The sequence below is a fragment of the Psychrobacter aquimaris genome (assembly GCF_016107525.1).
Lineage (GTDB): Bacteria > Pseudomonadota > Gammaproteobacteria > Pseudomonadales > Moraxellaceae > Psychrobacter > Psychrobacter aquimaris.
In genome coordinates, this window is the sequence record NZ_JABASR010000013.1 from 57,672 (window position 1) to 115,342 (window position 57,671).

A 57,671-nucleotide genomic window follows, 5' to 3' on the forward strand; every position below is an offset into this window, starting at 1 on the left:
GTCATCTCTAACCCTTATATAAACGTGACGTTGATATCCGCTTATGCAATTAAACTCAAAATGAGCATAAATATAGCGTAAAGTTAACAGCGCCGCAAGGAACCGTCAGCATTTTGTGCAGCCGACAGGGTTTTATAGTTATCAAAATAAATATGGCAAGGTAGTTTATTGCCCCCTATTTACGCTTAGGCAACTTACTATCCATCAATAAGCTTTGTAGTTCAATATCATGACGAAAGCGATAAAGCTTGGCAGGGCGACCACGTTGGGCGCTACTACTTTGCCCTGTCTCCGTCACAAGTTTTTGTGAGTCTAGCAAACGACGGAAATTTTGCTTGTGCAAGCGCACTCCTGAGAGCGCTTCTACGCTTTGTTGTAATTGTGACAAGGTAAACACATCTGGCATCAAGCCAAAAATAAGTGGTCGATATTCAATTTTAGCACGCAGCCGTGACATAGCAGTCGCAATCACTCGGCGATGATCATAATACATCGGCACACCGATGAGCTGTGACCAGTTTTCAGGTAGCTTGTTTTGATAGCTCGATTGATGAGCGCTTTGATGATTCATCGAATAGCTGGGTGGATAGTTCGGTGCTTCTGGTATCAGTCCCGCTTCATACAGCATCTCATAGCGCAGTAACACATGCTCAGCGACCCACTCTCTATTTTCATAATGCTCATATGCTGTGTATTCATTATTCGCATTTTTACCTGTGGGCATATCACCCACTAAGAGCGCTTCACTTACACCCCAACATAAACCAATACGCTGACAGCGACGCTGCTGAATGCCTGAATCCTTAGCGCTATCTGCCCAGCTTAATAATGCCGGTACAATATGATTCATAATGATGCTAGGTATACCATCCAAATGATTTTCCCAAGGAAAGTAATCATACCAATCGCGCCATAATGCTTGGCTTTGCAGCTGCTGCGTTTGTATCTCTTGTACCAGTCCCAAATAGCTCACATAGACCAATGCGTGACCATCAACGTTGCGCCGATTGGTATCGACAAAGGTATAGAGTTGCTCCAAATAACCAAGTGGTTGCTGTGTTTGCTCCTCAACCCATTGGCGCACGCCAGCTTGCAGTGAGCGATGCAATGGCATTAATGGACCATTGGGTAACAGCTTACCTTGATCAACAGTTAAGACCCGAGCGGTATGCTCAGTAATGGCGACTAGCACGGCGACAACTTCTGTAGTGCCACTACCTTGCTGATGCGCATGTGAATAAGACAACGTCATGACTTTAATGATTATCCTTGGTACTGAAGAACATAATAATACCATTCACAAAAATTAGAGTAGCAAGAAAAAAGAGTGCAAGTACTACGCATTGTAGGCTAAGCGATTTTGACACAGCTAATCGTATTTTTGGCGTTTGGTATAAGAACGCTATCACAGTTGAGCTCTATAGCAATGCCCAGTATAGCTTGAATCTAAAACTATCATAGTCTGCCGATGTAAATATAGGAAACTGAAAAAATAAATGCGAAAGATCATGAAGAGAATCATGAGGAAAATTCTGTACAAATAAATATCATTTTGCAATCAAGTGATAAAAAAACGCTTGTATTTATGCTCAAAATGAGCATAATTAATACATCTGATTAGCCAGCGGTATTCATTGACTTATTTTTAGCGGCATATTGCTTGTCGTTACTACCTAAAAGGTTTGCAGCTATGAAAACTTATCCTTACGACGCACCCATCATGAGTAATGACAATCGCATTGCAACACAAATGAATATTGAATATGCCAAAGCTAAAATCCCTGCAGACCTGCCACAGACTGAACGTCTCATGGTCGAGGAAAACATCAAACAGCTATTGAAAGCGCATAATGCGGTATTGGTCGCTCATTATTACGTCGATCCCTTTATTCAGGATTTGGCATTAGCAACGGGCGGTTGCGTGGGTGATTCGCTTGAGATGGCACGCTTTGGGCAAGCGCACAGTGCCCAGACCTTAGTAGTCGCTGGTGTCCGCTTTATGGGCGAGTCAGCAAAAATTTTAAGTATGGAAAAAACGGTACTTATGCCAGACCTAGAAGCTGAGTGTTCGCTTGATTTGGGCTGCCCTGCTGACGAATTCTCTGCATTTTGTGATGCCCATCCTGAGCGTACGGTCGTTGTTTACGCCAATACCAGTGCCGCCGTCAAAGCCCGTGCTGACTGGGTGGTGACTTCATCTGTTGGCATCGATATCATTCGCCATTTGCATGCTAATGGTGAAAAAATTATTTGGGGTCCTGACCGCCATTTGGGTAAATATATTGCTAAAGAGACTGGCGCAGATATGCTGCTTTGGCAAGGCTCGTGCCTTGTACATAACGAGTTTAAAGCGACCGAGCTGGTGCAATTAAAAGAGGATCATCCAGACGCCAAAGTTTTGGTGCATCCAGAATCCCCCGACAGCGTAGTAGCGCTCGCCGATGTGGTCGGCTCGACCAGTAAGCTGTTGCAATCTACCTATGAGATGGATGCCGATACCTTTATCGTAGCGACCGATTTGGGTATCTTGCACGAAATGCAAAAGCGCTCGCCAAATAAGCGTTTCTTAGCTGCGCCGACGGCTGGTGAAAGTGCCAGTTGTAAGAGTTGCGCGTTTTGCCCATGGATGGCAATGAATGGTCTAAAAGGTATTGAACAGTGCTTGATGCAGCGCAGCGGCGAAGTATTAATGACGCCTGAGCTGGCAATCGCAGCTAAAAAGCCCTTGCAACGTATGCTTGATTTTGCCGAATCACAAAAACAACGCGTGACAGCGAGCGGCGATATTGTCAAAGACCGCGAGTTGTTTGCCAATGTCGGGGCTGCCTAACATGAGCGCCGCACTTACCGCGAAGCCATTAAGTGCCCCTAGCTCTGATGATATTGTACAAACTGACGTACTTATCATTGGCGCTGGACTAGCCGGCTTAAGCACGGCTCTAGCGTTACCAATATCGCTGAATATTACCGTATTGAGCAAAGCCGCCTTGGAGATTTGCTCCAGTCATTATGCCCAAGGTGGCATCGCGGCAAGCTTGGATAAAGAGGACTCTGTCGCTGATCATATCGCCGATACCCTAATTGCTGGCGCAGGGTTATGCGAAGCTGACAATACCAGTCGCATTTTAAGTGCAGGGCAACAGGCCGTCCAATGGTTGTGTGAGCAAGGCGTGCCTTTTACCCAAATACCGCAAAAAGATAATGCAAAACCTTTCACCAAACTACAGACCGAACTACAAACTGCTGACTTACATTTAACCAAAGAAGGCGGGCATGGTTGCAGGCGAGTCGCGCATGCGGATGATGCGACTGGTCGACACATTATGGAAGCCTTGACGATAAAGGCGCAAGCCGCTGCCCATATCACTATTTTGCCTGATCATGAAGCGCTGAGCCTTTTAACAAACAGTGATAACCAGTGCCAAGGGGCGCAAGTTTTTGACCATAGCAATCAACGACAACTGACTTTTTATAGTCACGCCGTCGTCTTAGCCAGTGGCGGTTTAGGACAACTATTTAAGCGAGCCAGTGCACCAAATGTCTGTGTCGGCGATGGTGTGATGATGGCATGGCAAGCAGGCTGCCGCTTAGCAAATTTAGAATTTATCCAATTTCATCCGACGGGCTTAGCAGTAGCAGACAGTAGTTTTTTGATATCTGAAGCACTACGCGGTGAAGGTGGACGACTGACCTGTCCGCAAACTGGTACGCGCTTTATGTTGGACATTGATGAGCGGGCAGAATTGGCACCGCGCGATATCGTCGCGCGCGCCATCGCTGAGCAGATCAGTAATAATGGACTTGGCTACGTACATTTAGATGTCCGTCATTTGCCAGACCAATTTTTACGAGAGCACTTCCCGCAGATTTATCAAACGTTATTAAATCTCGGCATCGATATCACCTCTGATCCTATTCCAGTCGCCCCTACCGCTCATTACAGTTGTGGCGGCGTGGTAACGTGTGCCAATGGTTTGACCGATGTGATAGGTTTATATGCCGCAGGTGAAGTCGCCTATACTGGCCTGCATGGTGCGAATCGCTTAGCGAGTAATTCACTTTTAGAATGCGTGGTGGTTGGGCGCAATATCGCCGCTGACTTACCACGATATTTAAAAGCATTAGAAAATCTAGATCCGGTTGCCAGTCATGAGCACTCGAATTTATCAGCAACTACCATTTGGACAGCACCAACGCTTAAAGATATTCAAACTATTAAGCTGCCTTCTTCTCCTATCATTCTATTTAATTCATTGCATTGTGATGATGATATTGTTACCAACGATCATGCTGGCAAAATAGTCACAGAATTGAAAGTTTTAATGACCTCCTATATGGGTATCACTCGAAATGCCGAATCATTAGAGCAAATATTAATACAGGTACAGCAATGGCAACAGTGGCTTGAAAAAACCAAGTTAAATCAGTCAAATATGAGTACTCTAGTTGACACTATCACTGCTGATGAGCTGACACTATTTCAATTAGCACGACAATTACAATTAGCCACATTGGTTATTCAGTCGGCTTATCAGCGTTATGAGAGTCGCGGTGGTCACTATCGTCAAGACTATCCGCATTTGGCATCCACACCTCGAACCAGTGTGATTGAGTCACCACTCAATTTATCTTATAAGCAATGCATCTACTTTGATAAGTCGATAAAAAACCCTCAAAATAGTTACCACTCAATAGATTAAAGTGCTGTGAGACTGATCACTCAGAGTCAAGTGTTGTCAGACACCCACTAGTTTGGCTTGTCTTGCTTGCAAGCTGTAAGGGCGTCATGATTTTTACCCCTATATTTTCAGTATTGTTTCGGTGATATGCTACAATCTGCAGCTTCTTAAAAATGCCTTTGAAAACGCTGCGAGCCAACCACCATGCAAAGCCTAGTTACCCTTGTTTTGGTATTAATGCCAATGTTTATTGGCTTTGCCATTCCTTCTCACCCAACCATGACAAAGCTTGCGGATAAAGGCTTATCTTATCTGGTATTTATCATCTTAGCGCTGATTGGTATTGAGCTTTCACAAGTTGAAGGGCTTGGCAGTCAGATAGGCGAAATTGCTCTTTATGTGACCATATTATCGATATTGACGATTGGTACTGGGTTATTTGCATTGATGTTGTTTGACCGACTGCGCCCATGGCATGCCAAAAAACCCAGCGTAAAATCTAAAGAACATCGCGTGAGTATCCGTGGTAGCCTCGCTCAAGTCATTTGTGTGGTCATTGGTATGGTGATTGGTTATTTCCTACCAGACAATTATATGCCGCCTGAAAATACGATGACGGTGATGTTAATGATATTAATTTTGCTGGTCGGCATTGGCTTAAAAGGCTCGGGTATTACCCTAAAAGAAGTCTTACTCAATAAGCGCGGCGTTGAGATGAGCGTTATCTTTACACTATCTGTATTGGTTGGCGGCTTAATATTTGCGGTGATGTTCAGTGAAGTATCGTGGACAAAAGGCTTGGCACTGGCGTCAGGGTTTGGTTGGTACTCGCTATCAGCAATCGTCATGACCGATGCTTATGGCGCGGTTTGGGGCAGTGTAGCCCTATTTAATGACTTGGTACGTGAGTTTTTTGCGTTGATATTTATCCCCGTGTTTATGCGTAAATACCCATCAGCAGCAGTTGGACTGGGCGGTGCGACCAGCTTAGACTTTACCTTACCTATTATTCAACAATCTGGCGGTCTCAAAGTCGTGCCGCTAGCGATTAGCTTTGGCTTTATTATTAATATCGTCTCACCAGTGCTGATGGTGGTGTTTTCGGCGTTGGGGTGATAATTTGCATGAGTGAACCATAATAAGAGAGTGGTATTTTTTTCTATATAAATGACCAATGCTATAAATGTTAGATTAATATTTACTATCTCTTATATAGATATATTCAACGATAAACTGGTTAAATAACGAGATTATTATTAAGCCATCTCTAGCTCTTTATCCACCTGACAAGCACTATCATGCCAGCGCACAAAAGCATCAATACTGGCTTGTACTATGCTGTCACTGACAAAATCTCTACCAGAAAAAGTCTCAACATAACGACAGGCGCGATAATTTTTAGCATACTTATCATAGTAGATAATCCACTGCTTCCGCGCCTCCAAATCTTTGCGGTGTTGTGCATCTGTATCGTCAGAAATATTATCCTCAGCAAACCAAAAATTCTTAGCAGGGATATCTTTAGCCAACTTATTACTCTCAACCTCACTCATGCGCCATGGCTTGGCAGTGAGCCGCGCACGAAAACACTGTTGCACCTGACACAGACGCACATAATTAGCATCGGCATGGAAATACTCAAACCAATCAGTGACTAATTTATCATTTGGCGCGATAGTATCGTGAGTGGCAATAATGCGAAATCCTGCTGGCGTTTGATATAAACGAAAGCCTTCGGTAGGATGATTGACAATCCGTTTTTTGATTAAATCCGTCATATAAGGCAGTAACGAGGTAGCATCATCGGCATATTTTTGTGCACGGGCTTTGTCTCTTGCACTGGCTTGCTGCCACAAATAGACGGTCGCACCAATCATAACCATTAACAGCCATAACCATGATAGTCCTAGCCAAGCGATGACACTGGCAATAATTATAAAGACAAAAGCCCAAACTTTTATTTTGGTTGATGGATTGCTTTGATTAACGAGAAAGCCATGATGGTTATAGTCATCAGGATATTTGTGACGCAATAAATCACCATTATCGACATCAATAATAGCGATATTATCAATGTTGGCCACCTGTGCGCCGTAACTGTTACGCGTAACGACAAGCTTCGTCACTGCTGCGCTATTATTGGATAATTCATTTTCTGGAAAATTATGCTCAGAAATAATCTCTTCACGAATAGGAATACCATTGCCTTCGTTATACTCTTCCCTACGCTCGCGGCGTAAGATATCTTCACCTGCCAGCCAGCGCTTATGGGCGTCATCTACTCGCGCTTTGGCATGGCTTAGCGCCTCTACTTGACTGATATCTGACCAACCATAACGTTTAATAGTTGCTTGTTTAGAATTAAAAGTATTAGCCGTTACTGATAACTCAAAGCGCTGCTTATATTGCGCCCAGTATTTAGGGATTAACATGGGGTTTGCCTTTGGATATTTATTTCAAAATAAACTATTATTGGTCTAATATTAAGCAGCTAAACCCCACTCGCCTGCTTAGCAAACAAGCGCATCAACGGCTTAATTTTGCCAACGCGATACATACCTTCATTACGAATTTGTTGAATAGGACGTGATTGGGCAAGCGACCCTGCAAATAACCAGTTAAGGGCAGAAAAGCTGTGCATCATTAGACTGTTATGCGGACGGCGCAAACGCTCGTAACTACGCAACGTTTGATTGCTACCCCAACTGATTCCACCACTACGTTCAAAATCATGTGCCAATTGCTCGCTTAAAGTCTGTACATCGAGCATGCCTAGGTTTAACCCTTGACCTGCCAGCGGATGGACACCATGCGCCGCATCACCGATCAATACCAAGTTATCCGCGACGTAGCTTTTAGCTTGTTGCGCGGTCAGTGGAAAACTGGCGATTGACTCAATTTGAGTGATAGCACCTAACTCATAGTTACTAGCAGCAGCCAATTTATCAGCAATGACGCGCGCATCTTCTTCCATCAATGCCAATGCTTGATTGCGTGGTAATGTCCACACGATCGACTGCCAATGTTGTGGATTGGCTTTATCTGCATCAGTGATATCCGCTAACGGCAATAGTGCTAGCGTACCTGTGGGCAACATCGCTTGGCGCGCCGTTGCTTGATGCGGTTTTTCGGTGTGAATCGCACAGCAAATAGCGGTTTGATTATAATCGAGTGTATCCAGCCCGATCGCCGCTTGCTGGCGCACAAATGAGCCACGACCATCAGCACCGACCAGCAGCATTGCATCGATAGCAGTATGATTGTCTAAAGTCACACGGTAGCCTTGCTCTGCACCCAGCCAATCCATATTGATAACTTTATGTCCAGCGATAACAGTTAGATAGTCACTGACATCATCTTCATACAGGCGTTGCCATAACGCATATTCAATGACGGCAGGCTCGACCATGCTGCCAAGCATTTTCGGTAAATGACTGTTAGGATAATTGTCACCGCTATCGCCAAATAACAGCTCGCCCATGCCGTTGAGTTGCCACACCTGCATTTGTGAGTAGTCTGCCTTACGCTCAGAGGCAGCAATCTTTTGCCACGCACCGACATCGTTGAGTAAGTTAATACTGGCCAAGCTCAATGCGTAGACCCGAGCGTCGCGTTGCTTCAACACTTCTTGCCACTCTGAGTCATCACGTGCAGGGCGGGCATCAATTAGCGTCACAGGCATTTTTGCTTGTGCCAGTTTTAGAGCAAGCGTTGCCCCAACAATACCGCTACCGATAATCAGCGTATGGTTATTTTTCATAAGTTATTCCTACATTTAAGTGCAATCGTATAGAACATTGGTCTAGACCGCTAATATACCGTGATGTGGCAAACTAAGACTTTAACCCCATCGCGTAGTTAGCGACTAGTGGCTTAATATTTGGCAGTTTATCAAAGGCAACCAAGGCCACATTCCTTGCCAACTTGATGGCTGGGTTAGGATGGGTAAAACCATGTACGACGGCATCACAGAATCGAATGACGCGTTTTTGATCGCTTAGACGCGCTTTTTCATAACGTTTTAACAGTTGCGTATTGCCGATGTCTTCGCCCTTTAGCACTTGCGCGCTCATCATTTGTGCCAGCACATGGGCATCACGCATACAAAGGTTAAAACCTTGTCCTGCGACAGGATGCAAGGTATGGGCAGCATTGCCCATGATGACACAGCGACCCTCTACTTGCTTGTCTGCCAGTACACGTGTCAGTGGATAAGCGCCGCGGCGACCGGCAGCGACAAACTTACCTGCACGCTCACCAAAGGCTTGCTGCAATGTCGCTAAAAAATGCGCATCATCTGCTAAGTATTTATTTTCCTCACCTTTTGGGCAGACCCAAACCACCGAGCGTCTATAGCCATTTTGATAGTCATCATTGCCATCGCCGTCTGGATCGGTCAGTGGCAACACCGCCAGTGGCCCTGCTGGACTAAAACGCTCAATCGCCACATGCTCATGCGCTTTGTCAGTTTCTACCACACCCACGATAGCCGTTTGCTCATAGTCATAAGTGGTCGTGCCAATATTTAATAATTGGCGCACGGTCGAATCGCGGCCATCACAAGCGACCAAAACGCTGGCCTGCAATTGCTGCTCATGTTCTTCTTCACCATAATAGTTAAAGCTGAGCGTCACCCCATCTGCTTGTTGTGTCACGGCGATGACATTGGCATTATCAATCAAAGTGATTAATGGCTCTTGTTGCGCAGCTAATAAAAGCTTACGTCCGAGCCACGCATTTTCCATCACTTGTCCAAATGACTCGACCCGCTCTTCAGCTTTGTTTAATTGTGCACGCCCAAAGCTGCCTTGCTCACTAATCTGTACCGCATCGATACGACAAGCATGACTTTGCAACTCATCCCATAAACCAATTTCTTGATAAATCTGTACCGTACGACGTGACAGTGCTGTATTGCGGCTGTCTAAATAATGGCTACGATTACTGTCATCATTTGGACTGATGGTTGGATAACTATTTTTTTCTAATAACGTGCTAGCAATACCGTGATGCGCTAGTAACAGTGCAAAGGACAATCCCACATGACCACCACCAGCGATGAGGACTTGCTGCTCAGTGATTGCCTTTGTATTTTTAAACGTGTTTTTAGCATTCGATAAATTCACATCAGTATTTTGCATCATTATTATTCCTAATATACTCTGTTGGGCGCGCACTATCAGCGATGAATAGTCGCTAGAATTATCTTATTTTTTTAGGGCGTATTAAACATTCATACATAGGCATAGCCTTAGTCGAATGCGTCATACGCCCTAACCTTCATCCGCCTTTATCATTTTATTCATCTTTTAAACCTCGCGACGAAGTACTATGATATCCCCCATAGATTACCACAAATCACCCCTCATTCTGTGGCCTTAACAGTAGCCAAAACGTATACCTGAAACGCTTGATTTTATAACACTCTAAACGTTATTTGTAACGCCGTAACTCACTCAAAAATGGACATGAAAATATAAATATCGAAAAACTATACCAGTGGTTGCAATCGTCGTACAAAAACAGTGCCATCTGTTCGACGTACGGCTTGAAATTTAAAATCTATCGACCATAATAAAGGCAAGACCGTTACTTATCATCACTCATAAAACAAATAATAACTCTACCGTAATTTCTATCTCCGTAATATAAAGCCAAGATAATAACGACCGACCATTTTATCTCTTAAACCTCCAATGCCATCAAAACCAAATCATAGCATTGGGGTACATAATAAAAGGATAATCGCTTGACTGATTCCATGAGCCGCCGTATAAAGTTTGAATCATTGACACCAGCACAGCTCAAAACCGTGCTGGGTGAATATAATAATCACATGAAATATATCCAAGAACGCCTCGATATCAAAATCATGCAGCGTCAAGGTGACTTTTGCCTGAGTGGTGATGTGACAGGTGTCGAGCGCGGTGAACGTATTATTTATAAGCTAGTAGATGAAGCACAAAACACCAAAGACATTAGCGCAGCAGAGCTGCATCTGATCATTCAATCAAGCATCTCTCGGGATGAAGATATCGAAGCCGATGAACAATTGGCAGATGACGAAGAGACCTTAAGCCCAGCAAGCGACTTTACCCCGATTAGCCTGCGCACACGCAAAGGCAAGATTATTCCACGTGGTGGCAACCAGCAAAGTTATGTAAAAAACGTCTTAAGCTCTGATGTGTCATTTGGTATTGGCCCTGCTGGTACGGGTAAAACTTATCTGGCTGTCGCTTGCGCAGTCGATATGCTTGAACGTAACGAGATCGAGCGTATCTTACTGGTGCGTCCTGCCGTAGAAGCGGGTGAAAAACTGGGCTTTTTGCCCGGTGATTTGACCCAAAAAATCGATCCGTACCTGCGTCCTCTATATGATGCTCTATACGAGATGCTCGGTTTTGAGAAAGTCGGTAAGTTGCTTGAACGCCAAATCATTGAGGTTGCGCCGCTCGCTTATATGCGTGGGCGTACTTTGAACAATTCATTTGTCATCTTGGATGAAGCGCAGAATACCACACCTGAGCAAATGAAGATGTTTTTGACTCGCTTAGGGTTTGGCTCGCGGGCAGTGATTACTGGTGACATTACGCAGGTCGATTTACCACGCGGCAGTAAATCAGGTCTGGCGCAAGCGATGGATATCTTGAGTGGAATTGAAGAGATTCATATCACTAAGTTTGATTCAAAAGACGTGGTGCGCCATCAATTGGTGCAAAAAATCGTCGAAGCTTACGATGTCTTTGATGACGAACAGTTTGCTCTACAAGAAAAACGTAAGCTTGAGCGTATGAAAGAGCAAGAGCGCAAGCAAGCCATTGCTGACGCAACAAGCAAATTATAAGCGAACTGTCTTAGTACATTCACTTCAAAATAAGAAAACCGGATTGCTGTCAGTAATCCGGTTTTTTACGGCTAGAGTTTTTTAGATTTAGTTATGAGTTATATAAGATAGTTAAGCGCCCCATCTTACAATAAAGTAAAAGGATAATGGCATGACCCAAGAGAACAGTAACAACAGTTTTGACAACAATGATGCAAATGAGCGTACTGGTGATGATACCAGCTTGGCGGCACTTGATATCAGTGCAACCAGTAGCATTGACGATGACATACTCGATACGTTTTACAGTCGTAAGCACTTACAGTCTGTGATGATGGCAGCGCTGGATTATATCGATGGACGCATTAAAGAGGGTCTAACGCTACCCTATTTTGTAGATATCGACCCTGAGCTATGGCAAGAGAAATCTAAAGTACTAGACATATACATTACCGATGAGATTGAAGGTCAGGCATTAAATTTGGAAGCACGCGGTAAGGATTATGCGACCAATATTTTATCTTATCCCAGTGACCTGCCAGCCGCGATTATTGAGCTGATGCCAACGCTACCTCTCGGTGAGCTGGTCATCTGTCATGATGTCATAGTACGTGAAGCAGCAGAGCAAGAAAAAACAATAGCACAGCACATCAGCCATTTACTAATACATGGTGTACTGCACTTATTGGGTTTTGATCATGAGCTTGGACAGGCTGAGCAAGATGAGATGGAAAGGTTTGAAATTGAGATTCTGGCAGGTCTCAGCCTTCCAAACCCTTATGCTTAGTTCAGATTTTTTAGCGATTAGTCTTTGGTCATCGGTAGCTTTTGTGCTTGACTCATTTGATTAATCATTTGATCTAGCCCTTTGACATGGACATTACGCTGTGGGAATGGAATGTCGATTTTCTCATCATCTAAGGCGTATTTGAATTGCTCAAGCAAATCACACTGCATTGTCCACCAGTCAGCATTAGTTGTCCAAATATTTAGCGTCAAGTCTACTGAGTTATCGCCCAGATTGGTGACGCGTACGATAGGTTCAGGGTCAGTAAAGGCCAATGGATTCTTCTTTGCCAAACTCAGCATCACATTTTTGGCAGTTTTGATATCGGCATCATAGCCAATACCGACTGTGATATCGACACGGCGGTTGGGTAGCGCCGTATAGTTCGTCACAGCTGAAGTCGTAATATCACTATTTGGGATGATGATATCGTGATTGTTTATCGTCGTCAGGTGGGTATTGACCAAAGTGATGTCTGTTACAGTCCCTGTGTAGCTGCTGATTTGCACATAATCGCCGCGTACAAAGGGGCGAAAAGTCACAATCATGATGCCAGCGGCAAAGTTCGACAACTGATCTTTTAGTGACAGACCAATGGCTACTGCAGCACCGCCCAATATAGCGACGACTGAGGTAGTCTGTACGCCAACTTTACTTAAGGCAGCTAACACAACCACGACCAGTAGTACCCCGTAAATTAGGCGACCTAAAAAGTTAGCGACCGTATCATCTAAGCGACTACGCAACATCATTTTGTGAGAAACGGTGACTGCCTTTTTGGCAAGCCAGCGACCTACGAAGAATATTAATATCGCTAGCGCAACTTTAATGACCAAGCTTAATGCGTTACTGGTCAAGTTGGCAACATCTATTGTAAAACCTAAAAATTCCATACTGACTCTTTATTCTATAGAGGTGTGTTATAAGTTTGGGTATCTGTTAATCGTAATCGTCAAAATAGTATGACGCATTCATTGATATTCTATGTTTATTTCTCGTGTCGCCTACTCTTTACAGCCTTAATAAGTCACGTCAACTTTGTCGCTATAACGATAGGTACGTATCAAACGTAGCTCAACAATATCGCTCATATCTTCGGTAAATTTACCAAAGGGCGCTGCTTGACGTACCGACTGCTTTGCTGCTTCATCCAGTAATGTGGAGTTGGAGCTTTCAAGCAGACGTATGGCTTTAATATTACCATCACTACTAATGATGACCATAAGGCGCACTTCGCCCGTGATACCTTGTGCCCGTGCCTGCATGGGATAATGCAAATTCCCAACACGTTCGACATGCTCACGAAAAGTATTAATATAGTCAGCAGCGGCACCGCGCGTCGTCGAGTTGCTATCGACAGTTACTACTTTTGATTTGGTCGCATAGACTTGCTGACGCTGAGACAGCTGCGTCTCTAAGGTAGCGATTTGTTTGCGCAGACGCTCTTCTTGCGCCATCATATCATCTTGTGCTTGCTTGCTATCATTATCAGACTCCACGCTCGCTTGACGCCAGCTTAAGGTGGTACGCAGATAACTTTCTTGGTATTGCTGTTGGCGAACTTGACGCTGTAGGCTAATTACATCTTGCGTTTCACTTATTTGCTCAGCAGACAATGGACTTATCTGGTCGTTCTCTTGTCTTAATTGCTCCTCTACTGTGCCGCCGCCTTCTTGGGAGGCATTAGCAATAAAGTGAGCGTCTTCATTTGGCTGCATATTATCGGTTAGCGCTTTTGCCACATCTTGCATCATTGCCGCAGGATCTTTACCCATCGAAAAGCCAATACCAAAAATAATAATTGCGTGTACGGCCACAGCGATAACGATGGCTACCGGTAAACTAATATTTCGCTTTGGTGCTTGCGCGGAAAAATGATAGCTTTGTGAATCTTTGATATAGGCCACAATGGGTCTCAGCTTATGAATATGAGCTTATAAATACAAGACAGCAAGTAATAAGCGTTATGATAATGTGTAGGATTTATACTGACGCTATCATAACATGACATAGAATTCTGTCGCTAGCACAACCGTTGCCGACTCATTTTGACCCGCTCACACATTATTTATCCCCTTTGGTCAATTTATTGAAAAGCTGAACCAGCAAAAATGCTATAAAACCTATACGACTATGGCGCCGCTGGACTACCTTTTTAGCATATAAGCGCTAGCAATTAAATGATTTGCGACAAAACGTATGTGTCCATTTTGAAGCCATCATATTTGTTATATACTGTTTTATAATTTTTGTATCATTAAGACGAGTTAAACAGGCGCAAACAGACAAGACAGATTGCTGCTTATTTAGCAAAAACGCAAGCTAGTAAGGCGTGTGCTAAATACTGTATGGGTGGTAACGTCCAATGAAATACCGTATCGTGCCCATAGTGTATTGCTCTATTTTATAAGTACCTGTTTTATAAGTACCTACTTTCTAAGTGCTTACTTTATAAATGACCACTTGCCAACTTTCATTAAAGCAGAGTCAGCTTGTCATTGTTTAGTTAGTAGCTCTTTATGCCATTGATTCAGTTACCTCCCCTATAATTATAAGGATAATAAGTTTGAGTGATTTTGATAACAGGGATAATTCAGACAATTTTGATGAGTTTTTTGAGAATATGGGCTATCGTTTTGACGAATCATTTAGCGATGGTTGGGAGCGCATTACCCAATCAATCAAACAGATATACCATAAAACGACTGATAAATTCGAAGATGAGTTGTCGCTACCAGTGGCACAGACCTATGTCAATGATGCACTACAGAAGTTCGTCACTGATAATGTGAAAGCCATCTTAGAGTTGCGCGTTGAGATGCATGATGACTGGTTCCGCTTATACTGTACGGTCGATGCTGGTGGCATTTATGCTGAGGTGGCGAGTAACTTTAGCTTGATTCATGTACAGCTCGATCGTAACGTCCAGCGCTTCGTGTTTGGGCAGCAGACTTATACTGATGTGCTAAACCTACGTTGTGAGTCGTTTATCAAGCGCCAAGGCATCAAGCTTGCTATTTGGTTTTATCACAGTGTTCTGAAAAAAGACCCTTTGGGCTTTATTCTCTCTTATATCAATATCGCCCGCGCAAAAGACGAGGTTATCTACCTTGATATCAATCGCTGGTTAAAAAAGAACAAAAAAATCATGAGCACTTTGCATAAAGTTCAAGTCAACTATGGCGAACTTGAAGAAGAGCAAATGATTTTGAAAACTCAAATCAATTATCGTGACTTATTGGCTGCCAGTAGTAACGAAGATATTATCAGCGATGATGATGAGCCTGAGCTGATGCAAGGCCCTATTAACCCAATAGATGATGCTACTGAACCGAGTCAGGTATAAATCCCTCAGTATAAAAATGACAATTTTTACTTATTAAAAAAGCGCTGATACTTAGAGACTATTGTCTGTTAGAGTCAGCGCTTTTTTATCAAGCAAATTTTCAATGGCTTCTAGAGCGTGCCTTATTAATCATGCAACTACCAGTAATTTTCTACCGCAATATTACCCTCGCCGCGACGATTCATCACCAGACCTAAGGTCTTTAGCGCTTCTTTGGTGTCTTCCACCATGTCTGGATTGCCGCATAACATGACATGCGTACTATCGATATCTAAGGCAATACCTGCTCGCTCTTGTAGCGTGCCTTCCAAGAGCAGCTTGGGCAGACGCTCTGTCAGTGCGCCTTCGACAGGTTCACGAGTAACGATGGGAATAAAGATTAGTTTTGCTGGATGATCGACCAAAGAGCCAAAGTCTTCTTGCAAGCTTTCAATTTTCTCGATATAAGCAAGCTCTTCTAGCGAGCGAGCACTATAGGCCAATATGATGTGCTCGTAATCTTCCCACGTCTGCAAATCTTGTAACATCGACAAAAATGGTGCCAATCCCGTTCCAGTCGCGAGCAGCCACAAATCTTTTGGTAATGGCTTTTGATAACGCGCTAAAGTCAAAAAACCAAACGGCATGGTATTAAGCAGCAGCTCATCGCCTACTTCTAAATGCTGCAACTGCGACGTAAATGCGCCATCAGGAATTACGATAGAGAAGAACTCTAGCACCTCATCAAACGGCGAAGACACAATCGAATAAGCTCGAAAGACGTCTTCATTCAATGCTGCACCAGAAGCTTTACCATTTGCTTCTGTCTGCTGCTGGTAATATTTTAATTGACTGGGATTGACGCCCAAACGCACAAATTGACCCGCCGTAAATTTAAAGCTATCGGGACGGCTGACAGTGAAGCTAAATAGGTTTGGCGTCCATGTGGTTTTGCTGAGCACGGTTACTGTCTGAATATTATCACTCATAACTCTTCATCACTTATACTTTATTAAACTGTATTTTTATAAGATATCTTTGATAGGTAAAAAAGACATAGATATCGAAAAGGTAAGCACAAAAAAAGATGCGCCAAGCTTATCATAAAGCTGGCGCATCTTGGTTTTTTAACAGTAACAACAGATAAGTCACAGCGACTTATCTGTTGTATCAGCTCGGCAACATTACCAAATACGTGCCAGACTTGCCCATTCAATCATACTGTTTGGCAAGATACCAAAGAAGATAATCATCGCGGTCACCGCAATAACCATAATCCCGCCAGTACGGATAGCCCATTGTCCAGGAACATCAAACTCAATAAACTGTTTTGGACGCTTAAAGAGGGTGAGCATCACACGTAAATAATAGAATAAACCGATCGCACTACCCAAGATAATCATTGCCGCTAAGAACCAGTTGGTTCCTTGTACGGCAGCCAATATGGCAAATAGCTTGGTAATAAAGCCAGCCGTCAATGGAATACCCGCTAATGACAACATCATTATAGTCATGACCGCTGTCAATACGGGACGACGCCAAAACAATCCTTGGTAATGGGTCAATTCATCAGCCTCACCAGATAAACGATAAGGGCTCGACATCAACGTTACCACACCGAAGGCACCGATAGAGGTCAAGGCATAAACCGCCATATACATACTAGAAATGCTATCTGCTGCCGTACCGATACTGACGATGACAATCAGTACATAACCCATATGTGCAATTGAAGAATAACCCAATAGACGTTTGAGGCTGGTTTGACGTACTGCTAGCAAGTTACCGATCAAAATAGACAAAGTCGCCATGACCATAAGCAGCATTTGCACCGATGGCAATGCCAATAAAGCCGTATCGATTAAGAAACGAACCGCCAGTGCCATCATAGCCACTTTAGAGACTGAGGCTAAAAAAGTAGCGATTGGGGCTGGTGCGCCTTCGTAAACATCTGGCGTCCACATATGAAAAGGCGCAGCAGAGAGTTTAAAAGCAATACCGAACATCATCATCGCCGCACCCAGTATCAGTAGTGGCGACTCAAAAACATCACCCAATACCATACTAATTGGTTTAAAGGCCAACGAGCCTACTTCAGCATAGATAAACGCCATACCCATGAGTAATGTCGCTGATGCCGTCGCTGATAGCACCAAGTATTTCAGCCCTGACTCTAGCGAGCGGCTGCGCATATAGGTATATGACAGCATGCCGTATAGCGGTATAGACAGCATCTCTAAGCTCATAAAGAATGACGCTAAATGCTGAGCACTGACCATCAGTAAAGCACCAATCGTCGATAGCAACATGAGCAAATATAGCTCTTCTTTATTATCTTTGAGGTTGGCTAAATACGCATAAGATAGCGTACAACAAGCCAACGCACAGATAAAAATAATCACCATATTAAACTGAGCAAAGTTATCGATCACGAATAACTGCTCAGCATTAGGCACAAGAGTGCCGCTACTAACGATACCAGTCATTTGCCCAAGCAAAGTAAACAAACCAATATTTAAGCCGACAACGGTGACCGTACCAGTCACCATATGTGAGCGTTTAATTGCGATGGCAATCATGACAACCAATACCGTAATAACGACGGCAATGATTGGCGCGTAAGGCAATAATCCCATCAAATCATTCATCGTAATATCATTCATGACTTAACGTGCCTCCATTGCATCAAGCAGTTGCGACGCATCTACTTGTGTGACTTGACTGTATATATAAGCATTATTGATCCACTGCATCGCATGACTTGAGGTATCAAGGAACGGCTGTGGATATAGACCAAGCCAGACCAGTCCAGCAGCCAACATGAGCAGCAATGACAACTCACGCTTGCCCAAATCTTTTAGTTTACGCGGTGGCAAACCGTGTGATTTGGTTTCTTGCATGGCGACGGCTTCGATGTTGTTTCTGCCAAATAATGCACGGTGAATCAAAATAAGCGAGTAGAGCCCTGCTAGTACCAAACTGAATGTCGCAAAGACCACAAACACTGGGTACTGAGCAAATGAGCCAAATAAAATCATGAACTCGCCAATGAAGTTACCTGTCCCCGGAATACCAAGCAATGCCGCACAGAAGAACATCAGTATCGGTGCGTAGTAACGAAATTGACCCCACATACCGCCCATCAGCGTTAAATCACGGGTATGTAGACGCTCATACAACTGGCCTGCCATGATGAATAGTGCTGCTGAGCTTAAGCCGTGCGCTAACATCTGAATCATCAGACCTTGCAAGCTTAGTAAGGTTCCAGCATAAATTGCAAGTACTACAAAACCCATATGCGAGATACTGGTATAAGCCAGCAAACGCTTCATATCCGTCTGCATAAAGGCGAGCCATGCGCCATAGAAAATACCGATCGTACCCAAGGTCATCGCAATGGGTGCAAAATCTTGTGAGGCTGCTGGGAATAACGGTAAAACAAAACGAATCAAACCATAAGCGGCAGTTTTAATTAGTACCCCTGCCAAATCCACCGAACCTGCAGTTGGAGCTTGTGCATGTGCATCTGGCAACCAGCCATGAAAAGGAATGATTGGCAACTTCACCGCAAAGCCAATAAAGAAGCACAGCATGATCGGATATTCCCAGCCGCCAAGTGACGTACCGAGCAAGTCATTATAATTAAAGCTCACCACCCCTTTTTGAGCGTAGCTGATAATGACCAAAATCAAAATACCGACCAGCATGATAAGCCCAGACGCTTGGGTATAGATAAAGAACTTAGTCGCTGCGTATTCCTTGGTTTTGCCAACCACATCATGACCCCAAATAGCGATCAAGAAGTAGATAGGAACCAGCATCATCTCCCAAAAGAAGAAGAATAAGAACAGATCAATGGCTAAGAAAACACCAATGACGCCGCCCAAGCTCCACAAAAGGTTGAGATGGAAAAAGCCGACTCGGCGTTGAATCTCATTCCACGAACAAGCCACTGCTGCAATACCGAGCAAGCCTGTCAAGGCAACCATCATCAGTGATAAACCATCTAATGCCAAATGGAAGCTGATACCAAAAGTCGGTATCCATGGCACACTAAATTCAGCAACCCAAGGCACGTTTGCATCTGGCGCAATGACTTGTTTACTCATACCGCTAAAGTCACCGTATTGCCATAGCACTAGCGACAACACAAAGGTCAACGTCATACCGATTAAAGCAATCCAGCGCGGCAGACGTTTATTAAATCGCTCGACCAACCAACATAGCAACCCTGCAATAAAGGGAATTGCGATTAATGCTGGTAGCATCCACGTTTGTTGTAACTCAATCATCTTATACCACCGTCATCATTACCAGCACCAGCAATACAGCGACGCCTAAGCCAAAGCTTGCAGCGTAACCTCGAAGTGACCCTGTTTGCGTCGCAGACAATACCTTATTACCAGCAGATGCCAGCTTAGGTAAGATGAGCCACGCTTTATCGATAGGGTCGGCTTTAAATAAGCGGCCGATGAACAAAAAGGGTTTTACAAAAATTACATCGTATAGCGCATCAAAACCTAGGCCATGATAGCACCAGTGATACAACGCCCCACCAACACGTGAGCGCTTAAAGCGGGTGAGCATTCGACCTTTATCCACCACATATAGTAGCGCCGCTATTATTAGACCAGCCAGCATCGCACCCATGGCGATATATTCTGCTGTATGCTTAGCATGCGCTTGACCCGCAACTTCTAATAGATGACCGACACTCTCTGGCAATACGCCTTGTAGTGGCGGAGTAATCCATGCACCAACGGCTGTTGATAGCACCAATAATACAGTTAGAGGCAACCAGTACGATACGCCAGACAACTTATGCGCAGGCGTTTTTTCTTCACCGAAGAATATGATCCAAATCATACGGAAAGTATAAAGCGCGGTTAAGAAAGCCCCGAATACACCCATATAGAATAAGACCATGTGACCGGTTGCATAACTCTCCCAAAGAATCGCTTCTTTAGAATAAAAGCCGACAGTGACCCAAGGTATCGCCGCAAGTGCACCGCCACCAACGATATAACACCAGAATACTAACGGTATCTTTTTACGTAAGCCGCCCATCTTAAAGATGTTTTGCTCATGGTGTACCGCGAGAATGACCGCACCTGATGATAAGAATAACAAGGCTTTAAAGAAAGCATGGGTCATCAAATGGAAGATCGCGCCTTGCCACGCACCAACGCCGAGTGCTAAGAACATATAGCCAATTTGGCTCATGGTTGAATAAGCAAGGATACGTTTGATGTCGGTTTGTGCCAGCGCACAAAATCCAGCAACGACCAACGTCAACGCCCCTACGCCGCCGACCCAATATAATAAAATACCAGGCGTCAGCTCAAACAATGGATGTAAACGGGCGATTAAATAAACGCCTGCCGTGACCATCGTCGCTGCGTGAATCAGTGCCGATACTGGCGTCGGACCTGCCATCGCATCAGCAAGCCATGTATGTAATGGCAACTGCGCAGATTTACCCATCGCTCCGCCAACCAACATCATCGTGGTCAACATCATCGTTGGATTGTTGATATCAAACACTTCTGGCGCACGAGTAATAATTTCTTGAATATTAAGCGTACCGAATTCACGGAATAATAAAAACAAACCGAAGGCTAAGAATACATCACCCACGCGCGTCACGGTAAAGGCTTTCATCGCCGCAAGACCATTGGCACGGTCATGGTAATAAAAACCAATCAGCAAGTACGAACAAATACCAACGCCTTCCCAGCCAAGATACAGCAAGAACAAGTTATCTGCCAACACTAGCAATAGCATACTGGCGACGAACAAATTCATATAGCTAAAGAAACGGGCAAAGCCAGTGTCGCCTTTCATGTACCAAGCAGCAAACAGATGAATCAGAAAGCCAATGCCGGTAATGACCCCAGTCATAGTTAGTGCCAAGCCATCAAAGCTTAAACCGAAGCTTGGCGCAAAATCACCGACTTGGAACCATGTCCATAGCGGAATCTCTATGACCGTTCCTGCTGGATTATTGGTTAAAAAAGTATAACTAACGATTAGCGTGCATAGTGCTGATAACAGCATGCTACCCACACCGACAATCGCTGCCACCTGCTCTGTTAGCTTGTCGCGCATAAAGGCTAAAATCAAAAAGCCAACGAGCGGGAATATAAAGGTTAATGGTAATAAACTCATGACATCATCCTTTCATCTCATTGGCGCTGTCGACATCGAGATGCCCACGCTGATGATAAAACCGCAATAATATTGCCAAACCAATGGCGGCCTCTGCTGCTGCTAAGGTCAAAATAAAGATAAACATAATCTGTCCATCTGGATCGACCCAACGACTGCCTGCCACCACAAATGCTAATGCTGTTGCATTCATCATGATCTCAAGGCTCATTAGCATAAATAGGAAGTTACGTCGTACCATGACGCCGCACAAACCAATGGCAAATAAGATACCTGCCAAAATCAGTCCATGGCTCATGGGTATCATGCCCATTACATTCTGCGCCTCAGCAACAGGCTGTACTAAGCCTGCCACCTCGTGGGCAAACGGCACGTTTGACACGTCTTGTGCCACGCTCGCTGCTAGTACCATTAGTCTGACTCCTTGCGCGTGACTTTATTCACACCCACCTGCGTACCTACATTCATACTTACATAATCATGCGGGTCAACATCTTTATATTCGTAAGGTTCTGCCATTTTTGCCGCATCAGTATCTATAGGCATGCCGTGATCATCGTAGTGTTTGATACTAGCAACATTAGCATTAGATGCATGGCTTGCATTAACAGCGACCTCATCAGCGATAGATTCTTTACCCAAATGATAAGCGGCAACCAATGCGGCTAGTAGTAGCAATGCCGCCACTTCTATCAACATCACATATTTGGTAAATAGCGCCGTACCGACGGCTTTGGCAGATATTGTCGACCCGCCAATCATCGCCGCTTCGTCATGATTAAGACCAATCATCGCATACAGCACAACCGCGATAATAATCGTCAATCCTGTCGGTAGCGCCCAAGTGCCTGCATCAAGCCAGCGCTCTTCACGCTCATCATTGCTCATACCTAAGTTGAGCATCATGATGACAAAGACAAATAGCACCATAATGGCACCTGCATAAACGACGATTTCAAGCGCACCCGCAAATGGCGCGCCGAGTACAAAAAATATTCCTGCGATTGCCAATAATGACACAATCATCGATAAGATAGCATGCACTGGATTGGCTTGAGTCACGACGCGCAGACTGGCAAATATTGCCACTGCCGCCAGTGAATAAAACCCTGCCAGTTCAGGATGGTTCAAAATATTCATCATGGTAGCAAGCTCCTTAGATCAATCGGTGCAGACTCGTTTTGTGCTGCACCTTTTGGTTTGTCCGCTACCGCCATACCCGTCACACGATAATAGTTATAATCAGGATATTTACCTGGCCCTGAAATGAGCAAGTGCTCCTTTTCATAAACCAAGTCTTGGCGCTTATATTCACCCAACTCAAAATCAGGCGTCATTTGAATGGCTGTCGTTGGACAAGCTTCTTCACACAATCCACAAAAGATACAGCGTGAAAAGTTAATTCGGAAAAACTCTGGATACCAGCGTCCATCTTCACGCTCGGCTTTTTGTAATGAGATACACCCTACCGGACATGCTACCGCACACAAGTTACAAGCAACACAGCGCTCGTCTCCATCAGGGTCACGCGTGAGGACAATACGTCCACGAAAACGCGGCGGTACAGGTACCGGCTCTTCAGGATAAAGGATGGTGTCACGCGGTCTGAGCGCATGACTGTTGACCATCCACATGCTGCGGACAATGGTAAATATACCAATGACGGTCTTTTTTATGGTAGTAAACATGGGATTATTATCCTTATCAGCTTTACCCTAGTTCATTAATGATGGCTAGTAATGATTACAACGTTGGAGAAAAGATCAAAATGACCGCAGCAGTGATTAATAAATTAATCAGCGTTACTGGCAGACAAACTTTCCAGCCAAAATTCATCACTTGATCATAGCGCGGACGCATGAGTGAGCCTCGAGCCAAAATAAACATGGTCATAAAGAACAGCGTTTTAATCATGAACCAAAAAGCTGGTGGAATAAATGGAATATCTAAATTAAAAGGCGCAAGCCAACCACCAAAGAATAAGCAGGTCATCAAGGCAGAAATCAGGACGACATTGACATATTCGCCAATAAAGAACATACCGAACTTCATGCCTGAATATTCAACATGATAGCCTTCGGCCAGCTCTTGCTCTGCTTCCGGTTGGTCAAACGGATGTCTGTGGGTAACGGCAACACCAGCCACCACAAAGGTCAAAAAGCCGAAAAACTGCGGAATGATATACCAACCGTCAATTTGCGCTTCAACAATAGCACGCAAGTTAAATGAACCTGTTAGGGCGACCACACCCATTAATGATAAGCCTAAAAAGACTTCATAACTAATCGTCTGTGCAGCAGAGCGCAAACCACCCAGTAGTGAGAACTTGTTGGCCGAGGCCCAGCCACCAAACATTACGGCATAGACCGCAATACCTGCCATCGCAAAGAAGAACAAAATACCAATATCCCAATCAGCAACGCCAAGCGTTGGCGAAATAGGAATAATGGCAAATGAAGCCAATGCGGTGAACATTGCGACCGCTGGTGCCAAGGTAAACATAAACTTATCGGTAAAGTTTGGTGTCCAATCTTCTTTAAAGAAGATTTTTAGCATATCCGCAACCAATTGCAACGAACCAAATGGACCGACACGGTTTGGACCGTAACGATCTTGCCATAAAGCTAGCATACGGCGTTCATAAACAATCATCATAGCAGCGACCATCACCACGACCAAAAAGATGACCAGCGATTGTACAACCATAAAAAGTACCGACCATGTGTCAAAGGTCATACTATTAGCCAAAAAGCTTGGCACATCAGGGATAATACGGGTAACTTGCATATTACACCTCCTGTGTGGTGGTCGGCGCTGTATTCATTTGCGCAGCGTCATTATTGTTCATCATATCGTTAGCCATGCTGCCCATCATCATCACTGGTGCATCCACTTTACGTACCGACGCTGGCATTGATGGGTGAATAATACTCACCTGCCCAACTGGGTAACCGATACAACCTTCTGCTAAATAACCAACAATCTGTACTGGCAAGGTGATTTGTTGCTTATCGATTTCAATCGCTAAATAATCACCGGCAGCAATATTCCAGTCCTTAGCATCATCCATACCGATACGCCATGCGGCAACTGGTAGTTGCTCTGCAACGATTGGGCTACGTGACGCCATCATTGAGCTGGCATAAATATTATAGATAGGTATTAGTTTTGCTTGTCCTTGCTGCAAATCAGTCGTGTTTGCAGACATGGCTTCTGGCGCAACATATTGACGAGTGGCCAAACGCTCTAGCTGATCAAACATGCGCACGCCTGGATCACCATTTTTTAGATGACCACCGACTTTGTCTTGGTATTTATTCCACGCTTGCGGTGAGTTCCAACCTGCCGCATTGGCAAAAGGAATCATCGAGCTTGGGGTTTCTTTACCGCTATAACCTTCCATTGAGAAAGTTAAACCTGTGTCTAAGTCTTTTGGCTGCATCGGCTCATGTACTGAGATCGGTGCACGCATGGCAGTACGACCTGAGTAACGACGCGGCTGCCGTGCGATTTTAAGACCCGTCATACGGTAATCGGCATCAGGAGCAGCATTTTTAATACCAGCAAGCTTAGGATGTGTGGCAATCAATGCCTTTATGACATCATCTAGCTGTGTCCAATCGACATCGCGACCTTCTATGCTGCTATGCACAGCATGTAACCAGCGCCAGCCTTCTTTAATGCTGCTCATGGGATGATAATATTCATTATCGTAAACTTGGAAGAAACGCTGAGCACGGCCTTCAGCAGAGATTAGCGTACCATCCGCCTCAGCAAAGCTTGCCGCAGGTAACACGATATCGACGTCTTTATGCCAATCAAGCAGCTGGTGATCTAAGGCAATAACGGTCTTATCGGCTAATAGCTGTGTTAGTTTATTGGCATCAATTGCATCGGTCAGCTGATTTTCAGCAACAATTACCACATCGAAATCAGTGGCCAACAGCTCTTCTACAGATTGTCCGCCGAGCATGCAAACACCCATACTATTGGCATCGGTAACCGTTAAGTAGATACCAGCTTGTCCATGATAGCGGTTGTTCACTTCTTTTAATTCAAGTTTTTCAGCAGGTGCGCGTTCGACATCATCCTGTACTTCTGTATTCACCCCAGTTTCAGGCTTGTTTGGTTTGGCTGACAACTCTTGATCTTCTTCAGGCTGATCGGTTTGTGCTTGTTGTTCTGCTGCACGCACTTTGGCATTATGCGTTTCAACTTGCTGCTGCTCGGTCGCTTTAATCGCTGCACGTTTTTGTGTCAGTGCTTGAGTAATCTGTGCAGCTGCTTCTATCAATGCGGTAGAAGACAAGCTGCTACCCGAAACAACTAATGGCTTATCAGCTTGAATCAAATCATAGGCAATTTGTTGAGCTAGCGCCTGCATACCATCAGTATCAGCACTGGCACCAGTATTTTTTTCAGCCGCTTGTGGATCTGCTATTTCTGCTAAATCATCGGCGAAGCTCGCAATCTCATCAGCCACTTTAAAGCCAAGTTTAGTGATGTCTTCAGGTGTCGCCACCACACTCACTTTACTGATGTCTTCTAGCTTGGTTTGCGTCACATCGATGACATAGACTGGGCTTAGCGCATCTTGAGCAATACGTTTAACTGGTTCTGCAAGCCAAGGTTGCGTTTGCAACGCCGCTGCCATTTTTAGGCCTTCGTTTTTTGCCGCTTGGCGTACTGACAGCGCAACACGTGATGAAGTTTGGGTGATATCTTCACCCAACACTAACACTGCATCATGCGTTTCGATATCAGTCATGCTAGGGTTATAGATACCCTCAGTGCTAAGCACTTCGATACATTTATTAACCAACGCTTGCTGTTGATGATTCAGACCTGTTGAAAATTTATCAAATCCAACGAGATTTTTTAGCGCAAAGTTGGTCTCTAAACTGGCACGTGGTGAGCCGATACCGATGACTTTTTTATCTTTGATACGCTTGATGGTTTCATCGAGTGCGTAGTCAATATTGATTTTGACGTGCTTATCATTGATACGCTCGAGCGCTTGTGTTGGACGATCATCACGATTGACATAGCCGTAACCAAAGCGACCACGATCACATAAGAAGTAGCGGTTTACTTCACCGTTATAGCGGTTTTCGATACGGCGCAATTCACCATAACGCTCGCCTGGTGAAATATTACAACCAGCTGAGCAGCCATGACAGATGCTTGGTGCATACTGCATGTCCCATTTACGGTTATAACGTTCAGAATGTGTTTTATCAGTAAACACACCCGTTGGACAGACTTCAGTCAAGTTACCTGAAAATTCGCTTTCAAACTGACCATCTTTATCACGGCCAAAGTAAACGCGGTTATTTGAGCCATAGACACCCAAATCTTCGCCACCCGCATAGTCTTTGTAGAAACGTACGCAGCGATAGCAAGCGATACAGCGGTTCATCTCATGCGCGATAAACGGACCAAGCTCTTGATTGTGATGGGTGCGTTTGGTAAAGCGATAGCGACGACGGCTATGACCTGACATATAGGTCATGTCTTGCAAATGACAATGTCCGCCCTCTTCACAAGTTGGACAGTCATGCGGATGGTTGGTCATGAGTAACTCAACCATCGACTTGCGAAATGCTTTGGCTTCATCGTCAGTAACCGAGATATACATGTCATCGCCAGGAGCGACCATACATGACATTACTAGGCGACCGCGACCTGCTTCCATATCTTCTTTATTTTGGAATTGCTTGACCGCGCACTGACGGCACGAGCCTACTGAGCCAAGGGCTGGATGATAACAAAAATACGGCACATCAATGCCGAGTGATAAGCAGGCTTGTAGCAAGTTATCTGCGCTATCTACTTCGACAGTGGTTCCATCAATATGTATGACTGCCATGCCGCTCTCCTTATTTCACTACTGGCTGTTGGTTGGCTGCAGCATCAATGACGTCTACACCAACCGCCTGCGCGATTTTCTGATCAAACTCTGGACGGAAATATTTAATCGCACTCATTAGTGGTTCCATCGCACCTGGGGCATGCGCACAGAATGTTTTACCAATCCATAAATCACGCGTGAGGCCTTCTAGTTTTTCTACATCGCCCACTTGCCCTTCACCATCATTGATGGCGGTAAGCAATTTAACGCCCCAAGGTAGACCATCACGGCATGGTGTACACCAACCGCATGACTCGCGCTGAAAGAAAATTTCAAGATTGCGAACGAGTGGCACCATGTCTTGTTCTTCATCAACCACCATAATCAAACCAGTACCCATACGGCTACCCGCTTTTTGAATGGGGTCAAAATCCACCACCACATCTAAATGCTCAGTGGTTAAAAAGTCAGTCGATGCGCCCCCCGGCAGCCAAGCTTTCAGTGTTTTGCCATCTTTCATACCACCCGCCAAATCTTCAATGATTTCGCGTGCCGTATAACCAAACGGTAATTCCCACAGGCCTGGATCGTTAACTAGACCTGAGCAACCAAACAGCTTGGTGCCCGGTGTTTGGCTTTTGCCTTTGATTTCAGATAACGACTGATACCATTCGACGCCATGGTTTAGGATGGCTGGCATATTACACAAAGTCTCAACGTTATTGACAACCGTTGGACGACCCCATGCCCCAGAGATTTGCGGGAAAGGTGGTTTGGTACGTGGGTTAGCACGGCGACCTTCTAGACAGTTAATCAGTGCCGTTTCTTCACCGCAGATATAACGTCCAGCGCCAGTATGCACGTGCAAATTAAAGCTAAAATCTGAGCCTAAAATATTCTCGCCCATTAGATTATTAGCCAAACACTCTTCGATGGCTGTCACCAAACGCTCAGCGGCTAAGATGTACTCACCGCGAATAAAGATATAACCGTCAGTTGCACCGATCGCATGAGCCGTAATCAACATACCTTCGATAAGCTGAAACGGTAGGCGCTCCATCAATAAACGGTCTTTAAAAGTGCCCGGCTCCATTTCATCCGCATTGCAAATAAGATAACGCGGTAAACCATCCGGCGGTGACATAAATGTCCACTTCAAACCTGCATTAAAACCTGCACCGCCGCGACCTCTGACGTTAGCCGCTTTAATCATATCACCAACTGCTTTAGGCGATTTAGATAGCGCTTCTTTTAGACCAGTAAAGCCTTTTAGAGATTCATAAGTTGATAGATCAAGAATCGCATCATGATGCGCCAAACGCCAAGTCAAAGGCTTGGTTTCGCTAGTGGCAGTGGCTTTATCACCATAAATTGGAACACACTGTGCATTTAGCTGGCTTGGCGCTTGGCCTTGACCGCGACGAGCAATCTGCTCTGAAAGTGTTAAACTCATGCGTATAGCTCCAATAATTGCGCGACCTCTGAGGGCTGGACAGGGCCGTAAGTATCTTCATCAATCAACACTGCTGGCCCCTTGTCACAATTACCTAAGCAGCAAATTGGCAATAGCGTAAAACGACCATCAGCAGTTGTCTGACCATACTCAATACCCAGCTGCAATCTAATTTCAGCCGATAACGCCTCATAACCCGTTAGGTAACAAGCCACAGAGTCACAGATGAGAATCACGTGACGACCGACAGGCTGACGATAAATACGGTTAAAGAAAGTCGCAACCCCATCCATATCTGACATCGGAATGTCTAGGATATTGGCAATGGCATTCGCTTGCGCGTCATCAACCCAGCCGTTGCGCTTTTGCACGATTTTGAGTGCATCTAGCGAGGCGGCACGTGCTTGCGGATAGTGATGCATAAACTCATGAATGGCAGCAATTTCCTCAGTGGTGAGGATGCTCTCTACATCTACTTTTGGCATTTTGTCGGAAACAATTTTCATAATCTTCTGTCTTTCCTCACTCATCCTGCTCTATCACAAGCCAATATCAGTCTAATTACCACTGTGGTTATATTGACAAGTGACAGCATTTTGGTGTGCCATCAGGCAATAATATATTGATGAACAAATACTTTTGAGGCAGCGGTCTTAACGATCACAATCCGCCATCACAATATCAATCGACGCTAGATACATAATGGCATCAGAAACTAGCGAGCCGTTAATGACCGATGGCATCTGTTGCAAGTGCGCAAATGTCGGCGTACGAATACGGGTACGATAGCTCATCGTGGCTTTGTCTGACGTGATGTAATAACTGTTCAGACCTTTGGTCGCCTCGACGATCGTCGTACACTCGCCCGCTGGCATCACCGGACCCCAAGATACTGAGATAAAGTGGTTAATAAGCGTTTCGATATCATTCAATGTACGGTCTTTCGGTGGTGGTACGGCTAGTGGATGATCCGCTTTGTAAGGGCCTTGTGGCATGTTGTCCATACACTGACGGATGATACGCAGTGATTGACGCATCTCTTCGACTTTAACCATACAGCGATCATACGCATCACCGTTGTAACCAACTGGCACTTCAAAATCGTAATTTTCATAGCCCATGTATGGACGTGCTTTACGGAGATCAAAGTCAACGCCTGTCGCTCGCAGACCAGCGCCCGTCACGCCCCAAGCAAGTGCTTGCTTGGCATTGTACTGAGCAACACCTTGGGTACGACCTTTCAGTACACTGTTTTGCAATGCCGCTTTGACATATTCGTCCAAGCGTTTTGGCATCCAATCCAAGAATTCGCGAACCAGACGCTGCCAGCCACGAGGCAAGTCAGCAGCAGTACCACCGATACGGAACCAAGCTGGATGCATACGGTAGCCAGTCACGGCTTCGATAACGTCATACGCTTTTTGGCGATCGGTAAACATATAGAATACCGGGGTCATGCCGCCCGCATCCTGAATAAACGTACCGACGAATAGCAAGTTGTTGGTGATACGGAAAAACTCACTCATCATCACACGAATGGTTTCAGCGCGCGGTGGAATCGTAATCCCTGCAAGCTTTTCAACCGACATGATGTACGGTAGCTCATTCATCACACCGCCAAGATAATCAATACGGTCGGTATAAGGAATAAATGAGTGCCATGTTTGACGCTCAGCCATCTTTTCTGCGCCGCGATGGTGATAACCAATATCAGGGATACAATCGACGACTTCTTCGCCATCCAGCTGTAGCACCAAACGGAATGCACCGTGGGCAGAGGGATGGTTAGGACCAATGTTCAAGAACATAAAATCTTCATCACGCCCTGAACGCTTCATGCCCCATTCTTCTGGGACAAAACGCAGATTCTCTTGCTCGTATTGCTGCTTAGCCGTATTCAAAAAGTATGGGGTAAATTCCGTCGCCCGCGCGTGATACTCTTTACGCAGTGGATGACCTTCCCAATATTTTGGTAATAAAATACGTGTTAAATGCGGATGTCCACTAAAGACAATACCGAACATATCCCATACTTCGCGCTCATACCAGTTAGCATTTGGCCAAATCTGGGTGGCGCTCGGAACATTAAGATCGTCTTCGCTTAGCGCGACCTTGATACGTACATCACTATTGCGCTCAAGCGACATCAAATGATAAAACACTGTAAAGTCGCTGTCAGGCAAACCTTGGCGATGTTGGCGTAAGCGCTCATCTATCGCTGACAAGTCAAATAGCATGACGTAAGGCTTAGGCAGTTTGCGCAAGAATAAGAGAATGTCTAACAAATCAGCACGCGCCACCCAAACCGTTGGAATCTCATCCACAGTGTGCTGCACGACAAATTTACCAGCATATTTTTGCTCCAGCTCAGTGATGACTGCTGGAACAGGCTTGATATTAGGATCTGTGTTTTCGACTACCGTGACCATGAATGATGTATTCCTTCATTAATCATAACTGAACTATGTCAACCATAACCGAGCTATATTAATCATAACCGAACTATGATAAGCGCATAAAATATTGAGGTTGTTACTATAAGTCTAAATACTGTCTAGAATTTAAATACTATCTGGGCTACGTAAGTTTTTCACAGCGATACGATCTGCTTGCTTACGGTCACGCTCAGGCGTCATTTGTGGCTGATAGATACCCTGCTCATTGACATGAATACCCAGCGGGCGACGCTCTTTGGTAATAGACTCTTGCAACAGCATCAAGCCTTGAATCAAAGCTTCTGGACGCGGCGGACAACCTGGCACATAGACATCGACTGGAATAATTTTATCCACGCCTTGTACCACTGAGTATATGTCATACATGCCACCAGAGTTGGCACAAGCACCCATCGAGATAACCCATTTTGGCTCGAGCATTTGCTCATAAAGGCGCTGAATAACCGGTGCCATTTTGACAAAGCAAGTACCAGCAACGATCATCACATCTGCCTGACGGGGCGAGGCGCGAATCACTTCCGCACCAAAACGTGATAAATCATGAACGGCGGTTAAGGTGGTGGCATATTCGACATAACAGCAAGACGTACCAAAGTTAAATGGCCAGAGTGAGTGCTTGCGCCCCCAGTTTGCTGTTGAATGGACAAGGTCTTCGAGACGACCCATAAAGACGTTTTTATTAACTTCATCTTCGATAGGATCATTGACCGTTTGACTGGTCTGTGCAGGATAGACATCTGCATCAGGGTTGGCTTTTGTTAATGTGTATTTCATAACATACAACCTTTATATTAGGTGCAGCGCAGCAATCATCTTGCTTCCGCTATCACCTTAACTTCTATTATTAATAGGTGACCATTTTGCAGTAACGTGCTACAAGACAGTCAAAAGCGATTAGCGTTTGACTGTGTCTTGCTGTGCAGACGCGGCGAAATCCATGGAAGTCACATTACCAGTAGTATTAATATGATCGATATTTTGCAAGTGGCGACGGTTGGTCTCGATATTGTTCGAAACGTTAATCTGACCTGAAGACTGTGCTGGTATCTTGCCAGTTGGATCGACCATCAACTCATCGACGCCATCAAACTGCGTGATATCTGCCAAATTAAAACCTGCCGGCGCAGCATATAGACGTGGTTGTTTGCGGCGCTTGTCCGCTGGTGCCCAATTCATCGCTCCCAGACTAAGCTCGTATACCAAGCCTATAATCAAGATGGTAATAAATATCGCGGCAGCGGCAAAGCCAAGCCAGCCTGCTTCACGTACTGAAACGGCATAGGCGTACAAATACAGCGCTTCTAAATCAAAGATAACGAAGAAAATTGCCACCAAATAGAATTTGGCAGACAAACGAATACGGGCGTTGCCAGCTCCGACAACACCCGCTTCAAATACTTCTTCTTTTTGTGAGCCCTGAGAGCGACCGCCAAGCAAACGCGGCACAACCAGCATAAAGACAACTAGCCCAATGGCGGCTAAGATAAAAGCAATGGCTGACCAATTAAAAGCAGACATGATAATACGTGCTCCTCACCCAATCGAGTGTCAAGCGCAGCGCGCATACACACAAACTCTAGAGTGGTAATGGCGACCGGCATAACGCAGACGAAAACACAAAGTAACTGCCACTGGGTTATCTAATAACTCAATGACTATATAGATACTGTGCTGGTAATAACCAATTATCAAGCTTATTGACGACGATGTCAGGCAGGACCAACTATAGAGACTCCGGTATATAACGGAGAAAGGCTGGTCGCCTAACGCATCCTTTAACAACGTAAGATCAACGTATTAAATCAATATCATATTCGACTATTTATTTAATTGATTTAATAGCTCATTACACGTAGTCAACAATGACGAGACAACTGGCATAAATTATTTACGTACTATACGCATATCAGTGCCCAAAAGCTAGTTTTTAACTGTATTGAACGGTCACTTTATAGGTAAAAAAAACATGTTTTTTTTACCATGAATTATGATATAGACGTTACCTTATATTAAGTCCAAATCCATATTTTTGAGTAGACGCTAGTATATATAGTATAAGTCACGAAAATTTAACGCTTTTTTACTGAGTGCTCATCTTTGAACTCCTCCCCAAAGTGACGGTTTTTGCTTTATAATAACCCGCCTAATTACATGCTGGTATCAGCGGCTATTTTAATGACGGTGCACATGATTAATTGTCACAAAATATTAACAGTTATGAGCGTGATTAGCGGATGGTTTGATTAACCCTGTCGACGCCATGTTTTGATATCGAGATGATGCAACCAGCTATAATGCTATGTTGCCGTCTTGCGCTATCGATTTGCCTCATACGTGCAGTTTTTATCTTACTTAGTAACTCTTGATATCAACACCAGCCTTTTTTGCTTTCTTTTTGCTTTTGTCTTACAGGTCACCTTATGAGTCAACTTAATCCCAAACAACAAGAAGCGATGCTCTACGTATCCGGTCCATTGCTCGTGCTAGCAGGTGCCGGCTCCGGTAAGACGTCGGTGATTACCCGCAAGATTGCCTATCTGATTGAAGAATGCAACATGCCAGCTGAGCGTATCACTGCGGTGACCTTTACCAATAAAGCCGCCCGTGAAATGAAAGCCCGTGTCAGTAAATTACTGCCAAGCGAGAAGACACGCGGTCTAACCGTATCGACCTTTCATCAGTTTGGTCTACAGTTTTTGCGTTATGAGCTGATTCATACGCCGCTCAAGGGTAACTTCTCCATCATGGACAGCGACGATAGTAAGCGCCTCTTGATGGAGCTGATGATGCGTGACAACTTAAGCGGCGCTGAAAGTCGTGAACTGGTCGGCAAAGCCATTAAAATGATTTCTGACTGGAAAAACGATTTGATTGAACCGGATAAGGCGATGGAGACCTTAGACGATCCAGAAGACATGATTTTTGCGACCCTCTATGCCTTATATGAACGCAATTTGCGGGCTTATAACGCCGTTGATTTCGATGATTTGATTGTCCTTCCGACCAAGATATTACGTGAAAACAGAGAACTGCGCGATAAATGGCAAAACCGTATTCGTTACTTGCTCGTCGATGAATATCAAGATACCAACACCGCCCAGTATGAAATGATTAAATACTTAGTCGGACCGCAAGGGCGTTTTACTGTCGTTGGCGATGACGACCAATCTATCTATGCGTGGCGCGGTGCTAAGCCTGAAAACATGGCACTGCTCAAAGAAGATTTTCCGAAGTTAAAAATCGTCATGCTTGAGCAAAACTATCGCTCGACCACGCGTATTTTGACCTCTGCTAACGCTGTTATTACCAATAACGAGCATTTATTTGAAAAAAAACTCTGGTCAGATAAAGGTCAAGGCGAAAAAATTCGCATTATTAACTGTCGTAATGACGATGATGAATCCGAGCGCGTGGCAAAAGAAATCGTCACGCATAAGCTGCGTTTTGGTAATGAGTGGGAGCAATATGCGGTTCTATATCGCAGTAACTTTCAGGCACGCATGCTAGAGGCGCAATTACGTCAACTGCAAGTTCCTTATAAGTTATCGGGCGGTCAGTCGTTCTTTGCGCGTAGTGAAATCAAAGACATCATGGGCTATCTGCGTTTGATTCTTAACCCTGAAGACGACAGCGCGTTTTTACGTATTATCAATACGCCTAAGCGTGGAATGGGGCCAGCAACCCTTGAAAAACTTGGTTTATTTTCACAAGAGCATAGTATCTCGCTACTCGCTTCTTGTACCCACGCAGGTCTAGCACATGTTTTGCCGTCGAAGGCTTATGGTACGATAAAAGAGTTCGGTGAGTTTATTGAACATTATACGCGTGAGCTCGATCAGCATCCTGACCCTGTACCTATCGTGCGTCAAATGATTGATGAAACGGGTTATATCGACTTTGTGCGTAGCGACTCCAAAACCCCGCAACAAGAAAAAAACCGTATCGATAATATTGATATGCTCTACACTAGTATTCAATCGCTGATTAATCGCGCCGAAGAAGACGAAGAGCGCACCATTGATACCATCATTCGTAAACTTGTGTTACTGGATATGCTCGAGCAACAGCAGGAAGAAGAAAACACCAACAAGGTTAACTTGATGACCTTACATGCGGCAAAAGGTTTGGAGTTTGATTTTGTGTATATCATGGGGCTTGAGGAAGAAATGCTACCGCACCGCAACTCTATCCTGAGTGAGACGGTTGAAGAAGAACGGCGCTTGATGTATGTAGGTATTACTCGCGCTCGTCGTGAGCTGACATTGACACTAGCGACTCAGCGCCGTGCGGGCGGTCAGATGCGTGTCACTTCTGAGTCAAGATTTTTAGATGAGTTACCAGAAGACCATATCGACTGGCCAGCCAAGGCGAAAAAGAAAAAAGCCAGCAAAGACCCTGAAAAAGTCGCTGATGAGTATTTGGCTAATATTCGCGCTTTATTGGGTAATCGTTAGATTTAGGATCAATGCTTGAGAGCATCACCAGTTTGCGACATGAGCATTTATGCGACATGCTAATGTTTGTTATTATTTCTTCTTTATAAAAACTTTGGAACCTTTATGCCTACCCCTATGCCTGATCAGGAACGACCATCTACGCTACAGGGAGATTATAATCCGGCAGAGTCTAGCGGCGAATATAAGCTTCTGTACTTGCAAAGTTTGGTTGCTGAAAAGGCATACAAGGCGATTACTGAGTTTTTAGAAAAGCAGTCAAAATATGAGATTGCTAGCCTATTAGAATCATTTCCAAGCCAAAATCGCTTCTTGATTTGGGCACAAGTGCCAGAAAGTATCAAAGGTGAAGTGCTGGCGGAATTAGATTTTGATACACGCCAGCCGCTGTTAGAAAATGTCTCTTCAAAAGAGATTTCTTTATTTACCCAAGACCTTGATGCGCAAGATATATCTGAGATTTTAGATACCGTTACCGAAAGTGTGCGTACCTCGGTGATGGCAACCTTAGATGAAGATATTCGAGTGCAGGTCAATAAGCTCGATACCTATGCCGACTGGGAAGTCGGTAGCTATATGGATCCTGACCTTATTCAGATCAGGGATGATATCACCCTTGCAGAGGTGCAGAACTGGCTACGAGAGAATGACGACTTGCTCGATGATCAAAGCCAAGAGCTGCTGGTCGTCGATCAAAGCCAACAGCTACTTGGGCTACTCAGTCTGGTCGACTTGATTAAACATGACCAAAGCACCTTGGTATCAGAATTGATTGATACCGCCATTACCATTAATGATCGCTTAGACATTCAAGATGCCGCTGCCATTTTTCGCTCAGAGGACATTCGTTTTGCCCCCGTTATCAATAGCCATGGTGAGTTGGTCGGTCAGTTAAATGGCGAGGACATCATGGAAATCATCCAAGATGATGTCGATAGCACCATGAAAAACTTGGCGGGTGTCAGTCAAGATGAGGAACTGTTTGCGCCCATCCTAACCAGTGCCAAAAGCCGTAGTATTTGGCTAGGCATTAACTTGTGTACCGCATTATTGGCTGCCGCTGTGATTGGTCAGTTCGAGGAAGTATTGGCACAAGTGGTGGCACTGGCAATATTGATGCCTGTGGTCGCTAGTATGGGTGGCATTGCAGGCTCGCAAACATTGACTGTCGTCATTCGCGGTATGGCGATGGGTCAAATCGGTGGTTCTAACCGGTTATGGTTATTAAATAAAGAGCTGTGGGTCGGTGCGATAAACGGTATCATATGGGCGATAATTATAGCGATTATTGCCCAACTGTGGTTTCATGACATGAAAATTAGCGCCGTCATTGGTTTTGCCATTGCCATTAACATGACGGCTGCCAACGTTGCGGGCATTAGTATTCCACTGCTCCTAAAACGTATGGATATTGACCCTGCCCTATCCGCCTCGGTTATTCTAACCACCGTGACGGATATTGTCGGCTTTATGTCATTCTTGGGTTTGGCGAGTGTATTGATACTCTAATTGAATGCTGTGTTACTGAATAAATACCCTGTTAAAATATAAAAGCGCTATTTTATGTAAAAACCGGGGCATGTACTGATTGCAAAAATGGTGATAAAAATGAGATAAGCTGCCGTCAAATGAGGCCATAGCGCAGATAATATTGAAATATTAACCCGTTATTTGACGCAATTTGGCAAAATTTAGCCCATTTAAGTGATTATCGATTGAATTGAAGACATACCCCGAATTACCTTAATTTATAAAACCATTAAATCGTTAAGTGAGTGCGTTATGCAAGCTGTACAAGTTAAAGTGTTAAACCCGAAAATTACTGAAGATAAAGCGTTCTCGTTACCGACACGCGCCACTGATGGCAGCGCTGGTATCGACTTGCGCGCTTGTATTGATGAGCCATTGACGATTAAAGCAGGTGCCACGCATTTAATTGGCACTGGTCTCGCAGTTTATATTCAAGACCCTAATTATGCAGGGATGATTTTACCGCGTTCAGGTCTTGGTCATAAGCACGGTATCGTCTTGGGTAATTTGGTCGGCTTGATTGATGCTGACTATCAAGGTGAGCTGATGGTCAGTATTTGGAATCGTAGTAATGAGGATTTTGTGTTGAATCCTGCGGAACGTATGGCACAATATGTAGTCGTACCCGTTGCCCGCCCTGAGTTTGAAGTGGTCTCAGAATTTAGTGATACCAGTGCACGCGGTGCGGGCGGCTTTGGACATTCAGGCCGCCAGTAATTAGTGGTCATTACTGATTTGCCATTTTAATTGTACTTTAGCCATCACAAAACCATGATCACGTGAATCACGCCATAAGGAGAGTAAGCGATGCCGTCTTTTGCTGCGCAGCAATGCTTATTTCGTGCTTATGATATTCGTGGTTCACGCCAGCATTTCACCACTGACTTTATTCTAGCGTTAGGCAAGGCATTTTCTCATCTTTATAGTGCCACAGATTGCGATTCAACAGCGGCTCCTGCCAATGCTTGCCTGCCAAAGCCAAGCATTAACCTTGAGAATACCATCATTGTGCTTGGTTATGACGTGCGTCTCGGTAGTGATATTATCGCTCAGAGATTGGCTGATATATTGACTGAATACGGCTTACAGGTTATCCAGCTGGGGCTAATTACTACACCTATGATGGTTTTTTGGGCAGAACAATATTCTGGTCATGGCATTATCGTCACCGCCAGCCATTCGGCTAAAGACATTTTAGGTATCAAATGGTTGGTCAACCATCAATCTCCGAGTCATGCAGAGATTCAGTTGCTTTGGCAAAAAACACGGGCTAACTATGCCTGTGATCTTAGTGACTCTCAAGCACGGGTTGATGCTCAAAATACGCTGACAAATACCATTGATAAGCCTATTTGTAGTCAGCAATTCAATTTATCTGATACACAAGTCGCGACGACTTATATTGAGGCTATCGCTCAAGTTTTTAAGCAAATCCATCCCTGTAATAAACAACACTCCAAAGATAATAAGCCACCATCTAACACCCTTAATGCAGTAGTCGTCATAGACTGCATGCATGGGGCGACCAGTAATATCGCCCAGCGTTTATTTGAGAATTTTTGCCAGCAGGTCATCATGCTCAATGACACCGCAGATGGCAGTTTTCCCTCTGGCAATCCTGATCCCACTGAACCACACCGTCTTAAACAGTTACAGCGAAGTGTGCTTCAGCATCAAGCAGACATAGGCCTCGCCTTTGATGGTGATGGCGATCGCTTAATGATTGTCGATAATAGCGGTAAGGTTGTCACGCCCGATCACTTGCTATACTTATTAGCACAAGTGGCGCTGACCGAACATCCTAAAGCGCTATGTTCTAAAAGCTCAGTCAATTCACAACCGCCCTCTCAAATCCTTTTTGATATTAAATGCTCCCATCATCTGCCGAAGCTCTTGTCTAATCTTGGCGCAACACCCGTGCTCAGCAAAACGGGCAGCAGTTTTATGCGCCGACAGATGCAGCAGTCTGCTGGTCAAATTGTCTTTGCGGGTGAATTATCAGGGCACTTTATATTTAATGACAGCCGCTTTATTATTTATGATGACGCCATGTACGCCGCATTACGACTGTTGCATTGGTTAGTCACCGCTCATGGCGTTCAAGGTAAAAGAGCACTGACAGATATGACTCAAAATCTGCCTGCTATGGTGAGTACTGCTGACCATTACTTGCCGATGCCTAAAACCCTTAAAAAAGACGATGCTATCATCGAGCAGCTGACCCAATTTTGTCAGTATTTACGCCAACTCGTGGAAGCGACCGTAGCAGAAGACTCTGGTGATCATTGGATAGCGACTCGTCAACCATCACCTTGCCGTTGTTCTACGAGCTGGCAATATATGACATCCAAGCAAGCCAACTGCTTATTGCCAGTGGGGACGAAGCTGAGCTGTATTGATGGCGTGCGTTTGGATTTCGCCCATGGTTTTGGGGTGCTCCGCCAATCAAATACCAGTCACAATCTTACCGCACGCTTTGCTGGTGATAGCATGGAAGACCTAAGAGATATCCAAGCAAAATTTGCCGCTTTATGTTGCCCATTTGATAAAAAACTGGCAGAACAAATTGTCGCTATTCCTGCGGAATAGTTGTCATTAAAGTAGTTGCTGTCAAAATAGTTGCTATCAAATAAAATGTGACTTTTCAATACCACAACTTAGGAGTTTATAATGACGCTTAATTTAGATGATGCCAAAAACACTGCTGAAGTATTGACCACGGCGCTGCCTTATATCCAGCGCTTTGTCGATAAGCTCATCGTGGTCAAATACGGCGGCAATGCGATGACGGATCCTGCACTTGAGAGCTCGTTTGCCCGCGACATCGTCTTGTTAAAAACCGTTGGTATGCATCCTGTGGTCGTGCATGGCGGTGGTCCACAAGTGGATAATTTATTAAAAGAGCTGGGGCGTCAGTCAGACCGTATCGATGGGATGCGCGTTACCGATAAAAGCACCATGGATATCGTCGAGATGGTCTTGGGTGGTAGCGTCAATAAATCGATTGTTAGCTTAATCAACAAGCACGGTGGCCGCGCCATTGGTCTGACTGGTAAAGATGCCAATTTAATCCTAGCCAAGAAGTTAATGATGGAAAAAATTGGCGCAGATGGTATTGCTGTGCCCGTCGATTTAGGATTCGTTGGTGATGTAGTGAGTGTCAATAAAGACGTGATTAATATGCTGATTGCCTCTGACTTCATTCCCGTCATCGCGCCACTTGGGGTCGATAGCGAAGGCAATACTTACAATATCAATGCCGACTTGGTCGCGGGTAAAGTAGCGGAATTTTTACAAGCTGAAAAGCTCATGCTTCTAACCAATATCAAAGGTGTGCTAGGTCGTGACGGCGAAGTCGTGACTGGACTCACACCAAAGAAAGTCGATAGCCTCATTGAAGATGGGACTATCTCAGGCGGCATGATTCCTAAAATTCAATGTGCACTTGATGCGGTACGTAGCGGCGTAAAAAGCGCGGTGATCGTCGATGGTCGCGTGCCTCATGCCACGCTGTTAGAGATTTTTACCAATGAAGGGGTTGGTACATTAATCAGTCGTGATTTAGGCTCATCATTAGCCGAGTAGCAGGAGTAAATCATGGCATTGTGGCTTTGGTGTCTACTTTTTATCTTAGAAAGCCTGTATTGCTGGTGGATTATTGGCTATGGTGGCGCAAAATGGATAGAAGGGTGGAAGTCATTTTTCCTCATTGAGTGGTTTGCACTAGATTGGAATGCCGAACAAATTCGCCTGTATGTGCTTATTATTTGGGGCTTTAGTGTGATTTGGTTTATTGTTGGAGTTATTAAGCCTGAGCTAAGATTTAATTATTAGCTCAGGCTCTTTACGCCCGTTTTTAACCAAACACACGCTCAAACTCCGCTTCATCAAAGCCGCATAATAATATCTGCTGGTTTTTATCTACTCGCTCACCCTCAACTATCGGACGTTTGATCATACTGGTATTTTCTACGAGCAAATCAATGGCACTGTCTACGCTAGCGTCAGCGGCTTGCTTCTGACTGTCGTCTAGTTTTCGCCATGTCGTACCGCGCTTATTGAGCACTTTATCAATACCTAGCTCATTGACCCAGCGCTGTACCGTTTCTTTATCGATACCTTGTTTTTTATAATCATGAAACTCATAGCTAACGTCCAATTCATCCAGCTTATTGAACGCCTTTTTCATCGTGCTGCACGACTTGATGCCGTAAATAGTGATGGTCATAAAAACTCCAAATCAATGATTATTATTCTGTTTATTATACCTAAGCCTATGGGTATTTGGTTTATGATAACCAAAACATTAAAAACACGCTCAAATTTTCGGATCTGTGTCCTTCGAGATGCGCAAACGCCCTATCATATCGTCGCAATTTTCGCCAAATTACGCTATGCTATGGCATTATTTAATTTCACTCAATTTACCTGTAATAACAAATTCCGAGCCGACTATGAGCAACGCCGTGACAGCAGACCAATCAGAAAACAATTATTATAACCCGCAAGCGATAGAAGCCGCGCAGCAGACCAAATGGGCAACTGACAAGCGCTTTGAAGTGAGTAATGAGCCAAGCGATAAGCCAAGTCGCTATATGCTGTCGATGTTCCCTTACCCAAGTGGCAAGCTGCATATGGGTCACGTGCGTAACTATACGATTTCTGATGTACTGAGCCGTTACTATCGTCTTAAGGGCTATGAAGTCATGCAGCCAATGGGCTGGGATGGTTTTGGCTTGCCAGCAGAAAATGCGGCGATTGCTAACCAAACACCACCTGCTGCATGGACGTTTGCCAATATTGACAGTATGCGTGCCCAGCTTAAATTGTTGGGTTTGTCCATTGACTGGTCACGTGAATTTGCTACTTGCAGCCCTGAGTATTATCAGTGGGAACAGTGGTTGTTTTTACAGTTGTACAAAAAAGGCTTGGTCTACAAAAAGCTTTCGACGGTCAACTGGGATCCTGTTGACAATACCGTCTTAGCCAATGAACAAGTCATCGATGGTAAAGGCTGGCGTAGTGGCGCTGCAGTCGAAAAGCGCGACATCCCAATGTATTACTTTAATATCACCGATTATGCTGACGAATTGCTCGATGATTTGGATCAGCTAGAAGGTCACTGGCCATCAGAAGTATTGACCATGCAGCGTAACTGGATTGGTCGTAGCGCAGGTATGGAAGTACACTTCCCTTATGAGCTTGCTGGCGAGACCAATACGTTAGATGTGTTCACTACTCGCCCTGATACTTTGATGGGTGTGACTTATGTGGCAGTCGCGGCCGAACATCCGCTAGCGCAGTATGCGGCTGAGCATGATGAAGCGATTGCGCAATTCTGTGCGCTTTGCAAAAAAGGCTCAGTCGCGGAAGCAGACCTAGCTAAAGCTGAAAAAATCGGTATGGCTACTGGCCTTACGGTCACGCATCCACTCACTGGCGAAGAAGTACCCGTATGGGTTGCCAACTATGTGCTCATGAGCTACGGCTCAGGCGCGGTGATGGCTGTACCTGCTCATGATGAGCGTGATTATGAATTTGCGATTAAATACAGCTTACCTATTAAACAAGTCATCGATATCCCTGTCGGCTATTTTGATGCGTTAGAAGCAGACGCTAAAGCGAACGATACTGAGATTAATCGTGCTTATACCGAACGCAATACCTTAGTCAACTCAGGCGAGTTTGATGGGTTGGACTTTGAGCAAGCATTTGAAGCAATGCTAGCTAAGCTTGAGCCAAAAGAGCTTGCTAAGAAAAAAATCCAATACCGTCTCCGTGATTGGGGGGTGTCTCGCCAGCGTTATTGGGGCTGCCCTATCCCAATGATCAACTGTGAGCATTGTGGTACTGTGCCTGTTGAAGAGCAAGATTTGCCCGTTGTGTTACCGACTGATGTCGTTCCTGACGGTCGCGGAAATCCGTTAAAAAACATTCCAGAGTTTGTCAATACGACGTGTCCTAAATGCGGTAATCCTGCTGAGCGCGAAACTGATACCTTTGACACCTTTGTGGAGTCAAGCTGGTACTATGCACGCTTTGCCAGCCCAAATGATGCGCAAAGCATGGTCAACAAATCTGCTGCCAATAAATGGCTGCCTGTCGATCAATACATCGGCGGTGTTGAGCACGCGGTGATGCATCTACTCTATGCACGCTTTTTCCATAAGCTCATGCGTGATGAAGACTTGGTATCAGGAAATGAGCCGTTTGCTAATTTGATGACGCAAGGCATGGTATTGGCAGGGACATTTTATCGCCTAAATGCAGATGGCAGTACCACGTACTACTTTGCAGAAGACGTCGATATCGATTATGACGAACGTGGTCAACCGATTAAAGCCATCTTAACATCTGATGGACAGCCAGTAACCATTGGCAAAATCGAAAAAATGTCTAAGTCAAAAAATAACGGTGTCGATCCGCAAATTACCATCGATAAATACGGCGCTGATACCGTTCGTCTCTATACGCTCTTTACCGCGCCTGCGGATCAAACGCTAGAATGGTCAGATGATGCGCTCAAAGGCCCTTATAACTTCGTCAAGAAAGTATGGCGTATTGCTACTGAACACATGCAAGCGCTTACTGCCGCGAACCTAAGTATCGAGACACTAAACAATGAAGCTTTGAGCACTGATGGCTTAAGCAAAGAAGCCAAAAACTTACGCCGTAAAACTCATGAAACCATTGCTAAAATCGATAGTGATTTGGGTGATCGTTTGGCACTGAACACGCCTGTATCAAGTTTGATGGAGCTTGCCAACGAGCTGACTGGCTTTAAGGCCAATAGCAAGCAAGACTTACAGGTACAGCATGAAGCATTGGTTGATCTGCTGATTATGCTATCCGTATATGCGCCGCACATTGGCGAACATTTACTTGAGCAATTGGGTTTAGATACCCTTACCTTGAATTATCCAGAAGTTGACAAAAGCGCTCTGGTACAAGACATGATCACGATGGTGGTACAGGTCAATGGTAAAATGCGCGGTAAAATGGATGTAGCCCCAGATAGCGATCCAGAACAGCTAAAAGCACAAGCACGTTCAATGGAAAGTGTGGCAAAATTCTTGACTGGCGACATCAAAAAAGAAATCGTCGTCCCTAATAAGCTGGTAAACATCGTGGTGGTAGGCTAGATTTTTTAGGCTCAGTACTTTTTATTAGTTTAATTATTAGTCTGAGCCTGTTTATAATATTAGGATAGCGATTATGTCGTATAAATATCGAGTAGGTCAGTCATCCAAAGCCAGCTTAAGCAAAAAAGACGCTTTTGCCAAAAAATCAAGCGGACAAAAACTGGCGGCGGCTTTTCTAACTGCCCTGCCAATGTTTACACTATTAGGTGCAACGGCAGGTCTTAGTGGTTGCGGCTTTCAATTACGTGGCTATGATGCACCAATGCTGCTTGATGTCGCCAAAACAGCAGTGATTCTCGAAGACAATCGCATCTCATTTCCGCTTAAGCTGCCATTGACCAGACGCTTAGAAACTTTAGGTGTTGAGGTCATTGACAACATGACAGCAGCTGACGTTGCGAACAATAACAAACAAGAAAACGCTGAACCTATTGCCGCTATCACCATCAATAACGTCCGTTTTAAGCGTTATGAGCTGGTCGGTGTACTGACAGAGATCCGCTTGGTACTTTCAGCAGATGTCAGCTACCAGACCATGGAAAATGGCAAACCAATTACGCTAAGCAACCCTATCCAAGTCGAGCGTAGCTATCAATATAATGAGGCATCGGTGAGCACTGATGATCAGCAAGGCGATCAAATTCGTGACTGGCTCTATGACAGTTTGGCTCGCCGAATTACTGATCAATATGTCGCCATCTCCCTACCTAAGGTTAGCTCTTCTGGAGTCAAACAAACTGTTCAAAGCGGTAATGGCTCAACGTCGATCGCGGTGGTAGTGCCAAACCCATAATTTATAATGCGCGACACATTCCACGTTTATTTTAATCAATCTGTGTGCTTATCACCCTATGCAAGATACCTTTATACAGGCCTACCCAAAGCTACTAAAACCTTCCGTTGCAGTCGCTGGCTTGTGGCTAGCGCATGGTGATGAGCCACTACTCAGTCAATGGCTTATTGATGCCCTTCGCCCACATTGGCGCACGCAGAATTATGCGATTAAGCGTATTGAGCTGATATCGGTCAAGAGCTGGCAAGAGGTATTGTCAGAGCTTGGTAGCCAGTCTTTATTTGATGATGCCAGTGCCTTGATCGTAACTGGCAATCATAAGCCAGACAAGACCGTCATCGCTGAGCTTGAGCGCTTTGCTGTTGAGGCACAAACAGGTGCGCATAGCCATAGTTTGTTATGGTTAACGCCTAAGCAAGACAAACGAGCGCAAAGCGGCAAATGGTTTGCGCCATTTGCTCAATATGGTCATGTCATTGATTGCAATTTATATAATGAGCAGCAACGACAGCAGCTATTACAAATACAGGCTCAGCAGTTTGGCTTACGGCTGTCTCGAGAGGCGTGGCAGCTGCTCATGTCGCATACTGAGCACCATTTGCTAAGCGCTTATCAGACTTTATGGCGGCTGTCCTATTTATTTGCGCCGCAGCTAGTCGCTAAGAATGAAGAGGCTATTCAACAGACTGAACCCTCTACACAACTGCCAAACAATATTGCCTTAGACATTAAGGATCTACAAGCCGCGTTGGTCAGTGATGCACAGTTTAGTGTTTTTGATTTATCGGATGCCATGCTTGCTGGTAACAGCACGCAAGTCGCCAAAATCATGTTTCAGCTGAAAGCCACAGATGAACCGACCACCTTGGTATTATGGGCAATCAGTAAAGACATGCGGCAAATTATGCAGTTGATGGATGGACAAGACCCGCAAGCGCTTGGTATCTGGCGTAGCAAACAAGGGTTGTATCAGCAAGCTTGCCGTCGCCAGTCAACAGCGCAAACGGCTGAATGGCCTGCCCTGCTTTATAAATGTGACCAAGCCATCAAAGGACTCGTTCGTCAGCCAGCGTGGGAATTATTATTGCAGGCAGCGCTAGAACTATCAGGAAAACGCTTATTTGCTATGCGATAAGTCTTAATGATTAATTCTTACCTCTCTATCACTTCTTTCGTTAAACCTGCCCCACCAAAAAACTCCATCTAAAGCACTCCGTCTTCCTATTATTTTCTAGGTACATCCCTCTGACATCCATACCTGAGCAGTCGCTTAATTTCTGGATTTTTATTCGTCCTACATACGCCTTAACCTTTCGTAAACTAATTATCATTTCCTTTTGCACATGAATTCTCTACTATATCTACACTTGATTTAACTGTGATTGGATTGTTGTCATGCGCAAAATAAGCAAAAAATCTGCTATTAAATGGGGAGTTATCGCCCTAACTGTTATAGCACTAGCGGCGTTGGCCTATAGTTTTTTCAAACCCAAAGAAACTACCCCCAACTATCTGACCGCAGCGGCTGAGATTGGTGACATTGAAAACAACGTCATGGCGTCTGGTAAAGTCAAAGCCTTAAATACCGTCGATGTCGGCGCGCAAGTATCTGGTGAAGTAAAACGTCTGTATGTTGAGGTTGGTGACGAGGTGCAGCAAGGAGATCTTATTGCCCAAATCGATCAAGTCACACAAAAGAATAACTTAAGCAATGAGCAAGCAAGCCTTGAGCAAAGTGAAGCGGCGATACAAAGCGCCAAAGCAGAAGCATTAAGTAAACAAGCCAGCCTGAAGAGCGCGTATGCCGATCTTGCCAGCCGCCAGTCTGAACTCAAGCAAGCACAGACCGACTTTGCTCGTTTAAAATCTTTGGTCGCGATTGACGCAATATCCCAGCAAGAGTATGACACTCAAGCGACTCAGGTAGAAACCGCAAAAGCAGCTGTTGCCAACGCACGTGCTGCTATCGATACTGCTAAAGCAGCGATTGCTACAGCTGAGGCTAATATCAATAGCCAGGAAGCCGCGCTACGTAAGTCACAGACCAATGTCAGTACTGCTGAGGAAGATCTCAGCTACACTACTATCCGTGCGCCTATATCAGGTACCGTGGTATCGATCACAACAGAGCAAGGCACCACAGTTAACGCCAATCAAACCGCGCCCACTATCGTGACATTAGCAGACCTATCGACCGTCCGTATCAACGCTCAAATCTCTGAAGCAGACGTCATCAACGTCGATGCTGGTATGCCTGTATATTTCAATATCATTGGTAACCCTGATCAAAAATTCGACGCCGTACTCAAAGCCATTGAGCCTGCACCTGAGCAAATCAGCGATACCAGCTCGACCGATTCTGCTATTTATTATGTCGGTTATATCGAAGTACCCAATACCGATCGTCGCTTTCGTATTGATATGACCGCACAGGTTTACATTATTATCGACCAAGCAAAAGACGCCTTACTGATACCCGCTGCCGCTTTACAACCCATCAAAAAAACCAACAAAGCCGCTGCCAATCAAGATCCAAACGTAAAAATGGCGATGGTTCGTGTACTAAAAGCGGATGGTGAAGTGGTTGAACAAACGGTAAAAACAGGTATCAACAATCGCGTCAATGTACAAATTTTAAGTGGCCTGAGCAAAGGTGACGAAGTGATATTAGGCGAAGAAAGTTCTGCGAAAGGACAAGGCGGCAAAAGTGGTAGACCGTTTTAATGTTTAAGCGTCTTAATGAGCGTAAAACCATACTGAATAAGCGTTTTATAACTTTTTATATATAATTTTTTATAATAAGTCATTATATATGCAGTACTGATATAGGCAGCAGCGTAAATGAATACCAGAGATCCCAGTCCTAATACCGCAGCAGATGTCCCGTTAATGCAGGTCAAAGGACTAATCAGAGAGTTTAAAGCTGGTGAACAAACCATTCGCGTGCTTCATGATATCAACCTGACCATCAATCAAGGCGAGATGGTCGCTATCATCGGTCAATCAGGCTCTGGCAAATCGACCTTAATGAATATCTTAGGCTGTTTGGATCAAGCCACTGCTGGCGAATACAAAATATATGGACAATCAGTCAATCGCTTAGATGCAGATGAGCTGGCCAAACTACGCCGTGAGCATTTCGGCTTTATTTTTCAGCGCTACCATTTGCTTGGTGATATCAGCGCCCGAGACAACGTTTCTGTTCCTGCGGTCTATGCGGGAATGGATGGGCAAACACGCAGCGAGCGTGCCGAAAAATTATTAGCAGACTTAGGCTTGGCGGATAAAGTTAATAACCGTCCTAATCAGCTCTCAGGTGGACAGCAGCAGCGTGTTTCTATTGCACGCGCCCTAATGAACGGTGGCGACATTATCTTAGCTGATGAGCCAACAGGTGCGCTTGATAGTAAGTCCGGCGAAGATGTAATGAAAATATTGCATGATCTAAACGCCCAAGGTCATACCATCATCATGGTCACTCATGATCCCAAACTTGCCGCACAAGCCGAGCGCGTGATTGAGCTAAAAGATGGCTATGTCATTGCTGATTATAAAAACGATCATTATCAGCAAACCCATGTGCAGCCCGAGCCTATCTTAGACAACAATCGTAAAAGTGCCCTTAGTAGTTTTATTGACCGTTTATTTGAAGCGTTCAAAATGTCATTGCTGGCGATGCGCGCCCATAAAATGCGTACTTTATTGACCATGCTTGGTATCATTATCGGTATTGCCTCCGTCGTCTCCGTCGTCGGTCTTGGCAAAGGCTCACAAGCGCAAATTCTGAGTAATATCAGCTCGCTTGGCACTAACACTATTACTGTCAGTGATGGTTACCCTTACGGCGACCCAAGACGTCAGTACAACGATGATAATTTGACACCGCAAGACGCTCAAGCAGTCGCCGACCAACCTTATGTCCTCAGTGTCAGTCCGCAGCTCGATAGCAATATGAATGTACGTTATCGCAATATACAAGAAGCCGCTAGTGTCAGCGGTGTGGGCAAAGACTACCTGAGTGTCAGTGGTGAGAAGCTCATTCAAGGTCAAGGCTTCGATGAGCAAAGTATTTTACGCCGTACTCAAGATATTATTATTGATGACAATGCGAAAAAAACTTTTTTTCCGGACAATGCCAATCCCATTGGCGAAGTATTGCTGATCGGTAGCGTACCGGGACGGGTGATCGGTGTCCTTGCGCCCAATGACAGTGGATTTAGTCGAAATGTCGACACGCCGACGTTATATATGCCCTACACCACCATGATGTCCCGTATCAAAGGCGGCTCCCATATCGAGAGCTTTGTCGCCTTGATCGATGACAATATCTCTTCTTCAGCCGCCGAGTCAGCCATTTCACAACTAATGGAAAGCCGCCACGGTACCGATGACTTTCGTATCCGCAATTCAGACTCTATTCGCCAAACCATCGAATCCACCACCACAGCCATGACGTTATTAATTTCATCGATTGCCATTATCTCTTTAGTCGTCGGCGGTATCGGTGTGATGAATATCATGCTGGTATCAGTCACTGAGCGCACCAATGAGATTGGTGTACGCATGGCCGTTGGTGCACGCCAAAGCGATATCATGCAGCAATTTTTGATTGAAGCGGTTCTCGTCTGTATTTTAGGAGGCTTACTGGGGATTGGACTGGCATTTGCCATTGGTGAGTTAATCAATCGCATCGGCGGTGATAGTTTCAAAGTGATTTACTCACCCACCTCTATCATTGCAGCTTTTGTTTGCTCAACACTCATTGGTGTCGTTTTCGGCTTTTTACCAGCACGTAACGCCGCCAAACTGGATCCTGTTGAAGCGCTTTCTAGAGACTAACTAGCGATAATCCCCACATTCAGTCAAAAATTAAGCCCTTAAAACGGATATTATGCTGAAATTATAAAAAAATAGTGATTTTTACCTTATATTTGCACTTTTTTCGTCATATGGGGTTGTAATTGTCATAATTATATATATAATGTGCTCTCACGTTTAGGGATAGAAATTATTTAAACGTTGAAACAAACTTAATGCCTCTTTTAATGTTAGTTACATCAATATTAAAAATTTTAAGTTTAAAGACATTTTTTAAATGTCTAGTTTTATTAAATTTCCCTTTAAGGAAGTTTATCTTGCGAAGCTAAAATTGTAATACAATTTTTTAATGCTTTTCAGGGCCGATAGCTCAGTTGGTAGAGCAGTTGACTTTTAATCAATTGGTCCCGCGTTCGAGTCGCGGTCGGCCCACCATATTTAGTAGTATGCTTGTTGTGTACATTGCCCTATCAGGCATAGGCATAATAAGTAACAAGGTTTAAGAAGCTTTCTTTTAGAAAACTTCACCGAATTTACGAACATGTAAATTCACTTGCAGAGTTAAAAAAGCAATGCTTTTTTTATACGCTCTTCAGGGCCGATAGCTCAGTTGGTAGAGCAGTTGACTTTTAATCAATTGGTCCCGCGTTCGAGTCGCGGTCGGCCCACCATATTTAGAAACCCAGTCATTATATTGCATAGTGACTGGGATTTTTTTTGTTTAAAATTTCACTTTATTTTTTACGGTTTCGTTTAAAAATAGTGAAATCAGCATCTTTTCGCCATAGCAGCTTATGCTTAATGGTGTCTTTAATCGTACGCGGATGCTTAGGTGCTTGCATAATCAGCATATCAAAAGTTGCTTCATCTATTGCCAACTCACATCCGTGTGCCATCATAACCATAGAGGGTTTTAACGCCTTTATTCTTTGTAGTGACTGAATATAGACTTTAGGATCATAAATAGGAAAAGGTGCCACGAACTTATGACGCAGTTTGATAATTAAATCTGCCGTATAGACTTGCCGACTTGGTACATGAAATAAGGACAAATCACGATCTGTATGTCCGGGTGTTTCCAGCACTTGCCATTCATCAAATTTCGGCACACTGTCTCCATCTTTAACGGTCATATCAGGCGTAAGATGGGCGGGATAATATAGGTTTTTAAATGGGCGACCTTGACGTCTCGCCACATAATGCGCAAGATTTATATCCACAAAATGCATGGCATGCCCACCGATACCGCTATACCATTGACGCTTTTTTTCTGCCGAAACAATGATACACCCCGTCTCTTTTCTAAACTGATGAGCGCCGCCTGCATGATCAGGATGCATATGGGTCACCACGACAACTTTTAGATCGCTGATTGGCCGCTGTAAAGTCGTTCTAATATAATCTAACACCATCGCTACATCAGGTCGGCAACCACCGTCCAGCAGCATAATTTTATCTGGATATATCGCAAGATAGGTACTTTGGATATATCCATCCAAGCGTACAATGTCACATAAACTCATTTGCATTCCCTGCCCATAGTTATCTATGGTGATGAGGCTTATTTAATATCATTCATTTTAGTATAGCGCCCGTCACCTCGATTGTACGGATTTTGAGTGAACGCTTGTGACTATAAATCGCTTTTTTTATAAAACTCTCAATCAAAACAAAAAACCCAGCACATAGGCTGAGTTTAAGGTTAAACCATTCATTATTAATGATTGTAGTTAGCGCTATCTATAAGCGAGCTTACCTTTGCTAAGTTAACTAGGCAAGATCACGAACCTTTGGCTCACGCTCCCACAGACGCGATTTGGCATTTTCAATAAAAGCATCCAAATCAGCTAGTGGCGTGACAAAGGCGTCTTTTTCAATGGGCAGCTTACTTAAGATAAATTCATCGGTCGCCCCGCAATAAGCAATCGCTTTGCAATGTCCATAAGCATCATTGAACCAATCTAGCGCTGAGCTGTCCTTTGCCAGCTTCTTAGCTTGCTCTGGCATAATGATACTAACGACAGCATCAAACATCACTGACGGACCACCAGCGAGACGCTCATCTGCTTGTATGCGGGTATCATCATCTAAGACGACTTCTTTATTGGGTGCAACGATTTTCACGCTAGCACCCTGCACTTTTGCCGCCTCTTCGAACTTTTTAATTTCACTATGCTTGGAGCCTTCAGCGACCAAGATACCAATCAAACGCCCTTGTAGACTCTTAGGAGTCAAACCAATCGTTTGTACTGCTTTCGATGTCGCCATATCTTGTACGGGAGCTGCAGCGTCGGCTGGTGCTGGTAATTCCATACCAAGCGCTTTGGCTACACGATTTGCCAAGTCTTCATCGATATGCGGCAGATGACTCAGCATACGAGTACGTACATGTGCCGTATCTACTTTACCAAGCTCAAATGCATAGGCAGACGCAATATGTGCTTGCTCAGCTGGCGTCTGGCTACGATAAAACATACGCGGTTGACTATAATGATCGGCGAAGCTTTCTGCACGCACGCGACCTTTCACACCATCATCTAACTGCTCATGAAATGACTCAAAGCCGCGTTTGGCGCTTTCACGTGGACGCGTTGGATCTAAGCTTTGTGGTTCATAGAGCACACGCGTCTTAGGCACTTGCATCTGCATATGTCCATCTTGCTGATTGTTAGCAAACGGGCATTTTGGCGCATTAATTGGAATTTGGGCAAAGTTAGGCGAACCTAAACGTGATAACTGCGTATCTAGATAACTGAACAGACGACCTTGTAATAATGGATCGTTACTGAAGTCGATACCTGGTGGCAAGTGTGATGGACAGAACGCCACTTGCTCCGTTTCTGCAAAGAAATTATCGGGATAGCGATTAAGCACCATTTTACCCACGACTTTCACTGGCACCATCTCTTCTGGAATCAGCTTAGTAGCGTCTAAATGATCAAATGGAAATTCATTCGCTTCCTCTTCAGTAAATAACTGTACGCCAAACTCCCACTCAGGATAGTCGCCATTATTAATGGATTCAAACAAATCACGGCGATGATAATCAGGGTCAGCGCCTGAGATTTTCACCGCCTCATCCCACGTGGTTGATTGTACACCGAGTACAGGCTTCCAATGGAAACGTACAAAGGTACTCTTGCCTTCTTTGTTAATTAAACGATAGCTATGAATACCAAAGCCTTCCATCATACGTAAACTGCGTGGTAGTCCACGGTCACTCATCAGCCAAATTAAATTATGCATGGTCTCAGGACTTAATGACACAAAGTCCCAAAATGTATCGTGGGCAGAAGCGGCTTGCGGAAAGCCACGATCAGGTTCTGGTTTGACCGCATGGATCAGATCTGGAAACTTCATCGCATCTTGAATAAAGAAAATCGGCATGTTGTTACCAACAATGTCCCAATTACCTTCTTCGGTATAAATTTTTACAGCAAAACCACGGACATCACGTGGTGTATCTTTTGAGCCTTTGTTACCTGCAACGGTAGAAAAGCGGGTAAATAAAGGCGTCTGCTTACCGGTTTCAGTCAAAATTTTGGCAGTAGTATATTTTTCGAGCGACTCAGTCAGTTCAAAATAACCGTGTGCAGCACTACCACGCGCATGAACGATACGCTCAGGAATACGCTCATGATCAAAATGATGAATCTTTTCGCGTAATACAAAGTCTTCTAACAAGGTTGGCCCACGTGTGCCTGCTTTTAGAGAGTTTTGATTGTCAGAGATGGCGACACCTTGTTGGGTCGTCAGCACTTTAGTGTCATCCCCTGCGCGCTGATGAGTCTCACCGCCATTGCCACGTTCGGTATTCATATTATTAGCGGGGTCCGTATGATCTAAATTCTTATTCATAATATATCCTAGCTGATGAGTAAAATGGGCTTCAATGAGACCATTAAAAAAGAGCCGACACAGTATTTATATCCTTGGAGATTCGTAGTGACTTCGATAGTGACTTCAACTGTCGCTTAGTAGTCTGTGTCTTGGCAATGCTTATTATTAAAGCGGTTAATGATTAAAAATCATGCTCACCGATCATATTACTCAAAAAATCAGCCATTTACGTCACATATATCGTTAAGCGTGTTGATATTTAGTTAAAGTAGATACCACTAAAATTTTCGATATTTTGCATTCTAACCTTATTGATAATCGATTGTTGTAATATGGATATTCTTTAAGGTATGCTTTAAACAGGATGATAGTTGAAGAAGTCTACAATCGAGACAAGGCACTCGAGCGCAGATTGTAATTGTATAAGTATTACATCTAGCGAGAATGGCACAGTAACGATTTGGCATTTCTTTGACTATATCTGTCGATGATAAATAAATGGACATTATTTTTAGCCACCTATTTATCTTTTTTTATGACACTTGGAGGCTATCTATTATGTTATTTACGTCGTTGACCACATCTGATTTATCATCTGTTCTTCCCTCTAAAAGCCTCTATCGCTCATTAGCACTTGGAACCTCATTAGGTCTAATGGCACTCACTTTTAGTCAAACGGCTGCCGCCATTACGACCAAAAACATTACCTATACCGTGGATGATCAAGCATACGAAGGCTATTACGCCAAAGCTGACAAAGCTAATGCGCCTTTTATCCTACTCATTCATGATTGGGATGGATTGACAGACTATGAGCGCAAACGTGCTGATATGTTAGCGACTGAAGGCTACAACGTATTGGCAGCAGACATGTTTGGGCAAGGTGTTCGCCCCACCTCTATTGAAGAAAATAAACGCTTAACTGGGGAACTGTATGACGACCGCAGCAAAATGCGACGCTTGCTAGAAGGTGCATTAAATGCTGGACGACTGCAAGGTAATGACGTGCGTGAAGGCGTTACCATGGGGTATTGTTTTGGCGGTACGGTTGCTCTGGAGCTAGCGCGTTCAGGTTTCCCGCAAAAAGCATTTGTGCCCTTCCACGGTGCCTTTGATATCCCAACGGGTCAAAGTTATGACCAGACGACTGGGGAAATCTTAGTATTCCACGGCTCTGCTGATGAGTCTGTATCCCTAGAGAGCTTCGCGACTTTGGGTAAGACATTAGAAGCCGCTAAAGTACCGCATGAGATGGTGACATACAGTGGCGCGCCACACGCCTTTAGCGTATTTGGGAGTGATAGATATGATGCACGTGCCGATGAGCGCTCGTGGAAACGCTATTTGGATTTTTTAACAGATGAATATAAATAACTTTAATTCGTATTTTATAAGAACAGCGACCCTTATTCATTAACCAGCCTACCTCATTGATAAATGAGTCGATTAGAAGCCAAGGAAGCCAGTTATGTTATTGAAGAACGACGTATTACGTGCACGTGTTAGATTGTTAGGCGCATTTTTAGGTGAGGCCATTTCTCGCCAATCTGGGGAGGACACCTTACGTACTATTGAAACATTACGTAAAGGCTTTATTCAGGAGCGCCGCGAGCATAATGAAGCAAACAAGCAACAACTTATTGACCTCATCGCTTCGTTGGACAATCAAACATTAAAAAACGTCATTCGAGCATTCTCTATTTACTTTTTCCTCGCCAATTTAACCGAAGAAAATTATCTACGTGAGCAGCGCCGTACTATGCGTGCCCAGTCCAATCAGAGCTGGGAAGGCTCCTTTCGCCGCACCTTGTTAGAATGCCGTGAGCGGCAGATCGAACCTACGCAAATAAAAGAGCTTATTGATCACCTTAAATTTATTCCTGTTTTTACGGCTCATCCTACCGAAGCCCGTAGACGCACCACCATGAATATCTTGCAGACCCTCTATGAGCATACCGATGCCATGAGCGACTATCCCGAAGGCAGTCTGGCTTTTATGCAAGCTAAGCAAAAGACGGCAGAAACCATTGACTTGCTGTGGTCATCAGACGAAGTTCGCAGCCGAAAACCTCTGGTTTATGATGAAATAAACAACGGCTTACACTATTTTGACGCCAGCTTATTCACTGCCATTCCCAAAGTTTATCGTAATATCAAAGATGCTATTATCGATATCTATCCTGAGTTAATCGACTACCCTTTACCCGCCTTTGTCAGTTTTGGCTCTTGGATTGGTGGCGATAGAGATGGCAATCCTTTCGTCACCCATGAAACCACTGAAATGGCGGTATTGATGCATGCTAATACCGTGCTACGCCATTACCAAGTATTGGTCAGAAAATTGCGTCGTGAGCTGATTCATAGCGATACTATCGTCGATATCGCTCCAGAGATTTATACCCGTATCAAAGACTACAGCACACTCGATCAAAAAGTCTTTTGCTACAATCCTGATGATTACAATAATGAGCCGTACCGAAGATTACTATCCATTATTCTGGCTAAAATAAAAGCGACCAACCAGCATATCCAAAGCCAAGGCACAGATGGTGAGGCTGCACAAGATGCTTACTCAACACCGACGGCCTTGCTAGATGATTTACGACTCATTCGCAAAAGTGTCAATACCCATGACAAGGCGCATGGCGAAGGCTTACTGCTTGATACCATTCGCCTAGTCAAAACCTGTGGATTCCATTTGGCCTCGCTGGATATTCGCCAAGATTCAGGATATCACGGCGAAGTCATTGCAGATATTTTTGCTAGCGCCTCGAATCTGCCCGACTATCGAACACTCAGCGAAACAGAGCGTCAAGAATGGCTAACCCGTTTGCTAGAAAAGCCAGGTGCACCGCTGATTTATAAAGACAACTTGAGCGAGCAAACACACGAACAGCTTGCTCTGATGAATTCTGTCGCTAAACTGCGTAAACTGGTTGGCGACGACACTTTTGGTAGCTATGTGATCTCGATGACCAATAACGCCAGTCAGCTATTAGAGGTGCTGCTACTGATGCGTTTTGCAGGCCTATCGGGTATTGATGAGAACGGACATTTATTTTCCGCCCTACCGGTTGCGCCGCTGTTTGAAACCATCGAAGATTTAAAAAATATTGATAAGATTATGCCAATGGTGTTGGACAATCGGCTATATCGTGAGCTACTTGAACACTCAGGAAACATTCAAGAGATTATGCTCGGCTACTCAGACTCCTCTAAAGATGGCGGCATTATTACCTCCGCTTGGCAGCTGTATAGCGCCCAGCAAACCATCACCGATATCGCCAATCAATATGGTATCACCACCCGCCTGTTCCATGGTCGTGGCGGTTCCGTCAGTCGTGGTGGTGGCTCAACCCATCAAGCCATTGCCGCGCAGCCTGCTGGCACCTTAAATGGACAAATCAAGTTCACTGAACAAGGCGAAGTGCTCTACGCCAAGTATGCCAATCCAGATACCGCCGTGTTTGAATTAACCATGGGAATCACTGGTGCCCTAAAAGCCAGCTCGTCACGATTTGTTGAACAACCTAAGCAGCTTGATAGCTATGA

Annotated in this window: 43 protein-coding genes and 2 tRNA genes (2 of these 45 cut by a window edge); 21 read left to right on the forward strand and 24 right to left on the reverse strand. The window is 44.5% G+C overall.

Annotated elements, in window-relative coordinates; all coding sequences use genetic code 11:
* Positions 1-5: the 5' portion of a carboxylating nicotinate-nucleotide diphosphorylase gene (gene nadC, locus JFC10_RS11885; protein WP_198332967.1), read on the reverse strand. Its footprint begins 856 nt before the window's first position; 5 of the gene's 861 nt are visible here — the first part of the coding sequence; it begins with the start codon at positions 3-5; its stop codon lies beyond the left edge, outside the window.
* Positions 6-175: 170 nt separating this feature from the next.
* Positions 176-1,252, reverse strand: a complete 1,077-nt coding sequence (locus JFC10_RS11890; protein ID WP_198332968.1) for an NUDIX hydrolase — start codon at positions 1,250-1,252, stop codon at positions 176-178.
* 438 nt (positions 1,253-1,690) lie between these two features.
* Between JFC10_RS11890 and nadA the strand changes: the two genes are divergently transcribed.
* From nadA to JFC10_RS11905, 3 genes are all read left to right on the forward strand, one after another.
* Positions 1,691-2,830: a quinolinate synthase NadA gene (gene nadA / locus JFC10_RS11895; RefSeq protein ID WP_198332969.1), complete on the forward strand. Its 1,140-nt coding sequence runs from the start codon at positions 1,691-1,693 to the stop codon at positions 2,828-2,830.
* A 1-nt stretch (position 2,831) separates the two neighbouring features.
* The gene (gene nadB / locus JFC10_RS11900) at positions 2,832-4,700 is read left to right on the forward strand and encodes an L-aspartate oxidase (RefSeq protein ID WP_198332970.1); all 1,869 of its coding nucleotides are present in this window, start codon (positions 2,832-2,834) and stop codon (positions 4,698-4,700) included.
* Between the two features lie 183 nt (positions 4,701-4,883).
* Positions 4,884-5,795 (forward strand): lysine exporter LysO family protein, encoded by a 912-nt coding sequence (locus JFC10_RS11905; RefSeq protein WP_198332971.1) that lies wholly within the window; start codon positions 4,884-4,886, stop codon positions 5,793-5,795.
* 140 nt (positions 5,796-5,935) lie between these two features.
* On the opposite strand, the gene JFC10_RS11910 is transcribed toward JFC10_RS11905, so the two are convergent.
* The 3 genes from JFC10_RS11910 to JFC10_RS11920 all read right to left on the reverse strand — a co-directional run bounded on the left by JFC10_RS11910 (position 5,936) and on the right by JFC10_RS11920 (position 9,823).
* Positions 5,936-7,111, reverse strand: a complete 1,176-nt coding sequence (locus JFC10_RS11910; protein ID WP_198332972.1) for a hypothetical protein — start codon at positions 7,109-7,111, stop codon at positions 5,936-5,938.
* A gap of 59 nt (positions 7,112-7,170) precedes the next feature.
* Positions 7,171-8,439 (reverse strand): FAD-dependent monooxygenase, encoded by a 1,269-nt coding sequence (locus tag JFC10_RS11915; protein ID WP_198332973.1) that lies wholly within the window; start codon positions 8,437-8,439, stop codon positions 7,171-7,173.
* Between the two features lie 73 nt (positions 8,440-8,512).
* Positions 8,513-9,823 (reverse strand): FAD-dependent monooxygenase, encoded by a 1,311-nt coding sequence (locus tag JFC10_RS11920; RefSeq protein ID WP_198332974.1) that lies wholly within the window; start codon positions 9,821-9,823, stop codon positions 8,513-8,515.
* 617 nt (positions 9,824-10,440) lie between these two features.
* Here JFC10_RS11920 and JFC10_RS11925 point away from each other — a divergent pair.
* Together JFC10_RS11925 and ybeY are read left to right on the forward strand one after the other, a co-directional pair.
* Entirely contained in the window at positions 10,441-11,523 is a 1,083-nt protein-coding gene (locus tag JFC10_RS11925; RefSeq protein WP_193012345.1) for a PhoH family protein, read from the forward strand.
* Between the two features lie 151 nt (positions 11,524-11,674).
* On the forward strand, positions 11,675-12,289 hold the full coding sequence (gene ybeY / locus JFC10_RS11930) for an rRNA maturation RNase YbeY (RefSeq protein WP_198332976.1): 615 nt from the start codon (positions 11,675-11,677) through the stop codon (positions 12,287-12,289).
* A gap of 17 nt (positions 12,290-12,306) precedes the next feature.
* Here ybeY and JFC10_RS11935 read toward each other — a convergent pair whose 3' ends face one another.
* Both JFC10_RS11935 and JFC10_RS11940 read right to left on the reverse strand, forming a co-directional pair.
* On the reverse strand, positions 12,307-13,182 hold the full coding sequence (locus tag JFC10_RS11935) for a mechanosensitive ion channel family protein (RefSeq protein ID WP_198332977.1): 876 nt from the start codon (positions 13,180-13,182) through the stop codon (positions 12,307-12,309).
* Between the two features lie 126 nt (positions 13,183-13,308).
* Positions 13,309-14,196: an energy transducer TonB gene (locus JFC10_RS11940; protein WP_198332978.1), complete on the reverse strand. Its 888-nt coding sequence runs from the start codon at positions 14,194-14,196 to the stop codon at positions 13,309-13,311.
* Positions 14,197-14,855: 659 nt separating this feature from the next.
* On the opposite strand from JFC10_RS11940, the gene JFC10_RS11945 reads away from it, so the two are divergent.
* Positions 14,856-15,635: a hypothetical protein gene (locus JFC10_RS11945; RefSeq protein WP_193012313.1), complete on the forward strand. Its 780-nt coding sequence runs from the start codon at positions 14,856-14,858 to the stop codon at positions 15,633-15,635.
* Positions 15,636-15,772: 137 nt separating this feature from the next.
* Here the strand turns inward: JFC10_RS11945 and JFC10_RS11950 are convergent, their stop codons facing one another.
* The 14 genes from JFC10_RS11950 to ndhC all read right to left on the reverse strand — a co-directional run bounded on the left by JFC10_RS11950 (position 15,773) and on the right by ndhC (position 33,060).
* Positions 15,773-16,603: a ferredoxin--NADP reductase gene (locus tag JFC10_RS11950; RefSeq protein WP_198332979.1), complete on the reverse strand. Its 831-nt coding sequence runs from the start codon at positions 16,601-16,603 to the stop codon at positions 15,773-15,775.
* A gap of 195 nt (positions 16,604-16,798) precedes the next feature.
* Positions 16,799-18,277: an NADH-quinone oxidoreductase subunit NuoN gene (gene nuoN / locus JFC10_RS11955; protein WP_193012315.1), complete on the reverse strand. Its 1,479-nt coding sequence runs from the start codon at positions 18,275-18,277 to the stop codon at positions 16,799-16,801.
* Positions 18,278-18,280: 3 nt separating this feature from the next.
* The gene (gene nuoM / locus JFC10_RS11960; RefSeq protein WP_198332980.1) at positions 18,281-19,906 is read right to left on the reverse strand and encodes an NADH-quinone oxidoreductase subunit M; all 1,626 of its coding nucleotides are present in this window, start codon (positions 19,904-19,906) and stop codon (positions 18,281-18,283) included.
* Position 19,907: 1 nt separating this feature from the next.
* Complete coding sequence (gene nuoL, locus JFC10_RS11965; protein ID WP_198332981.1) at positions 19,908-21,782, reverse strand: NADH-quinone oxidoreductase subunit L; 1,875 nt, start codon at positions 21,780-21,782, stop codon at positions 19,908-19,910.
* A gap of 4 nt (positions 21,783-21,786) precedes the next feature.
* Positions 21,787-22,095: an NADH-quinone oxidoreductase subunit NuoK gene (gene nuoK, locus JFC10_RS11970; protein ID WP_045445153.1), complete on the reverse strand. Its 309-nt coding sequence runs from the start codon at positions 22,093-22,095 to the stop codon at positions 21,787-21,789.
* A 98-nt stretch (positions 22,096-22,193) separates the two neighbouring features.
* Positions 22,194-22,925, reverse strand: coding sequence for an NADH-quinone oxidoreductase subunit J (gene nuoJ / locus JFC10_RS11975; RefSeq protein WP_193012318.1), 732 nt, complete (start codon positions 22,923-22,925; stop codon positions 22,194-22,196).
* The gene (gene nuoI / locus JFC10_RS11980; protein WP_010198902.1) at positions 22,922-23,470 is read right to left on the reverse strand and encodes an NADH-quinone oxidoreductase subunit NuoI; all 549 of its coding nucleotides are present in this window, start codon (positions 23,468-23,470) and stop codon (positions 22,922-22,924) included. The genes nuoJ and nuoI overlap by 4 nt, the downstream gene beginning before the upstream one ends.
* A gap of 55 nt (positions 23,471-23,525) precedes the next feature.
* The gene (nuoH, locus tag JFC10_RS11985; RefSeq protein WP_193012346.1) at positions 23,526-24,518 is read right to left on the reverse strand and encodes an NADH-quinone oxidoreductase subunit NuoH; all 993 of its coding nucleotides are present in this window, start codon (positions 24,516-24,518) and stop codon (positions 23,526-23,528) included.
* A gap of 52 nt (positions 24,519-24,570) precedes the next feature.
* Positions 24,571-27,651: an NADH-quinone oxidoreductase subunit NuoG gene (nuoG, locus tag JFC10_RS11990; protein WP_198332982.1), complete on the reverse strand. Its 3,081-nt coding sequence runs from the start codon at positions 27,649-27,651 to the stop codon at positions 24,571-24,573.
* Positions 27,652-27,661: 10 nt separating this feature from the next.
* Positions 27,662-29,086: an NADH-quinone oxidoreductase subunit NuoF gene (gene nuoF / locus JFC10_RS11995; RefSeq protein WP_198332984.1), complete on the reverse strand. Its 1,425-nt coding sequence runs from the start codon at positions 29,084-29,086 to the stop codon at positions 27,662-27,664.
* Positions 29,083-29,592 (reverse strand): NADH-quinone oxidoreductase subunit NuoE, encoded by a 510-nt coding sequence (gene nuoE / locus JFC10_RS12000; protein WP_198332985.1) that lies wholly within the window; start codon positions 29,590-29,592, stop codon positions 29,083-29,085. The genes nuoF and nuoE overlap by 4 nt, the downstream gene beginning before the upstream one ends.
* Positions 29,593-29,739: 147 nt before the next feature.
* Positions 29,740-31,515, reverse strand: a complete 1,776-nt coding sequence (gene nuoC, locus JFC10_RS12005; protein ID WP_198332986.1) for an NADH-quinone oxidoreductase subunit C/D — start codon at positions 31,513-31,515, stop codon at positions 29,740-29,742.
* Between the two features lie 132 nt (positions 31,516-31,647).
* Complete coding sequence (locus JFC10_RS12010) at positions 31,648-32,316, reverse strand: NuoB/complex I 20 kDa subunit family protein (RefSeq protein ID WP_062844008.1); 669 nt, start codon at positions 32,314-32,316, stop codon at positions 31,648-31,650.
* A gap of 120 nt (positions 32,317-32,436) precedes the next feature.
* Positions 32,437-33,060 (reverse strand): NADH-quinone oxidoreductase subunit A, encoded by a 624-nt coding sequence (ndhC, locus tag JFC10_RS12015; protein WP_198332989.1) that lies wholly within the window; start codon positions 33,058-33,060, stop codon positions 32,437-32,439.
* Between the two features lie 902 nt (positions 33,061-33,962).
* Between ndhC and JFC10_RS12020 the strand changes: the two genes are divergently transcribed.
* The 6 genes from JFC10_RS12020 (at position 33,963) to JFC10_RS12045 (ending at position 41,360) form a co-directional block, all read left to right on the forward strand.
* Positions 33,963-35,996: a UvrD-helicase domain-containing protein gene (locus tag JFC10_RS12020; RefSeq protein ID WP_198332993.1), complete on the forward strand. Its 2,034-nt coding sequence runs from the start codon at positions 33,963-33,965 to the stop codon at positions 35,994-35,996.
* Between the two features lie 105 nt (positions 35,997-36,101).
* Complete coding sequence (gene mgtE, locus JFC10_RS12025; protein ID WP_193012326.1) at positions 36,102-37,505, forward strand: magnesium transporter; 1,404 nt, start codon at positions 36,102-36,104, stop codon at positions 37,503-37,505.
* 273 nt (positions 37,506-37,778) lie between these two features.
* Positions 37,779-38,243, forward strand: coding sequence for a dUTP diphosphatase (gene dut / locus JFC10_RS12030; RefSeq protein WP_193012327.1), 465 nt, complete (start codon positions 37,779-37,781; stop codon positions 38,241-38,243).
* 90 nt (positions 38,244-38,333) lie between these two features.
* Positions 38,334-40,115, forward strand: coding sequence for a phosphohexomutase domain-containing protein (locus JFC10_RS12035; protein ID WP_198332995.1), 1,782 nt, complete (start codon positions 38,334-38,336; stop codon positions 40,113-40,115).
* Between the two features lie 81 nt (positions 40,116-40,196).
* Positions 40,197-41,111: an acetylglutamate kinase gene (gene argB / locus JFC10_RS12040; RefSeq protein ID WP_193012329.1), complete on the forward strand. Its 915-nt coding sequence runs from the start codon at positions 40,197-40,199 to the stop codon at positions 41,109-41,111.
* 12 nt (positions 41,112-41,123) lie between these two features.
* Positions 41,124-41,360 (forward strand): hypothetical protein, encoded by a 237-nt coding sequence (locus tag JFC10_RS12045; RefSeq protein ID WP_198332996.1) that lies wholly within the window; start codon positions 41,124-41,126, stop codon positions 41,358-41,360.
* 22 nt (positions 41,361-41,382) lie between these two features.
* On the opposite strand, the gene JFC10_RS12050 is transcribed toward JFC10_RS12045, so the two are convergent.
* Positions 41,383-41,754: an arsenate reductase gene (locus JFC10_RS12050; protein ID WP_198332997.1), complete on the reverse strand. Its 372-nt coding sequence runs from the start codon at positions 41,752-41,754 to the stop codon at positions 41,383-41,385.
* Between the two features lie 226 nt (positions 41,755-41,980).
* Here JFC10_RS12050 and leuS point away from each other — a divergent pair, with 226 nt between their 5' ends.
* From leuS to JFC10_RS12085, 7 genes are all read left to right on the forward strand, one after another.
* A complete protein-coding gene (leuS, locus tag JFC10_RS12055; protein ID WP_198332998.1) occupies positions 41,981-44,668 on the forward strand; it encodes a leucine--tRNA ligase in 2,688 nt (895 codons plus the stop codon).
* A 73-nt stretch (positions 44,669-44,741) separates the two neighbouring features.
* Positions 44,742-45,461, forward strand: a complete 720-nt coding sequence (locus JFC10_RS12060) for an LPS-assembly lipoprotein LptE (RefSeq protein WP_227685805.1) — start codon at positions 44,742-44,744, stop codon at positions 45,459-45,461.
* 58 nt (positions 45,462-45,519) lie between these two features.
* Positions 45,520-46,596, forward strand: a complete 1,077-nt coding sequence (holA, locus tag JFC10_RS12065; RefSeq protein ID WP_198333000.1) for a DNA polymerase III subunit delta — start codon at positions 45,520-45,522, stop codon at positions 46,594-46,596.
* Positions 46,597-46,856: 260 nt separating this feature from the next.
* Complete coding sequence (locus JFC10_RS12070; protein WP_198333001.1) at positions 46,857-48,185, forward strand: efflux RND transporter periplasmic adaptor subunit; 1,329 nt, start codon at positions 46,857-46,859, stop codon at positions 48,183-48,185.
* A 117-nt stretch (positions 48,186-48,302) separates the two neighbouring features.
* On the forward strand, positions 48,303-50,300 hold the full coding sequence (locus JFC10_RS12075) for a MacB family efflux pump subunit (RefSeq protein WP_198333002.1): 1,998 nt from the start codon (positions 48,303-48,305) through the stop codon (positions 50,298-50,300).
* 338 nt (positions 50,301-50,638) lie between these two features.
* Positions 50,639-50,714: transfer RNA gene (locus JFC10_RS12080), tRNA-Lys, on the forward strand.
* A gap of 160 nt (positions 50,715-50,874) precedes the next feature.
* Positions 50,875-50,950: transfer RNA gene (locus tag JFC10_RS12085), tRNA-Lys, on the forward strand.
* A gap of 63 nt (positions 50,951-51,013) precedes the next feature.
* Here the strand turns inward: JFC10_RS12085 and JFC10_RS12090 are convergent.
* Together JFC10_RS12090 and JFC10_RS12095 are read right to left on the reverse strand one after the other, a co-directional pair.
* A complete protein-coding gene (locus tag JFC10_RS12090; RefSeq protein ID WP_198333003.1) occupies positions 51,014-51,802 on the reverse strand; it encodes an MBL fold metallo-hydrolase in 789 nt (262 codons plus the stop codon).
* 247 nt (positions 51,803-52,049) lie between these two features.
* Positions 52,050-54,137, reverse strand: a complete 2,088-nt coding sequence (locus JFC10_RS12095; RefSeq protein WP_198333004.1) for a catalase — start codon at positions 54,135-54,137, stop codon at positions 52,050-52,052.
* Positions 54,138-54,677: 540 nt separating this feature from the next.
* On the opposite strand from JFC10_RS12095, the gene JFC10_RS12100 reads away from it, so the two are divergent.
* Together JFC10_RS12100 and ppc are read left to right on the forward strand one after the other, a co-directional pair.
* The gene (locus JFC10_RS12100; protein ID WP_265089968.1) at positions 54,678-55,493 is read left to right on the forward strand and encodes a dienelactone hydrolase family protein; all 816 of its coding nucleotides are present in this window, start codon (positions 54,678-54,680) and stop codon (positions 55,491-55,493) included.
* Between the two features lie 94 nt (positions 55,494-55,587).
* A protein-coding gene (gene ppc / locus JFC10_RS12105) for a phosphoenolpyruvate carboxylase (protein WP_198333005.1) crosses the window boundary here: on the forward strand, positions 55,588-57,671 show its 5' portion. Its footprint extends 706 nt past the window's final position; only the first 2,084 of its 2,790 coding nucleotides appear in the window; it begins with the start codon at positions 55,588-55,590; its stop codon lies beyond the right edge, outside the window.

What these genes read in the sequence shown, in the direction of transcription:
- JFC10_RS12035 (WP_198332995.1), top strand. Translation starts at nt 38,334, where the DNA reads ATGCCGTCTTTTGCTGCGCAGCAATGCTTATTTCGTGCTTATGATATT.
- JFC10_RS11910 (WP_198332972.1), bottom strand. Translation starts at nt 7,111, where the DNA reads ATGTTAATCCCTAAATACTGGGCGCAATATAAGCAGCGCTTTGAGTTA.
- argB (WP_193012329.1), top strand. Translation starts at nt 40,197, where the DNA reads ATGACGCTTAATTTAGATGATGCCAAAAACACTGCTGAAGTATTGACC.
- nuoC (WP_198332986.1), bottom strand. Translation starts at nt 31,515, where the DNA reads ATGGTCACGGTAGTCGAAAACACAGATCCTAATATCAAGCCTGTTCCA.
- dut (WP_193012327.1), top strand. Translation starts at nt 37,779, where the DNA reads ATGCAAGCTGTACAAGTTAAAGTGTTAAACCCGAAAATTACTGAAGAT.
- JFC10_RS12095 (WP_198333004.1), bottom strand. Translation starts at nt 54,137, where the DNA reads ATGAATAAGAATTTAGATCATACGGACCCCGCTAATAATATGAATACC.
- JFC10_RS11925 (WP_193012345.1), top strand. Translation starts at nt 10,441, where the DNA reads ATGAGCCGCCGTATAAAGTTTGAATCATTGACACCAGCACAGCTCAAA.
- nadA (WP_198332969.1), top strand. Translation starts at nt 1,691, where the DNA reads ATGAAAACTTATCCTTACGACGCACCCATCATGAGTAATGACAATCGC.
- JFC10_RS11905 (WP_198332971.1), top strand. Translation starts at nt 4,884, where the DNA reads ATGCAAAGCCTAGTTACCCTTGTTTTGGTATTAATGCCAATGTTTATT.
- JFC10_RS11890 (WP_198332968.1), bottom strand. Translation starts at nt 1,252, where the DNA reads ATGACGTTGTCTTATTCACATGCGCATCAGCAAGGTAGTGGCACTACA.
- nadB (WP_198332970.1), top strand. Translation starts at nt 2,832, where the DNA reads ATGAGCGCCGCACTTACCGCGAAGCCATTAAGTGCCCCTAGCTCTGAT.
- nuoI (WP_010198902.1), bottom strand. Translation starts at nt 23,470, where the DNA reads ATGTTTACTACCATAAAAAAGACCGTCATTGGTATATTTACCATTGTC.
- JFC10_RS11950 (WP_198332979.1), bottom strand. Translation starts at nt 16,603, where the DNA reads ATGAGTGATAATATTCAGACAGTAACCGTGCTCAGCAAAACCACATGG.
- JFC10_RS12090 (WP_198333003.1), bottom strand. Translation starts at nt 51,802, where the DNA reads ATGAGTTTATGTGACATTGTACGCTTGGATGGATATATCCAAAGTACC.
- JFC10_RS12020 (WP_198332993.1), top strand. Translation starts at nt 33,963, where the DNA reads ATGAGTCAACTTAATCCCAAACAACAAGAAGCGATGCTCTACGTATCC.
- JFC10_RS12075 (WP_198333002.1), top strand. Translation starts at nt 48,303, where the DNA reads ATGAATACCAGAGATCCCAGTCCTAATACCGCAGCAGATGTCCCGTTA.
- JFC10_RS12060 (WP_227685805.1), top strand. Translation starts at nt 44,742, where the DNA reads ATGTCGTATAAATATCGAGTAGGTCAGTCATCCAAAGCCAGCTTAAGC.
- nuoE (WP_198332985.1), bottom strand. Translation starts at nt 29,592, where the DNA reads ATGAAAATTGTTTCCGACAAAATGCCAAAAGTAGATGTAGAGAGCATC.
- JFC10_RS12050 (WP_198332997.1), bottom strand. Translation starts at nt 41,754, where the DNA reads ATGACCATCACTATTTACGGCATCAAGTCGTGCAGCACGATGAAAAAG.
- ndhC (WP_198332989.1), bottom strand. Translation starts at nt 33,060, where the DNA reads ATGTCTGCTTTTAATTGGTCAGCCATTGCTTTTATCTTAGCCGCCATT.
- leuS (WP_198332998.1), top strand. Translation starts at nt 41,981, where the DNA reads ATGAGCAACGCCGTGACAGCAGACCAATCAGAAAACAATTATTATAAC.
- nuoN (WP_193012315.1), bottom strand. Translation starts at nt 18,277, where the DNA reads ATGAATGATATTACGATGAATGATTTGATGGGATTATTGCCTTACGCG.
- nuoF (WP_198332984.1), bottom strand. Translation starts at nt 29,086, where the DNA reads ATGAGTTTAACACTTTCAGAGCAGATTGCTCGTCGCGGTCAAGGCCAA.
- JFC10_RS12045 (WP_198332996.1), top strand. Translation starts at nt 41,124, where the DNA reads ATGGCATTGTGGCTTTGGTGTCTACTTTTTATCTTAGAAAGCCTGTAT.
- nuoJ (WP_193012318.1), bottom strand. Translation starts at nt 22,925, where the DNA reads ATGATGAATATTTTGAACCATCCTGAACTGGCAGGGTTTTATTCACTG.
- ybeY (WP_198332976.1), top strand. Translation starts at nt 11,675, where the DNA reads ATGACCCAAGAGAACAGTAACAACAGTTTTGACAACAATGATGCAAAT.
- nuoG (WP_198332982.1), bottom strand. Translation starts at nt 27,651, where the DNA reads ATGGCAGTCATACATATTGATGGAACCACTGTCGAAGTAGATAGCGCA.
- nuoM (WP_198332980.1), bottom strand. Translation starts at nt 19,906, where the DNA reads ATGATTGAGTTACAACAAACGTGGATGCTACCAGCATTAATCGCAATT.
- mgtE (WP_193012326.1), top strand. Translation starts at nt 36,102, where the DNA reads ATGCCTACCCCTATGCCTGATCAGGAACGACCATCTACGCTACAGGGA.
- JFC10_RS11915 (WP_198332973.1), bottom strand. Translation starts at nt 8,439, where the DNA reads ATGAAAAATAACCATACGCTGATTATCGGTAGCGGTATTGTTGGGGCA.
- JFC10_RS12100 (WP_265089968.1), top strand. Translation starts at nt 54,678, where the DNA reads ATGTTATTTACGTCGTTGACCACATCTGATTTATCATCTGTTCTTCCC.
- nuoK (WP_045445153.1), bottom strand. Translation starts at nt 22,095, where the DNA reads ATGGGCATGATACCCATGAGCCATGGACTGATTTTGGCAGGTATCTTA.
- JFC10_RS11935 (WP_198332977.1), bottom strand. Translation starts at nt 13,182, where the DNA reads ATGGAATTTTTAGGTTTTACAATAGATGTTGCCAACTTGACCAGTAAC.
- nuoL (WP_198332981.1), bottom strand. Translation starts at nt 21,782, where the DNA reads ATGAGTTTATTACCATTAACCTTTATATTCCCGCTCGTTGGCTTTTTG.
- JFC10_RS11920 (WP_198332974.1), bottom strand. Translation starts at nt 9,823, where the DNA reads ATGATGCAAAATACTGATGTGAATTTATCGAATGCTAAAAACACGTTT.
- nuoH (WP_193012346.1), bottom strand. Translation starts at nt 24,518, where the DNA reads ATGACCTTTGACACATGGTCGGTACTTTTTATGGTTGTACAATCGCTG.
- JFC10_RS12010 (WP_062844008.1), bottom strand. Translation starts at nt 32,316, where the DNA reads ATGAAATACACATTAACAAAAGCCAACCCTGATGCAGATGTCTATCCT.
- JFC10_RS12070 (WP_198333001.1), top strand. Translation starts at nt 46,857, where the DNA reads ATGCGCAAAATAAGCAAAAAATCTGCTATTAAATGGGGAGTTATCGCC.
- holA (WP_198333000.1), top strand. Translation starts at nt 45,520, where the DNA reads ATGCAAGATACCTTTATACAGGCCTACCCAAAGCTACTAAAACCTTCC.